General features: G+C 62.4%; 56 protein-coding genes and 1 riboswitch (2 of these 57 only partly in view). Of the genes, 26 read left to right on the top strand and 30 right to left on the bottom strand.

Annotated features, from left to right (window positions below):
- On the bottom strand, window positions 1-653 hold the 5' portion of the coding sequence (locus ATY78_RS18305) for a LysR family transcriptional regulator (RefSeq protein ID WP_088683793.1). It extends 301 nt beyond the left edge of the window; only the first 653 of its 954 coding nucleotides appear in the window; its start codon is at window positions 651-653; its stop codon lies beyond the left edge, outside the window.
- A 175-nt stretch (window positions 654-828) separates the two neighbouring features.
- On the opposite strand from ATY78_RS18305, the gene ATY78_RS18300 reads away from it, so the two are divergent.
- From ATY78_RS18300 to mmsB, 7 genes are all read left to right on the top strand, one after another.
- Window positions 829-2,034 carry an ABC transporter substrate-binding protein gene (locus ATY78_RS18300; RefSeq protein WP_088683717.1) on the top strand — a complete coding sequence of 402 codons (1,206 nt, stop codon included), beginning with the start codon at window positions 829-831 and terminating at the stop codon, window positions 2,032-2,034.
- A gap of 5 nt (window positions 2,035-2,039) precedes the next feature.
- Window positions 2,040-2,822 (top strand): ABC transporter ATP-binding protein, encoded by a 783-nt coding sequence (locus ATY78_RS18295; RefSeq protein ID WP_088683716.1) that lies wholly within the window; start codon window positions 2,040-2,042, stop codon window positions 2,820-2,822.
- Entirely contained in the window at window positions 2,822-3,523 is a 702-nt protein-coding gene (locus ATY78_RS18290) for an ABC transporter ATP-binding protein (RefSeq protein WP_088683715.1), read from the top strand. The genes ATY78_RS18295 and ATY78_RS18290 overlap by 1 nt, the downstream gene beginning before the upstream one ends.
- A 4-nt stretch (window positions 3,524-3,527) precedes the next feature.
- Window positions 3,528-4,415 (top strand): branched-chain amino acid ABC transporter permease, encoded by an 888-nt coding sequence (locus tag ATY78_RS18285; RefSeq protein WP_088683714.1) that lies wholly within the window; start codon window positions 3,528-3,530, stop codon window positions 4,413-4,415.
- 1 nt (window position 4,416) lies between these two features.
- A complete protein-coding gene (locus ATY78_RS18280) occupies window positions 4,417-5,406 on the top strand; it encodes a branched-chain amino acid ABC transporter permease (RefSeq protein WP_088683713.1) in 990 nt (329 codons plus the stop codon).
- Between the two features lie 134 nt (window positions 5,407-5,540).
- On the top strand, window positions 5,541-7,136 hold the full coding sequence (locus ATY78_RS18275) for a GMC family oxidoreductase N-terminal domain-containing protein (RefSeq protein ID WP_088683712.1): 1,596 nt from the start codon (window positions 5,541-5,543) through the stop codon (window positions 7,134-7,136).
- A gap of 9 nt (window positions 7,137-7,145) precedes the next feature.
- Window positions 7,146-8,027 (top strand): 3-hydroxyisobutyrate dehydrogenase, encoded by an 882-nt coding sequence (mmsB, locus tag ATY78_RS18270; protein WP_088683711.1) that lies wholly within the window; start codon window positions 7,146-7,148, stop codon window positions 8,025-8,027.
- Window positions 8,028-8,035: 8 nt separating this feature from the next.
- Here mmsB and ATY78_RS18265 read toward each other — a convergent pair whose 3' ends face one another.
- From ATY78_RS18265 to ATY78_RS18225, 9 genes are all read right to left on the bottom strand, one after another.
- Window positions 8,036-8,815: an ATP-binding cassette domain-containing protein gene (locus tag ATY78_RS18265; protein ID WP_088683792.1), complete on the bottom strand. Its 780-nt coding sequence runs from the start codon at window positions 8,813-8,815 to the stop codon at window positions 8,036-8,038.
- A gap of 159 nt (window positions 8,816-8,974) precedes the next feature.
- Complete coding sequence (locus ATY78_RS18260; RefSeq protein WP_088683710.1) at window positions 8,975-9,733, bottom strand: fumarylacetoacetate hydrolase family protein; 759 nt, start codon at window positions 9,731-9,733, stop codon at window positions 8,975-8,977.
- Window positions 9,734-9,810: 77 nt separating this feature from the next.
- On the bottom strand, window positions 9,811-11,190 hold the full coding sequence (locus ATY78_RS18255) for an FGGY-family carbohydrate kinase (protein ID WP_088683709.1): 1,380 nt from the start codon (window positions 11,188-11,190) through the stop codon (window positions 9,811-9,813).
- Complete coding sequence (gene rhaM, locus ATY78_RS18250) at window positions 11,187-11,507, bottom strand: L-rhamnose mutarotase (protein ID WP_088683708.1); 321 nt, start codon at window positions 11,505-11,507, stop codon at window positions 11,187-11,189. Before rhaM ends, ATY78_RS18255 begins: the two co-directional genes overlap by 4 nt.
- The gene (locus ATY78_RS18245; protein ID WP_088683707.1) at window positions 11,504-12,514 is read right to left on the bottom strand and encodes an ABC transporter permease; all 1,011 of its coding nucleotides are present in this window, start codon (window positions 12,512-12,514) and stop codon (window positions 11,504-11,506) included. Before ATY78_RS18245 ends, rhaM begins: the two co-directional genes overlap by 4 nt.
- Window positions 12,511-13,500 (bottom strand): ABC transporter permease, encoded by a 990-nt coding sequence (locus ATY78_RS18240; RefSeq protein WP_088683791.1) that lies wholly within the window; start codon window positions 13,498-13,500, stop codon window positions 12,511-12,513. Before ATY78_RS18240 ends, ATY78_RS18245 begins: the two co-directional genes overlap by 4 nt.
- A gap of 10 nt (window positions 13,501-13,510) precedes the next feature.
- The gene (locus ATY78_RS18235) at window positions 13,511-15,046 is read right to left on the bottom strand and encodes a sugar ABC transporter ATP-binding protein (protein WP_088683706.1); all 1,536 of its coding nucleotides are present in this window, start codon (window positions 15,044-15,046) and stop codon (window positions 13,511-13,513) included.
- Window positions 15,047-15,117: 71 nt separating this feature from the next.
- Window positions 15,118-16,113 carry a rhamnose ABC transporter substrate-binding protein gene (rhaS, locus tag ATY78_RS18230; RefSeq protein ID WP_088683705.1) on the bottom strand — a complete coding sequence of 332 codons (996 nt, stop codon included), beginning with the start codon at window positions 16,111-16,113 and terminating at the stop codon, window positions 15,118-15,120.
- A gap of 47 nt (window positions 16,114-16,160) precedes the next feature.
- Window positions 16,161-16,973, bottom strand: coding sequence for a DeoR/GlpR family DNA-binding transcription regulator (locus ATY78_RS18225; RefSeq protein WP_088683704.1), 813 nt, complete (start codon window positions 16,971-16,973; stop codon window positions 16,161-16,163).
- Between the two features lie 201 nt (window positions 16,974-17,174).
- On the opposite strand from ATY78_RS18225, the gene ATY78_RS18220 reads away from it, so the two are divergent.
- Entirely contained in the window at window positions 17,175-19,271 is a 2,097-nt protein-coding gene (locus ATY78_RS18220) for a bifunctional rhamnulose-1-phosphate aldolase/short-chain dehydrogenase (protein WP_088683703.1), read from the top strand.
- 214 nt (window positions 19,272-19,485) lie between these two features.
- On the top strand, window positions 19,486-20,778 hold the full coding sequence (rhaI, locus tag ATY78_RS18215) for an L-rhamnose catabolism isomerase (RefSeq protein ID WP_088683702.1): 1,293 nt from the start codon (window positions 19,486-19,488) through the stop codon (window positions 20,776-20,778).
- A gap of 50 nt (window positions 20,779-20,828) precedes the next feature.
- On the opposite strand, the gene ATY78_RS18210 is transcribed toward rhaI, so the two are convergent.
- Entirely contained in the window at window positions 20,829-21,287 is a 459-nt protein-coding gene (locus ATY78_RS18210) for a carboxymuconolactone decarboxylase family protein (protein WP_088683790.1), read from the bottom strand.
- 125 nt (window positions 21,288-21,412) lie between these two features.
- Between ATY78_RS18210 and ATY78_RS18205 the strand changes: the two genes are divergently transcribed.
- Both ATY78_RS18205 and ATY78_RS18200 read left to right on the top strand, forming a co-directional pair.
- Window positions 21,413-22,288 carry a sigma-70 family RNA polymerase sigma factor gene (locus ATY78_RS18205; protein WP_088683701.1) on the top strand — a complete coding sequence of 292 codons (876 nt, stop codon included), beginning with the start codon at window positions 21,413-21,415 and terminating at the stop codon, window positions 22,286-22,288.
- A gap of 235 nt (window positions 22,289-22,523) precedes the next feature.
- Window positions 22,524-23,732, top strand: coding sequence for an amidohydrolase/deacetylase family metallohydrolase (locus ATY78_RS18200; RefSeq protein ID WP_088683700.1), 1,209 nt, complete (start codon window positions 22,524-22,526; stop codon window positions 23,730-23,732).
- 8 nt (window positions 23,733-23,740) lie between these two features.
- On the opposite strand, the gene ATY78_RS18195 is transcribed toward ATY78_RS18200, so the two are convergent.
- Complete coding sequence (locus tag ATY78_RS18195; protein ID WP_088683699.1) at window positions 23,741-24,589, bottom strand: IclR family transcriptional regulator; 849 nt, start codon at window positions 24,587-24,589, stop codon at window positions 23,741-23,743.
- A gap of 192 nt (window positions 24,590-24,781) precedes the next feature.
- Here ATY78_RS18195 and ATY78_RS18190 point away from each other — a divergent pair, with 192 nt between their 5' ends.
- Window positions 24,782-25,639, top strand: coding sequence for an SDR family oxidoreductase (locus tag ATY78_RS18190; RefSeq protein ID WP_088683789.1), 858 nt, complete (start codon window positions 24,782-24,784; stop codon window positions 25,637-25,639).
- An 87-nt stretch (window positions 25,640-25,726) separates the two neighbouring features.
- On the opposite strand, the gene ATY78_RS18185 is transcribed toward ATY78_RS18190, so the two are convergent.
- A complete protein-coding gene (locus tag ATY78_RS18185; RefSeq protein WP_088683698.1) occupies window positions 25,727-29,335 on the bottom strand; it encodes a hydantoinase B/oxoprolinase family protein in 3,609 nt (1,202 codons plus the stop codon).
- A gap of 87 nt (window positions 29,336-29,422) precedes the next feature.
- On the opposite strand from ATY78_RS18185, the gene ATY78_RS18180 reads away from it, so the two are divergent.
- A complete protein-coding gene (locus tag ATY78_RS18180; RefSeq protein WP_088683697.1) occupies window positions 29,423-29,953 on the top strand; it encodes a winged helix DNA-binding protein in 531 nt (176 codons plus the stop codon).
- 56 nt (window positions 29,954-30,009) lie between these two features.
- On the opposite strand, the gene ATY78_RS18175 is transcribed toward ATY78_RS18180, so the two are convergent.
- On the bottom strand, window positions 30,010-30,225 hold the full coding sequence (locus tag ATY78_RS18175; protein WP_004675830.1) for a hypothetical protein: 216 nt from the start codon (window positions 30,223-30,225) through the stop codon (window positions 30,010-30,012).
- A gap of 127 nt (window positions 30,226-30,352) precedes the next feature.
- Here ATY78_RS18175 and ATY78_RS18170 point away from each other — a divergent pair, with 127 nt between their 5' ends.
- Together ATY78_RS18170 and ATY78_RS18165 are read left to right on the top strand one after the other, a co-directional pair.
- Entirely contained in the window at window positions 30,353-30,976 is a 624-nt protein-coding gene (locus tag ATY78_RS18170) for a TetR/AcrR family transcriptional regulator (protein WP_088683696.1), read from the top strand.
- A 69-nt stretch (window positions 30,977-31,045) separates the two neighbouring features.
- Window positions 31,046-31,234 carry a hypothetical protein gene (locus ATY78_RS18165; protein ID WP_088683695.1) on the top strand — a complete coding sequence of 63 codons (189 nt, stop codon included), beginning with the start codon at window positions 31,046-31,048 and terminating at the stop codon, window positions 31,232-31,234.
- 37 nt (window positions 31,235-31,271) lie between these two features.
- Here the strand turns inward: ATY78_RS18165 and ATY78_RS18160 are convergent, their stop codons facing one another.
- Window positions 31,272-31,709 carry a DUF1810 domain-containing protein gene (locus ATY78_RS18160; RefSeq protein WP_088683694.1) on the bottom strand — a complete coding sequence of 146 codons (438 nt, stop codon included), beginning with the start codon at window positions 31,707-31,709 and terminating at the stop codon, window positions 31,272-31,274.
- Between the two features lie 103 nt (window positions 31,710-31,812).
- A complete protein-coding gene (locus ATY78_RS18155) occupies window positions 31,813-32,091 on the bottom strand; it encodes a hypothetical protein (RefSeq protein WP_190237488.1) in 279 nt (92 codons plus the stop codon).
- A 274-nt stretch (window positions 32,092-32,365) separates the two neighbouring features.
- On the opposite strand from ATY78_RS18155, the gene ATY78_RS18150 reads away from it, so the two are divergent.
- On the top strand, window positions 32,366-33,736 hold the full coding sequence (locus tag ATY78_RS18150) for an amidase (protein ID WP_088683692.1): 1,371 nt from the start codon (window positions 32,366-32,368) through the stop codon (window positions 33,734-33,736).
- A gap of 66 nt (window positions 33,737-33,802) precedes the next feature.
- Window positions 33,803-34,663: a TIM barrel protein gene (locus ATY78_RS18145; RefSeq protein ID WP_088683691.1), complete on the top strand. Its 861-nt coding sequence runs from the start codon at window positions 33,803-33,805 to the stop codon at window positions 34,661-34,663.
- A gap of 8 nt (window positions 34,664-34,671) precedes the next feature.
- Here ATY78_RS18145 and betC read toward each other — a convergent pair whose 3' ends face one another.
- A complete protein-coding gene (gene betC, locus ATY78_RS18140; protein WP_088683690.1) occupies window positions 34,672-36,186 on the bottom strand; it encodes a choline-sulfatase in 1,515 nt (504 codons plus the stop codon).
- 95 nt (window positions 36,187-36,281) lie between these two features.
- Between betC and ATY78_RS18135 the strand changes: the two genes are divergently transcribed.
- The 4 genes from ATY78_RS18135 to ATY78_RS18120 all read left to right on the top strand — a co-directional run bounded on the left by ATY78_RS18135 (window position 36,282) and on the right by ATY78_RS18120 (window position 39,066).
- Window positions 36,282-37,187, top strand: a complete 906-nt coding sequence (locus ATY78_RS18135) for a LysR family transcriptional regulator (protein WP_088683689.1) — start codon at window positions 36,282-36,284, stop codon at window positions 37,185-37,187.
- 90 nt (window positions 37,188-37,277) lie between these two features.
- On the top strand, window positions 37,278-37,478 hold the full coding sequence (locus ATY78_RS18130; protein ID WP_088683688.1) for a hypothetical protein: 201 nt from the start codon (window positions 37,278-37,280) through the stop codon (window positions 37,476-37,478).
- A 62-nt stretch (window positions 37,479-37,540) separates the two neighbouring features.
- Window positions 37,541-38,335: an aldolase/citrate lyase family protein gene (locus ATY78_RS18125; protein ID WP_088683687.1), complete on the top strand. Its 795-nt coding sequence runs from the start codon at window positions 37,541-37,543 to the stop codon at window positions 38,333-38,335.
- A 254-nt stretch (window positions 38,336-38,589) separates the two neighbouring features.
- Window positions 38,590-39,066, top strand: coding sequence for a CatB-related O-acetyltransferase (locus ATY78_RS18120; RefSeq protein WP_245313600.1), 477 nt, complete (start codon window positions 38,590-38,592; stop codon window positions 39,064-39,066).
- Between the two features lie 21 nt (window positions 39,067-39,087).
- On the opposite strand, the gene ATY78_RS18115 is transcribed toward ATY78_RS18120, so the two are convergent.
- The 13 genes from ATY78_RS18115 to ATY78_RS18055 all read right to left on the bottom strand — a co-directional run bounded on the left by ATY78_RS18115 (window position 39,088) and on the right by ATY78_RS18055 (window position 52,227).
- Window positions 39,088-39,765: a hypothetical protein gene (locus ATY78_RS18115; protein WP_088683685.1), complete on the bottom strand. Its 678-nt coding sequence runs from the start codon at window positions 39,763-39,765 to the stop codon at window positions 39,088-39,090.
- Between the two features lie 67 nt (window positions 39,766-39,832).
- Window positions 39,833-40,732, bottom strand: a complete 900-nt coding sequence (locus ATY78_RS18110) for an ATP-binding cassette domain-containing protein (protein ID WP_088683684.1) — start codon at window positions 40,730-40,732, stop codon at window positions 39,833-39,835.
- On the bottom strand, window positions 40,729-41,532 hold the full coding sequence (locus tag ATY78_RS18105) for an ABC transporter ATP-binding protein (RefSeq protein ID WP_088683683.1): 804 nt from the start codon (window positions 41,530-41,532) through the stop codon (window positions 40,729-40,731). Before ATY78_RS18105 ends, ATY78_RS18110 begins: the two co-directional genes overlap by 4 nt.
- Window positions 41,529-42,407: an ABC transporter permease gene (locus ATY78_RS18100; RefSeq protein WP_088683682.1), complete on the bottom strand. Its 879-nt coding sequence runs from the start codon at window positions 42,405-42,407 to the stop codon at window positions 41,529-41,531. The genes ATY78_RS18105 and ATY78_RS18100 overlap by 4 nt, the downstream gene beginning before the upstream one ends.
- Before the next feature lies 1 nt (window position 42,408).
- Window positions 42,409-43,386 (bottom strand): ABC transporter permease, encoded by a 978-nt coding sequence (locus tag ATY78_RS18095; RefSeq protein ID WP_088683681.1) that lies wholly within the window; start codon window positions 43,384-43,386, stop codon window positions 42,409-42,411.
- Between the two features lie 56 nt (window positions 43,387-43,442).
- The gene (locus ATY78_RS18090; protein WP_088683680.1) at window positions 43,443-45,089 is read right to left on the bottom strand and encodes an ABC transporter substrate-binding protein; all 1,647 of its coding nucleotides are present in this window, start codon (window positions 45,087-45,089) and stop codon (window positions 43,443-43,445) included.
- A 43-nt stretch (window positions 45,090-45,132) separates the two neighbouring features.
- Window positions 45,133-46,155, bottom strand: coding sequence for a glycoside hydrolase family 3 N-terminal domain-containing protein (locus tag ATY78_RS18085; RefSeq protein ID WP_088683679.1), 1,023 nt, complete (start codon window positions 46,153-46,155; stop codon window positions 45,133-45,135).
- Window positions 46,156-46,179: 24 nt separating this feature from the next.
- On the bottom strand, window positions 46,180-46,659 hold the full coding sequence (locus ATY78_RS18080) for a GNAT family N-acetyltransferase (RefSeq protein ID WP_088683678.1): 480 nt from the start codon (window positions 46,657-46,659) through the stop codon (window positions 46,180-46,182).
- 192 nt (window positions 46,660-46,851) lie between these two features.
- Window positions 46,852-47,661, bottom strand: coding sequence for a bifunctional hydroxymethylpyrimidine kinase/phosphomethylpyrimidine kinase (gene thiD / locus ATY78_RS18075; RefSeq protein WP_088683677.1), 810 nt, complete (start codon window positions 47,659-47,661; stop codon window positions 46,852-46,854).
- Window positions 47,658-48,293, bottom strand: coding sequence for a thiamine phosphate synthase (thiE, locus tag ATY78_RS18070; RefSeq protein ID WP_088683676.1), 636 nt, complete (start codon window positions 48,291-48,293; stop codon window positions 47,658-47,660). Before thiE ends, thiD begins: the two co-directional genes overlap by 4 nt.
- Window positions 48,290-49,093, bottom strand: a complete 804-nt coding sequence (thiM, locus tag ATY78_RS18065; protein WP_088683675.1) for a hydroxyethylthiazole kinase — start codon at window positions 49,091-49,093, stop codon at window positions 48,290-48,292. Before thiM ends, thiE begins: the two co-directional genes overlap by 4 nt.
- Before the next feature lie 48 nt (window positions 49,094-49,141).
- A riboswitch (TPP riboswitch) is annotated at window positions 49,142-49,238 on the bottom strand.
- Between the two features lie 89 nt (window positions 49,239-49,327).
- Entirely contained in the window at window positions 49,328-50,653 is a 1,326-nt protein-coding gene (locus ATY78_RS18060) for a hypothetical protein (protein WP_088683674.1), read from the bottom strand.
- A gap of 8 nt (window positions 50,654-50,661) precedes the next feature.
- Window positions 50,662-52,227 carry a S8 family peptidase gene (locus tag ATY78_RS18055; protein ID WP_245313597.1) on the bottom strand — a complete coding sequence of 522 codons (1,566 nt, stop codon included), beginning with the start codon at window positions 52,225-52,227 and terminating at the stop codon, window positions 50,662-50,664.
- A gap of 197 nt (window positions 52,228-52,424) precedes the next feature.
- Between ATY78_RS18055 and ATY78_RS28245 the strand changes: the two genes are divergently transcribed.
- The 5 genes from ATY78_RS28245 to ATY78_RS18035 all read left to right on the top strand — a co-directional run.
- On the top strand, window positions 52,425-52,676 hold the full coding sequence (locus ATY78_RS28245; RefSeq protein WP_141105653.1) for a hypothetical protein: 252 nt from the start codon (window positions 52,425-52,427) through the stop codon (window positions 52,674-52,676).
- Between the two features lie 163 nt (window positions 52,677-52,839).
- Complete coding sequence (locus ATY78_RS18050) at window positions 52,840-53,433, top strand: invasion associated locus B family protein (RefSeq protein WP_088683672.1); 594 nt, start codon at window positions 52,840-52,842, stop codon at window positions 53,431-53,433.
- Window positions 53,434-53,445: 12 nt separating this feature from the next.
- Window positions 53,446-55,167 carry a ShlB/FhaC/HecB family hemolysin secretion/activation protein gene (locus ATY78_RS18045; protein WP_088683671.1) on the top strand — a complete coding sequence of 574 codons (1,722 nt, stop codon included), beginning with the start codon at window positions 53,446-53,448 and terminating at the stop codon, window positions 55,165-55,167.
- 48 nt (window positions 55,168-55,215) lie between these two features.
- Entirely contained in the window at window positions 55,216-55,767 is a 552-nt protein-coding gene (locus ATY78_RS18040; RefSeq protein ID WP_088683670.1) for a hypothetical protein, read from the top strand.
- Between the two features lie 99 nt (window positions 55,768-55,866).
- On the top strand, window positions 55,867-55,928 hold the 5' portion of the coding sequence (locus tag ATY78_RS18035; protein ID WP_245313596.1) for a hemagglutinin repeat-containing protein. Its footprint extends 8,170 nt past the window's final position; only the first 62 of its 8,232 coding nucleotides appear in the window; the start codon lies at window positions 55,867-55,869; its stop codon lies off the right edge, out of view.

Raw genomic sequence — 55,928 nt, 5'->3', positions numbered from 1 at the left:
TTGATGCGCGGATGCACGTCGCCGAGATAGTCCAGGCCCGGCGCGAAGATCATCTCTTCGATATAGCTGACGAAGGGATGGCCGAGCAGGTCGTCGCGGCAGGTGATCTCAGGAGCCTTTGCCAGATAGTCGCGTGAGCCATAGATCTGCAGATGGTAGTCCGTCAGCTTCTCGGCGAAATAGGGACCGCCTTTCGGCTCGTCGAGCACGACGGAGATATCGGCTTCCTTGCGCGACAGCGACATGATCTGCTGGATCGTCACCAGTTCGAGCGAGAGATGCGGATGCCGGGCGGCGAAGCGCGGCAGCACCGGCGCGAAGAAGAAATTGGCAAAACCCTCCGGCGCGCTGAGGCGCACCAGGCCGCGTTGCGCCATCGAGCCGTCGGCGAGATCGGCGCGCAGCCGCTCGGTCTCCTGCTCCATCTTCTCGGCCGTCTCGATGAAGCGCGTGCCCATTGATGTCAGCACGTAGCCGCGCGGATTGCGCTCGAAGAGCTTGACCTTGAGGGTGAATTCCAGCCGGTCGATGCGGCGCGACACGGTGGCATGGCTGGAGCGCAGCTGGCGGGCAGCCGTCGAGAGCTGTCCTGTGCGGGCGACGGCTAGAAAAAATTGAAGATCGTCCCAAGTAAACTGCGGTGGGTTGGTCATCGCGATCCCCATCTGTTCAAAAACGAACAGATACTGTTTGGAATTAGTTGTAAACCACCCGTTGCTTCAAGGTGGAATTTCCTTGATCGTAAGCTGAGGGTCGGCCGCTCTGAGGAGCGCGGCTGGCCAAATCTGAACAGAACCGTAATCTGGCTAATCTCTGGGAGGAGAGAATATGCGAAAGAGTTTCATTGCGTCCGTAGCATTTCTGCTTGCAAGCAGCACTGCGGTGCTCGCGCAGAGCGCGACCGACGGCAAGGTCAAGATCGGCATTCTGAACGACCAGTCGGGCGTCTACGCCGACTTCGGCGGCAAGTCTTCCGTCGAAGCCGCCAAGATGGCGGTCGAGGATTTCGGCGGCAAGGTGCTGGGTGTACCGGTCGAGATCGTCGATGCCGACCACCAGAACAAGCCTGACATCGCCTCCAACATCGCCCGCCAATGGTACGACACCGAGCAGGTGGACGCGATCATGGAACTGACGACCTCCTCCGTGGCGCTCGCCGTGCAGGCGATCGGCAAGGAAAAGAAGAAGATCGACATCGTCACCGGTGCTGCGACGACGGATCTGACCGGCAAGGCCTGCTCGCCTTACGGTTTCCACTGGGCCTACGACACGCATGCCTTGGCCGTCGGCACCGGCGGCGCGCTCGTCAAGCAGGGCGGCGACAGCTGGTTCTTCCTGACTGCCGACTATGCCTTCGGCTATTCGCTGGAACAGCAGACCACCGATTACGTCAAGGCGAGCGGCGGCACTGTCGTCGGCTCGGTTCGCCACCCGCTGTCGACGCAGGACTTCTCGTCCTTCCTGCTGCAGGCGCAATCCTCCGGCGCCAAGGTGATCGGCCTTGCCAATGCCGGTCTCGACACCTCGAATGCCATCAAGCAGGCGGCCGAATTCGGCATCACCCAGGGCGGCCAGCATCTGGCGGCGCTGCTCTTCACGCTTGCCGAAGTGCACGGTCTCGGCCTCGAAGCGGCGCAGGGGCTGACGCTGACGGAAGGCTTCTACTGGAACCGCGACGACGAAAGCCGCGCCTTCGCCAAGAAGTTCTTCGACCGCACCGGCAAGATGCCGAACATGATCCACGCCGGCACCTATTCGGCGGTGACGCAATATCTGAAGGCGGTGCAGAAGGCCGGCACCGATGATACGGAAGCCGTCGCCAAGCTGCTGCATGACATGCCCGTCGACGACGTCTTCGGGCGCGGCGGCACGGTCGGCGCCAATGGCCGCATGATCCACGACATGTACCTGCTGCAGGTCAAGAAGCCTTCAGAAAGCAAGGAACCGTGGGATTACTTCAACGTTCTCGCCACCATTCCCGGCAAGGAAGCCTATATCGATCCCGCCAAGAGCGGCTGCGATCTGGTGAAGTAAGCACGATGGCGGTTTCCGCAATTGAAACTCAGGCAAAGCCGCGGGTGGTCCTATCCGCCCGCGGCCTGCGCCGCGATTTCGGCGGCTTCACGGCCGTCAAGAACGTCGATCTCGACGTGCATGACGCCAGCGTGCATGCACTGATCGGCCCGAACGGCGCCGGCAAGACGACGGTCTTCAACCTCTTGACGAAGTTCCTGCAGCCGACGGCGGGAACGATCACCCTGATGGGCACCGATATCACCGGCACCGCGCCCGATAAGGTGGCGCGCATGGGGCTGGTGCGCTCTTTCCAGATTTCGGCGGTCTTTCCGCACCTCTCCGTGCTCGACAATGTGCGCGTGGCGCTGCAGCGGCCGAACAACCTCTCCACCCAGTTCTGGCGGCCTCTCTCGGCGCTCGACCGGCTGAACGAGCGCGCCGAGCAACTGCTTGCCAGCGTCGGGCTTTCCAAGGAACGCGACCATATCGCCGCCGATCTTTCCTATGGCCGTAAGCGCGTGCTGGAGATCGCCACGACGCTGGCGCTCGATCCGAAGGTGCTGCTGCTCGACGAACCGATGGCCGGCATGGGGCATGAGGATGTCGGCGTCGTCTCATCGATCATTCGCGACGTCGCCCGCGATCGGGCCGTGCTGATGGTCGAGCACAATCTCTCCGTCGTCGCCAATATCTGCCAGCACGTCACCGTGCTTCAGCGCGGCGAGATCCTCGCGGAAGGCGACTATGCCACCGTCAGCCAGGACGAGCGCGTCCGCGTGGCCTACATGGGCACGGAGGAGCATTGATGGCCGCTCTCCTCGAAGTTCAGGGCCTCAATGCCTGGTACGGCGAAAGCCACATATTGCACGGGGTCGACATGCATGTCGGCGAAGGCGAGACGATCACCATTCTCGGCCGCAACGGCGTCGGCAAGACGACGACGCTGCGCACCATCACCGGCATCGTGCGCGCCCGCAAGGGCAGGATCAGCTTTGCCGGCAGCGACATGATGCAGGTGCCGCTGCACAAGACGGCGCATCGGGGCATCGGCTTCGTGCCGGAGGAGCGCGGCATCTTTTCGACGCTCACGGTTTCGGAAAACCTGCTGCTGCCGCCAGTCGTGGCGGAGGGCGGCATGACGCTCGACGAGATCTATGAGCTCTTTCCCAATCTCTACGAGCGCCGCAGCAGCCCGGGCACCAAACTATCAGGCGGCGAGCAGCAGATGCTGGCGATCGCCCGGATTCTGCGCACCGGTGTCCGGCTGCTCATCCTCGACGAACCGACCGAAGGGCTTGCCCCCGTCATCGTCCAGCGCATCGGCGAGGTGCTGAAGAAACTCAAGGAGCGCGGCATGACGATCCTGCTCGTCGAGCAGAACTTCCGTTTCGCCAGCCGTATTGCCGATCGCTTCTATCTGATGGATCATGGGCAGATGGTGTCGGAATTCCCGGTCGGCGAACTGCCGCAGCGCATGGATACGCTGCACAAGGTTCTGGGAGTGTGACCAGATGACGATGATCTTCGGTGTTAGCTTGCAGGGCCTGTTAAGCCAATTGCTGGTCGGTCTGATCAACGGCTCGTTCTACGCGCTGCTCAGCCTCGGCCTCGCCATCATTTTCGGCCTGCTCAGGGTGATCAACTTCGCTCACGGCGCCCAATATATGCTCGGCGCCTTCGCCGCCTATCTGCTGCTCACCTATGCCGGTATCGGCTATTGGCCGTCGCTGATCCTGGCGCCCGTCATCGTCGGCCTTGCCGGCGCCGTCATCGAGCGGCTGCTCCTGCGCCGGCTCTACGATCTCGATCCGCTCTACGGCCTGCTCTTTACCTTCGGGCTGGCGCTCGCGGTCGAAGGCACCTTCCGCTATCTTTACGGCTCGTCCGGCCAACCCTATGCGACGCCGGCGGCGCTTGCCGGCGGGGCCAATCTCGGCTTCATGTTCCTGCCGATCTATCGCGGCTGGGTGGTCGTCGTCTCGCTCGTCGTCTGCCTCGGCACATGGCTGCTGATCGAGAAGACCAAGCTCGGGGCCTATCTCAGGGCCGCCACCGAAAACGCCGTGCTGGTGCAGGTCTTCGGCGTCAACGTGCCGGTGCTGCTGACGCTGACCTATGCGCTCGGCGCCGGGCTTGCCGCCTTTGCCGGCGTGCTGGCGGCGCCGATCTACCAGGTCTCGCCGCTGATGGGCTCGAACATGATCATCGTCGTCTTCGCCGTGGTCGTGGTCGGCGGCATGGGATCGATCATGGGCGCGATCATCACCGGTTATGTGCTCGGCATTGCCGAGGGCCTGACCAAGGTCTTCTATCCCGAGGCTTCCAACATCGTGATCTTCGTCATCATGGCGATCGTGCTTCTCATCAGGCCCGCGGGCCTCTTCGGCCGGGATGCTTGACATGGCTGACATCACCGAAACCATCCGAACGGAAAAAAGCCGGACCGCCCTTTCGGTCCAGGCGGGCTTCCTCCTTGCCGGGCTGCTGCTCCTGCTGCTGGCGCCGTTCTTCTTCTATCCGATCTTCCTGATGAAGCTGCTCTGCTTCGCGCTGTTCGCCTGCGCCTTCAACCTGCTGCTCGGCTATACCGGCCTGCTTTCCTTCGGCCATGCCACCTTCTTCGGCGGGGCGGCCTATTTCACCGCCTACACGGTGAAGGCATGGGGGCTGCCACCGGAACTCGGCATCCTGATCGGCGTGGCGGGCGCAGCGTTCCTCGGCCTGGTCATGGGCTTCTTCGCCATTCGCCGGCAGGGCATCTATTTCGCGATGATCACGCTGGCGCTGTCGCAGATGTTCTTCTTCTTCTGCCTGCAGGCGGAGTTCACCGAAGGCGAGGACGGCATTCAATCGGTGCCGCGCGGCCACCTCTTCGGCTTCATCGATCTGAACAACTCGACCAACATGTATTATTTCGTGCTGGCCGTCTTCCTGATCGGCATCCTGATCATCTGGCGCTTCATCAACTCGCCCTTCGGCATGATCCTGAAGTCGATCCGCGAGAACGAGCAACGGGCGATCTCGCTCGGCTATTCCGTGGCGCGCTACAAGCTCGGCGCCTTCGTCATGTCGGCGGCGCTTGCCGGGCTGGCGGGCGCGGTGAAATCGCTTGTCTTCCAGTTCGCGACGCTTACCGACGTCGCCTGGCAGATGTCGGGCGAGGTGATCCTGATGACGCTGCTCGGCGGCATCGGCACGCTGATCGGCCCGCTTTTCGGCGCGGGGCTGGTGGTGGCGCTGGAAAACTACCTCGCCACCTCGGAATTCCCGGTGACGATCATCACCGGCATCGTCTTCATGGTCTGCGTGCTGATCTTCCGCCGCGGCATCATCGGCGAATTCTACGCTTCGCGGCTGGGGCGGAAACTGGGCTTCGTCTATCGCCGCTGAACGGGCGGACCTCTCTCTTTCCGGGAAGGAACCCTCTTCCCCCGGAAAAGAGATGGGCGGTGGCGCTGCGTCTGTCCCTCTCCCCGACCCACGGGGAGAGGGAAGCAGAAAGCATCTGGAGTTTCGTGAGGGGCATGGAGCGCTACGACTACATCATCATCGGGGCAGGCAGCGCCGGCTGCGTGCTTGCCAACCGCTTATCCGCAGACGGCAGGAGCCGGGTGCTGCTATTGGAAGCTGGCGGCAGCGACAACTACCACTGGATCCACATTCCTGTGGGCTATCTCTATTGCATCAACAATCCGCGCACCGACTGGTGCTTCACCACGGCGCCGGAAGCGGGGCTGAACGGCCGGGCGCTCACCTATCCCCGCGGCAAGGTGCTCGGCGGCTGTTCGTCGATCAACGGCATGATCTACATGCGCGGCCAGGCCCGCGATTACGACCTCTGGCGGCAGATGGGCTGCACCGGCTGGGGCTGGGACGATATTCTGCCCTTCTTCACGAAATCCGAGGATTTTTATCGCGGCGCCGATGACATGCATGGCGCCGGCGGCGAATGGCGCATCGAGAAGGCGCGGGTGCGCTGGGCCGTGCTCGATGCCTTCCAGCAGGCGGCGAGGGAAGCAGGCATTCCGGAGACGGCGGATTTCAACCGCGGCAGCAACGAGGGCTCCGGCTATTTCGACGTCAACCAGCGCTCCGGCATTCGCTGGAACACCTCCAAGGCCTTTCTGCGCCCGGCAATGAAGCGCGCGAACCTGACCGTTTTGACCAAAGCCCAGGTCCGCCGGCTGCTGGTGGAGGAGGGGGCCATTGCCGGCGTCGAGTTCCAGCATGATGGCGTCGCCAAACGCGCCTATGCGGCTCGGGAAACCATTCTTTCCGCCGGCTCGATCGGCTCGCCGCATATTCTGGAACTGTCCGGCATCGGCAGGGGCGAGGTGCTGCGGCAGGCGGGCGTCGATGTCGTCACCGAGGTGAAAGGCGTCGGCGAGAACCTGCAGGATCATCTGCAACTGCGCCTCGCCTACAAAGTGACCGGCGTTCCGACCTTGAACGAGAAGGCGACCAAGCTGATCGGCAAGGCGGCGATCGGGCTCGAATATCTCGTGCGCCGCTCCGGCCCGATGGCGATGGCGCCGAGCCAGCTCGGTATCTTCACCCGTTCGGGTCCGGACCGGGAGACGCCTGATCTGCAATATCACGTGCAACCGGTCTCACTGGAGAAGTTCGGCGATCCCGTCCATCCCTTCCCGGCGATCACGGCGAGCGTCTGCAATCTGAGGCCGGAAAGCCGGGGTTCGGTGCATCTGTCGAGCCCGGATTTCGCCGCCCAGCCGACGATCAGCCCGAAATACCTCTCGACGCAGCGCGATCGTGACATAGCTGTCCGTTCCATACGGTTGACGCGCAAGATCGTCGCGCAGCCTTCCTTCGCCCGTTTCCGGCCGGAGGAATTCAAGCCCGGCCCCAGCTATCAGACGGAGGCCGATCTGGAGCGGGCGGCGGGCGATATCGGCACGACGATCTTCCATCCCGTCGGCACCTGCCGCATGGGCGCAGACCGGGACAGCGTCGTCGATCCCCGGCTGAAACTGCGCGCGCTCGGCAAGCTCAGGATCGCCGACGCCTCGGTGATGCCGTCGATCACCTCGGGCAACACCAATTCGCCGACGATCATGATCGCTGAGAAGGCGGCCGCGATGATCCTCGAAGACAATCGATAGGAGAAGACCATGGCAAGGATCGCATTCATCGGATTGGGCAATATGGGTGGGCCGATGGCGGCCAATCTCGTCAAGTCGGGTCACGAAGTCCTTGGCTTCGATCTCGCCGCTCCCGTGCTGAAGGCGGCCGAGGCGAGCGGCGTCAAGCCGGCGAGCCATGCCAGCCAGGCGGTGAAGGACGCCGAAATCGTCATCACTATGCTGCCGCAGGGCAAACACGTGCTGACGGCCTGGACGGACATCCTGCAGACCGCGGCGCAGGATACGCTGGTCATCGATTGCTCCACAATCGATGTCGAAAGCAGCCGCAAGGCGCATGAGATGGCCAAGGCCGCAGGCTGCCCGTCGCTCGACGCGCCCGTCTCCGGCGGCACTGGCGGGGCGACCGCGGGCACGTTGACCTTCATGGCGGGCGGCTCGGACGAGGCCTTCGCCCGGGCGAAGCCCATTCTCGAAGCGATGGGCAAGAAGATCGTCCATTGCGGCGAGGCGGGCGCCGGCCAGGCGGCCAAGATCTGCAACAACATGATCCTTGGCATTTCGATGATCGGCGTCTGCGAAGGCTTCGTGCTCGCCGAGAAACTCGGCCTTTCGCATCAGGCGTTGTTCGACGTCGCCTCCACCTCGTCGGGCCAGTGCTGGGCGATCAATACCTATTGCCCGGTGCCCGGGCCGGTGCCGACCTCGCCTGCCAACAACGGTTACAAGCCGGGTTTTGCCGCGGCGCTGATGCTGAAGGATCTGAGACTCTCGCAGGAGGCGGCGCTGGCGAGCGGTGCGTCCACGCCGATGGGTGCGGAAGCGGCCCAGCTTTTCGCGCTGTTCGAAAAGCAGGGCAATGGCGGAAGGGATTTTTCCGCCATCATCGAGATGTTCCGTGAGAAGGTTTAGGCGGTGGCCTACAGGAGATAGCTGACCGGCTCGTTTCGAACCGGATGCGGGAAGACGCCCATGCCGACGCCGAAAATCGACCGCAGCTTGTCGGCCTGCATGATCTCGGCGGGCGTGCCTTCGGCGGTGATCCGGCCGCGGTTGAGCGCGATGATCGCGTCGCAGTAACGCGCGGCGAGGTTGATATCGTGCAGCACGATAATGACGGTCAGCCCGCGTTCGTGGCTGAGTTCCTGCACCAGGGACAGGACGCTTGCCTGATGGGCGAGGTCGAGTGCCGATGTCGGTTCGTCGAGCAAGAGGCAGCGGGCATCCTGGGCGAGCATCATGGCGATCCAGGCGCGCTGACGCTCGCCGCCGGACATGTTGGCGACGAGACGATCGGCAAAATTCTCAAGCTCGGTACGGGCGATTGCCTCTTCTACCTTGCTGCGGTCCGCCGCTGTGAAGCGGCCGAGCGTGCCATGCCAGGGGAAGCGGCCGAGCGCGATCAGTTCCCGAACGGTCATGCCGTCGGTCGCCGGGGTGAACTGCGGCATGTAGGCGACGTGCCGGGCAAATTCCCGGGCACCCCAGTCCGCCGCCGATCTGCCGTCGAAAGCGATGGCACCGGATTTCGGTGCGATCTGGCGGGCGACGATCTTCAAAAGCGTGCTCTTGCCGGAGCCGTTCGGCCCCACCAGGCCGTAGATGCGGCCATGCTCGAGCGTCAGATCGATGCCGGACAGCACGGGTTTCGGCCCTATGGCATAGTCGATTTCCGACAGGGCAAGGAAAGGCGAAGGCATGGTCTGCTCCAGGTTCGGCGCTGCAGGTTCAAAAGGCAAGCCTCCCTCCCGCACCCGGTTCCTGCAAAACTAAACCTGGATTGTCAACTTAACATTTTCTGCCGAGCTTGAAGGCGGCCGTGCGGGCATGGCGGCGGCCGCAGGCAGAACAGGCGTCAATCATGCCTTCGACACCGAAAAATTCAGTCTGACATCGCCGAGCAGGATATCGATCTCGCCGGGTTCGGTCAGTTCGATCGCGCCGCTCAACGTGCCCGTCGTGACGAGCGCGCCCGTCTTCAGCGATGCTTCGGGGCGCAGCCCGTCATTGGCGTAATCGACGAGCCAGGTGAGAACGTCGCCCTTCGGATGCTGCGCGGGACCGTCATAGATGGTGCGGCCGGCATGGATGACCTTGAGCGACGTACCGGGGGCGGTATCGACGAGGCTCCTGTCGATCTGTGGGCCGAGGACATAGCCGCTGTTGCCGAGGCGGTCGGCGACAAACAGCAGAAAGGACACGCCGCCGCTTTCCCTAATGGCGCTGACCAGCAGCTCGGCGCCGAGATAGACGGAGGAGATCGCCTCGACCACTTCGGCGCGGCTGTACGGCTTACCCGCGCGGATCGGCAGATCCTTGCCGAGGCGCACGGCAATCTCGGTTTCGAATTTCAGCCCCGGATACCATGGAATATCAGCGCCGGAGACGGCTTCGGCATAGGGATGCAGCGGGCCGGTGACCGCTTGGCCCTCCGGCGAGACGGTCACCTTCCAGGCGTTGTTGGAAATGTCGTCCGCGGCGGCGAGGAAATTCTGCGCCTCCATCGCCTGATGCAGATCGGCCGGCAGCGCGAACGTGCTCGTTGCCTCCTGCCTGCCGGATTGGCGCAGGCGGTGAAGCGTGGATGCGAGGCTGCGCGGATCGAATATCTCTGTCATGCTATCTCCTCGAATGATGTTCGAGGTGCACACTAACCGCAGGGGCGGGGCGAACAAGGCCGTTCTTGGAAAGACTCCTATTCCATCGCCGCGTACCAGCGGTCGCGATAGGCGGCCAATCCCGGGATATCGGCCGGTGCAAAGTGCCTCTCGGCACCGGAGACCGGCCGGATGCCGGTGAGCAACGCCGCACCCTGGCTGGTGCCGGTCGAGCCGGGAAGGGCCAGAACCTCGCGGCCGGTAAGTGCTGCAAGTACCTTGAGATAGGTCTCGTTCAAAGCAAAAGGTCCTTCGACGATGATAGGGCCTTTGGCGCCGATCAGCGCGAGGCAGGCGTCGGTCATCAGCGCCAGGTAGAGGCAGGCGGCGGCATGATGCGCCTCGCGGTTTGCTTCCTCGGCGCCGATCCAACGACCTACCTTTCCCGGGAAGGGTCCGGAGCCGGGCGCAATGTTGGGCAGCAGCATCATGCCCTTGCGGATCACAGCACCGATCGCTGCCCAGGCGGCTTCGTCGTTCACGGGGCCGATCTCAGCGGAAAGGATCTCGAATTCCCGCCCGCCCATGAAACGCGAGGAGGGGACGGTGCGGCCATAGGCATCGACATTGGCGAGCGCATCGCGTTTCGCATCGAGGTGATCGAGATCGCCGCCGACGCCGAAATTGATGGCCCATGTGCCTGTGGAGACGACGGCGAAGGGCGCCTGGCGATGGACGAGATGCGGCAACAGCGAGGCGTTGGAATCGTGAATGCCACAATAGACAGGCACAGGTGCGGCAAGGCCGAGTTCGGCGACAATATCAGGCCGAACAGGACCGAGCGCATCGAAGGCGGATCGGATCGGCGCCATCAGGTCGCGGATGCCGAGCTTGTCGACCAATGAGGAATAGCTTGATGTTTTCGGGTTCCAGAGGTCGGTGTGGCAGCCGAGCGACGTCAGTTCGTTGGCGATGACGCCGGTCAGCCGCGCCGCCCAATATTGTGCATAGGTTACGATCTCAGTGACCTGAGCGAATTCCTTGGGAAAGGCTGTTTTCTGGTAATGCAGCTGAGCGCCGACATTGAGGCCCATTGCAAGGCGCGGCGAGAAGGTTTCGTCGAAGGAGGGACGCAGCGCGGTGTAGGCGTCGCGGATCTCCTGTGGATATTCATGTTCGTAGTCGATGACGGGCATGGCGAGCAATCCGTCCGCGCCGATGAGCGCGGCGGCGGCGCCATGGGTGGTGATCGAAATGGCGTCGAAGCCGGGTTCCCGTGCAAGGCGCTTCAGCGCATCGAGCGCGAAGGACCAGAGCGCCTCGATATCGTAATGCGGGTAGGGGCCGGTCTTGATCGTGATGTTCGGCCGTTTCAGGACGGCGATCTCGGCGCCCGTCCCACTGTCGAGCACGACGACCTTGGCATTGGTCTTGCCGATGTCGAGGACGGCGATGCGGCGATAGGAATTGGCGGTCATGGCATATGGAAGAGGGTGACGAGGTCGCTTTGAACGGGCGAATTATCCGGATTGGTCGCCATGATATCGGCCATATGAGCCCACCATTTCTTCATGACCGGATGCTCCGGCAGGCTCGCCATCGTGTGATCGACAGGCCGCGTCAGCACGCCGAATAGCGTGTTGGTCTGACGGTCGAGATGGATGGAATAGTCGCTGGCGCCCGACTGGTGCAGGAGATCGACCAGTTCCGGCCAGATCTCGTCATGCCGCTTGCAGTATTCGGCTTCCATGCCGGGATTGAGCTGCATCTTGAAGGCGTGTTTTTCCAAGGTCATCGGGAGCTCATGAGCTTGATGCGGCGGGCGATGATCGGGATCGCTATGGTGATGATCAGAAGCAGGCCGATGAAGATCGACATGACGATGCCGGGCACGTTCAACAGGCCGAGGCCGAAGGTGACGAGGCCCATGACGAAGGCGGCGATGACGACGCCGCCGATCCTGCCGGAGCCGCCGAGGATCGAGATGCCGCCGAGCACGACCATGGTGACGACTTCGAGTTCCCACCCCTGAGCGATCGACGGTCGGGTCGAGCCGAGGCGCGAAGTCAGGCAGACGGCGGCAACACCGCTCATGACGCCGGTCAGCAGGAAGAGAATGAATTTGACGCGCTCGACCGGGATGCCGGAGAAGCGTGCGGCGAAATCATTGTTGCCGATCGCATAGACCTGCCGGCCGAAATTCGTCGCATGCAGCAGGATGGCGAAGAGAATCGCCAGCACGATGAACAGCACGAATTCGAAGGAAAAGACCCAGAACACGTAGCCCTGGCCGAAATAGGCGAAATCGGCAGGGTACTTACCGTAGGCCTGATCGCCGAGCACGATATAGGAAATGCCGCGGAACAGGCTCATCGTGCCGATGGTGACGACGATCGACGGCAGTTTCAGCCCCGAGACGAGCACACCGTTGAAGATGCCGCAGGCAAGGCCGGTGCCGATGCCGATCAGCACGAGGCCCGGCGTGCCGATGCCAAGCTGCGCTGCCGCTCCCATCGCCGTCGAGGCGAGTGCGATGATCGCGGCGACCGAGAGGTCGATTTCGCCCGAGATGACGAGCAGCGCCATGGCGAAGGCGATCATCGCCTTTTCGGTGAAGTTGAAGGTCGCGTCCGAGAGGTTCCAGGCATCGAGGAAGTAAGGCGAGGCCACGGAATTGAAGATGAAGATCAGGACGGCCACACCGAAGAGCAGCACTTCCCAGCTCGAAATGATGCGCCTGAACGGTGTGCCGAGACGATCGGGAATGACCCGTTTTTCGGGTGTTGAGGAAACTGCGCTCATGCTGCGACCTCCGCTGCCGCGCGGTCACGCAGGATGATGCGGCCTCGATTGCGCTCGCGCCGTGCGTTGAAGACGACGGCGAGGATGATGACGGTGCCGGAGATTGCCATCTGCGTGAAGGGTGAAATGCCGATGACCGGCAGCGCGTTCTTGATGACCCCGAGGAACAGCGCGCCGAGCACCGTACCGGCGACCGAGCCGACGCCGCCGGCAATGGAAATGCCGCCGATGACGCAGGCCGCGACGCTGTCGAGTTCGAAGCCGTTGGCGATATCGACATAGGCGACGGCATAACGCGAGACCCAGAGATAGCTGGAAAGGCCGGCCAAAGCGCCCGAGAGCACGAAGGCGAGGAATTTCGTCTTGCCGGTATCGATGCCGGCATAGACGGCAGCCGTCGGGTTGCCGCCGGTCGCATAGGCCGAGCGGCCGAACTGGCTGTAGCGCAGCAGCATGTACATCAGCGCGACGATGATGATCGCGACCCAGCTCAGCACCGGCAGGCCGAGGATCGGCGTTCGGGGAACGGCGAGGAAGGTCGGCGTCATCTGGTGCGCGTTCACCCAGGCGCCGCCGGAGAGCACGAAGGCCATGCCGCGATAGATGGTGAGCGTGCCGAGGGTCACGACGATCGGTGGGATTTCGAGGCGCCAGACGAGGAAGCCGTTGATGGTGCCGAGGGCTGCGCCGATCACGACTGCGGCAAGGATCAGCACGATCAGCGGCAGGCCGGGAAAGGCGGCATTCATCATCGCGATCGCCATGCCGGTAAAGGCGAGATTGGCGGCAACCGAGAGATCGATCGATTTCGTCAGGATGACAGTCATCTGGGCGAGCGCCAGGATGATGAGGATTGCGGTGTCGTTGAAGATGCCGGCGAGATTATCCGGTGTGGCGAAATCGGCGGCCCGCGTCGAGAAGACGACGATCATCACCACGATGATGGCGAAGAGCAGCGTTTCGCGTTTTCTGATCAGTCTCATCATGCTCGTCACCTCATGCATTTCCGGTCGCCGCGCGCACCAGCGCTTCCGGCGAAAGCTGATTGCGCTCGAAGAGCCCGGCCGACAGGCCTTCCTTCATCACCAGCACGCGGTCCGACATGCCGATGATTTCGGGCAGTTCGGAAGAGATCATGATGATGGAGAGGCCTTCGGCCGCGAGTTCGCTGATGAAGCCGTGGACGGCAGCCTTCGAGCCGATGTCGATGCCCTTTGTGGGTTCATCGAGAATGATGACCTTGGGCATGGTGGCGAGCCACTTGCCGATGACGACCTTCTGCTGGTTGCCGCCCGACAGCGTGCCGACCGGAACGGAGAGGGCGGCGGCGCGCAGATCCAGCCGCTCGGCATATTTGCGGGCGAGCGCGAATTCTTCCGCGGCCTGCAGGAAGCCCTTGCGCGAGGTGCGCGCCAGTGACGGCAGCGTCATGTTCTGGTAGATCGGCATCGGCAGCGCCAGGCCGTGGCGGCCGCGCTCTTCCGGCACGTAGACGATGCCGGCGCGGATCGCATCATGCGGCGAGTTGATCGAAATCTCCCGGCCTTCGAGCGTCAGCCGGCCGGAGAGCGGCCTGGTGATGCCGAAGAGCGATTGCGCGAGTTCGGAACGCCCGGCGCCGATCAGGCCGTAGATGCCGAGGATCTCGCCCTTGCGCAGGGTCAGCGAGATATCGCGGAATTCGGTGCGGTGGCTGTATTTTTCGACTTCGAGCACCGGAGCGCCGATCGCCACGTCGATCTTCGGAAAGGCGTTTTCGACATCGCGGCCGACCATCATGCGGACGATCTCGTCCTGCGGCGTCTCCTTGAGCCGGCCCTGGCCGACGGCGCGGCCGTCGCGGAAGACGACGAAATCGTCGGCGATCTCGTAAAGCTCGTCGAACTTGTGGCTGATGAACAGGATCGCCTTGCCCTGTTCCTTCAGACCCTTGATGATGCGGAAGAGATCGTCGATCTCCTTGCGGGAGAGGGCGGCCGTCGGCTCGTCCATGATGACGATGCGGGCCTCGATCGACAGAGCGCGGGCGATCGCCACCAGATGGCGTTGCGCGATCGAGAGGTCCTTCAGCCGGATCGTCGGATCAATATTGCTTTCAAGTGCCGTCAGCAGCGTCTTCGAGCGGGTGTTCATCACCTGCCAGTCGATGGTGCGAAAGCGCGTGCGCGGCGCATGGCCGAGGAAGATGTTTTCGGCAACCGTCAGCTCGTCGAACAGCACGGTTTCCTGATGGATGGCGGTGACGCCTGCATCGATCGCCGCCTGGGCGCTGGCGAAGGTCACGGTCCGGCCATCGACCAGGATCTCGCCTTCGTTCGGCCTGTAGATGCCGGTCAGGATCTTGACGAGCGTCGATTTGCCGGCGCCGTTTTCGCCGATCAGCGCCGTCACCGTGCCGGGGTGAAGGGCAATGCTGACATTGTCGAGCGCTTTCACGCCAGGAAAGATCTGGGAGATGCCGCGCATTTCCAGAATGGCGGGCGCTTCGCCGGTTTTGCTGTCCGTGGCGGGTTGTTGAAAGGCGGCGTTCATCAGCTTCTACCAGTGTCGAATGAGAAATCCCGGCGGCCGCATAGCCGCCGGGCTTTATGTGTTTCTCCGGATCAGAAGACCTTGGAGAACTGGTCGATGTTCGAAGCATTGTAGACGAAGGGATCGGCCATGGCGGCTTCGCCGTTATCGCCGACCTTGATCTTGCCCATGCGGCCGGCTTCGATTTCGCTGCCCGGCTTGCCGTCGGTTTCGCCCTTGACGAGGCGATAGGCGATCTGGGTGGCGGAGTAGCCGAGGTCGATCGGGTTCCAGATGGCGAATTCCTTCGTGGCGCCCGACTTGATCGCGCCGGCCATTTCGGACGGCAGGCCGAGACCGGTGACGTAGACCTTGCCGACGAGGCCCTTGTCTTCGACGACCTTCGAAGCGGCGAGAACGCCGACCGTCGTCGGAGCGACGATGACCTTGACGTTCGGGTTGGACTTCAGCAGGCCTTCGGCTTCACGATAGGACTTGTCGGAGAGGTCGTCGCCGTAAACCGTGGTGACGAGATTGAGACCAGCGAAATCCTTGAGCTGCTTCTTCATCTGGTCGATCCAGATGTTCTGGTTGGTCGAGGTGGTCGTGGCCGACAGGATGGCGAAGTCGCCCTTGCCGCCTTCCAGGTGATCCTTGACGAGCGTCAGGCACATCTTGCCGATCAGCTCGTTGGACGACGGGTTGAGCTGCAGGATGCGGCCTTCCGGTGCTACGCCCGAATCCCAGGAGATCACCTTGATGCCGCGCTGAGCCGCCTTCTTCAGCGCCGGAACGAGCGCGTCGGGATCGTTGGCCGAAACGGCGATGGCATCGACGCCCTGAGCGATCAGCGAGTTGATGACTTCGATCTGGCCTTCGGCCGTCGTCGACGTCGGGCCGGTGTAGATGACCTCTACGCCGCCGAGTTCCTTGGCGGCTTCCTGTGCGCCCTTGTTGGCGGCGTCGAAGAAGCCGTTGCCGAGCGACTTCACGACGAGGCCGATCTTGATGTCCTTGGCGCTGGCAGTGCCGGCCATCATGGCGACGGCGAGCGCTGCGCCGAGCGCCAGTGTTTTCGCGAATTTCATGTCACTTTCCTCCCATTAAGATTAGACTTCCACACCTCGGCGGCGCTTCATGCGACCGACGAGGAATCCTCCTTCGCAAGCTGCGCCACCGGGTTCGCGACGATGAGCCGGACGCCGGCGTTCTCGACCATGCGAGTCGCCTCTTCCGAAATCCCGTCATCGGTGATGATCGCAGAAACGCGGTCGAGCGCGCAGAGAATGAGGCTCGACCGGCGATTGAATTTGCTTGAATCGGCCATGACGACGAGTTCGTCGGCCTGGTGCATCAGCTTCTGCTCGCTCTGGATGATGAGCGCGTCCGCCTCCATGATGCCGAGCGGGCCGACGCCCTGCGCGCCGATGAACATGCGCCGCGCATAAAAATTGCGGATCGCGTCATTATCGAAAGGCGACAGGATCAGGCTCTGCTCGCGATAGATCGCGCCGCCCGGCACCGTCACCGTATTCTTGGAATGCTTCACCAGATGTTCGGCGATGGCAAAAGAGTTGGTCATGACCTGCATGCGGTGGCCGGCCATGTAATGCACCATCTGGAAGGTGGTGGTGCCGCCATTGATGATGATGGCGTCGCCCGCCTCGCAGAGATCGACGGCTGCGCGCGCAATTGCGCGCTTTTTATCGATGTTGACTGATTCTGAAACTCGGAAGGGCCGGCCGGCGAGATTGCCGAGCTGCGGCGGGTGCACCGCTTCCGCGCCGCCGCGGACGCGCCGGATCTTGCCCTGCACATGAAGAGCCGCAATATCGCGCCGGATCGTCGCCTCAGAAGCTTCCGTCAGTTCGGAAATGTCCTGGATCGTGACCACGGACTTCTCCTGAACGGCGCTTAAGATAATGCGATGGCGTTCACGTTCGTGCATTGGGCTCCTCCTCTTGTCGTATTTATTTCGTATCCGTTAAAAGCTGTCAATCACAAACGATCATAAATTTTCATATTGCGCTGCACAATAATCGAATTTGATCGTTTTCGATTGACAAACTCCATTTTGATGAGCGATACCGGTCATCGAAAAGGGGCGCGAACCTCGCGTCCCGATGATGATTTCATATGGGAGGATGACATGGCGGCGAACGTCCGGCTTCTGGAAAACCGGTGGGATGATGGTTACGCGGCAGGCCTCGATGAGCCCGGCAAGCTTCTCTATCGCTCCAATCTGCTCGGCGCCGACAAGCGCATCACCAATTACGGCGGCGGCAACACCTCGGCGAAGGTGATGGAAACCGATCCGCTGACCGGCGAGAAGGTGAAAGTGCTCTGGGTCAAGGGCTCGGGCGGCGATGTCGGCACCATCAAGCTCGACGGTTTCGCCACGCTCTATCAGGACAAGCTGGAAGCGCTGAAGGGCATCTATAAGGGTGTCGAAGATGAAGACCGCATGGTCGGCTTTCTGCCGCACTGCACCTTCAACCTGAATGCCCGCGCCGCCTCAATCGACACGCCGCTGCACGGCTTCGTGCCTTTCACCCATGTCGACCACATGCATCCCGACGCGATCATCGCGATCGCAGCCTCGAAGAATTCCAGGGAATTGACCAAGCAGATCTTCGGCGACGAGATCGGCTGGCTGCCCTGGCGCCGTCCGGGCTTCCAGCTCGGCCTCGATCTCGAAGCCTTCGTCAAGGCGAACCCGAACGCTAGGGGTGTCGTGCTCGAAAGCCATGGTCTCTTCACCTGGGCAAACGACGCCAAGGCCTGCTACGAGCTGACGCTCGATATCATCAACAAGGCGATCGAGTGGTTTGCCGGCCAGACCGAAGGCAAGACGATCTTCGGTGGCGCGGTCGTTCAAAGCCTGCCCGTTGCCGAACGTCGCGCCATCGCCGCCCGCCTGATGCCTGAGATTCGCGGCCGCATCGGCAAGCAGGAGCGCAAGCTCGGCCATTTCGACGATCAGGACGCGGTTCTGGAATTCGTCAATTCCAAGGAACTGCGTCCGCTCGGCGCGCTCGGCACCAGCTGCCCGGACCATTTCCTGCGCACCAAGATCCGCCCGCTGATCGTCGATTTCGACCCGGCCAAGCCGGATGTCGATGCGATCGTTGCCGGTCTCGACAAGGCGCTGGAAGATTACCGCGCCGACTACGCCCGCTATTACAACGACTGCAAGCATGATAATTCGCCCGCAATGCGCGACGCCAATCCGGTCATCTTCCTCGTTCCAGGCGTCGGCATGCTGTCCTTTGCCCGTGACAAGGCGACGGCCCGTATCGCCAGCGAATTCTACGTCAACGCCATCAACGTCATGCGCGGCGCTTCGACGGTCTCGGAATATCAGGGCCTGCCGGAGCAGGAAGCCTTCGACATCGAATACTGGCTGCTGGAAGAGGCGAAGCTCCAGCGCATGCCGAAGCCGAAGAGCCTTGCCGGCAAGGTCGCCTTCGTCACCGGTGGCGCCGGCGGTATCGGCCGCGCAACGGCTGCCCGCCTCGTCGGCGAAGGCGCCTGCATCGTGCTTGCCGATATCGACCAGGCAGCGCTCGAAGGCACGGAAGCCGATTTCATCAAGAAATACGGCGCCGATGCCGTGCGCAGCGTCCGGCTCGACGTCACCAAGGAAGATGCGGTGATCGCCTCCTTCGCGGAAGCCTCGGTCGAATTCGGCGGCATCGATATCCTCGTTTCGAATGCCGGTATTGCCTCCTCCGCACCGATCGAAGCAACCGAGCTTTCGACATGGAACCGCAATATCGATATTCTGGCGACCGGCTATTTCCTCGTCTCGCGTGAGGCCTTCCGCCTGTTCCGCCGTCAGGCGCTCGGTGGCAACATCGTCTTCGTTGCCTCGAAGAACGGACTTGCCGCCTCGCCGAATGCTTCTGCCTATTGCACGGCGAAGGCCGCTGAAATCCATCTCGCCCGCTGCCTGGCGCTCGAAGGCGCGGATGCCGGCATCCGCGTCAACACCGTCAACCCGGATGCGGTGCTGCGCGGCTCGAAGATCTGGAGCGGCGAGTGGCGCGAACAGCGCGCAGCCTCCTCGAAGATCGAGGTGGATGATCTCGAGGAACATTACCGCAAGCGTTCGATGCTGAAGCTCAACGTGTTCCCGGAAGACATCGCCGAGGCGATCTACTTCCTCGCATCGGACCTTTCGGCAAAATCGACCGGCAACATCATCAACGTCGATGCCGGCAACGTGCAGAGCTTTACGCGGTGATTTTTGACGGGGGCGGATGTGTCTGCCCCTTACCCTAACCCTCTCCCCGTTCTGACGGGGAGAGGGGACTTGCCCAACGAGATGTTGGAGTGGGACGGAGCCGGCGCGGCATATTCCCTTCTCCCCGTCAGAACGGGGAGAAGTGCCGGCAGGGGGATGAGGGGCGGCCCCAACGGCAGTTCCAATGTAGAAATTGCAGAACCGGGAGGAAGACATGGCCGAGTTCAGGATCGCGCAGGATCTGGTCGCGAGTGAAAACGACAAGCGGGCAACCGCACTGAAAGCCGATTACGAGGCGCTCGGCGCCACCCTTGACCGTCGCGGCGTCGATATAGAGGCAATCACCCGCAGGGTCGCCGAATTCTTCGTCGCCGTTCCCTCCTGGGGCGTCGGCACCGGCGGCACGCGTTTTGCCCGCTTTCCCGGCACTGGCGAACCGCGCGGCATTTTCGACAAGCTCGACGATTGCGCCGTCATCAACCAGCTGACGCAGGCAACGCCGAATGTCTCCCTGCATATTCCCTGGGACAAGGCGGATGCGCGGGAGTTGAAGGCCAAAGCTGATGCGCTCGGCCTCGGCTTTGACGCGATGAATTCGAACACCTTTTCCGATGCGCCGGGACAGGCTCACTCCTACAAATACGGCTCGCTCAGCCACACCGACGCGGCGACACGCGCCCAGGCGGTGGAGCACAATCTCGAATGCATCGAGATCGGCAAGGCGATCGGCTCCAAGGCGTTGACGGTCTGGATCGGCGACGGCTCGAACTTCCCCGGCCAGAGCAATTTCACCAAGGCATTCGAGCGTTACCTCGCCTCGATGGCTGATATTTACAAGGCTCTGCCCGACGATTGGAAGCTGTTCTCCGAGCACAAGATGTACGAGCCGGCCTTCTATTCGACGATCGTTCAGGACTGGGGCACCAACTACCTGATCGCCCAGACGCTCGGCCCCAAGGCCCATTGCCTCGTCGATCTCGGCCACCATGCGCCGAACACCAATATCGAGATGATCGTCGCCCGCCTGATCCAGTTCGGCAAGCTCGGCGGCTTTCATTTCAACGATTCGAAATATGGCGATGACGATCTCGATGCCGGCGCGATCGATCCCTATCGGCTGTTCCTGGTCTTCAACGAGCTTGTCGATGCCGAACAGCGCGGCGTCAACGATTTCAACCCGGCGCACATGATCGACCAGTCGCATAATGTCACCGACCCGATCGAAAGCCTGATCAACAGCGCCAACGAAATCCGCCGCGCCTATGCCCAGGCGCTGCTCGTCGACCGCAAGGCGCTCGACGGCTATCAGCAGGACAATGACGCGCTGATGGCATCGGAAACGCTGAAGCGCGCCTACCGCGCCGATGTCGAGCCGATCCTTGCCGAGGCGCGCCGCCGCGCCGGCGGCGCGATCGATCCGATCGCCGCCTATCGCGCCAGCGGCTATCGCAGACACGTCGCGGCCGAGCGTCCTGCTTCCGTTGCCGGCGGCGGCGGTATCATTTGAGAAGCATAATTGCCGGCAGCGCGGGGTGAAACGCTGCCGGCAATCGCCGCCTATGGCTTCCACTGACCTGCGATCTGACGGGTGGCGATGTTCAGCCGGTTCCAGACATTGATATTGGCGATGGCGATGACGAGTGCGGCAAGGCTCCTGCCGTCATAATGCCGTGTCGCTTCGTCCCAGATCTCGTCCGGCACCGGGTCGGCGCGGTCGCTGGTGCGGGTCACCGCCTCGGTCAAGGCGAGGGCGGCGCGTTCGGCATCGCTATAATAGGGGGCATCGCGCCAGCCGGCGACGGCAAAGAGCCGCTCATCCGTCTCACCGTGTTTGCGGGCAATGCGCCAATGGCCGTCGATGCAGACGCTGCAGCCGTTGATCTGGCTGGCGCGCAGATTGACGAGTTCGAGCAGCTTCGGCGAAAGGCCTGTTTCGGTCGGCACCCTGCTGAGTGCATTGAGCGCCTGCATGGCGGCGGGAAGGATGAGGGCGGGATTTCCCATTCTCTCCTGCATGACCAATTTTTCCTGCATACTAAGCCTCCTTGATGCGTTTACAGTTTGACGATCGCCGGCGCTGTCACATCGGCCGGGTTTCATTCGTCATGATCTTGACGGAACGCAGCGAAGGAATGTGACGGATGAACGAGAAAAAATGGTTGGCCGATGAATTCGAGGCGAACAGGGCGCATCTGAAGGCGGTCGCCTATCGCATGCTCGGCTCGCGCAGCGAGGCTGAAGATGCCGTTCAGGAGGCCTGGCTGCGGCTGAGCCGCACCGACGCGGCCGGTGTCGGCAATCTCGGCGGTTGGCTGACGACTGTCGTGGCGCGCATCTGCCTGGACATGCTGCGCTCACGCAAGACACGGCGCGAGGAGCCGCTGGAACTGCCCACCCATGACGGGATTGCCGATCCGGCGAAAGATCCGGAACGCGAGGCAGCCTTTGCCGATTCGGTCGGCCTGGCGCTGCTCGTCGTGCTGCAGACGCTGGCGCCCGCCGACCGCGTCGCCTTCGTGCTGCACGACATGTTCGATCTGCCCTTCGACGAAATCGCTCCGATCATCGGCCGTTCGTCCGCTGCCGCGCGGCAGCTTGCAAGCCGTGCCCGTCGCCGGGTGCAGGGCACGGACGAGACGCCGGATGTCGATTTCGACCGCAAGCGGACGATTGCGGAGGCATTCCTCACCGCATCGCGCAACGGCGATCTGGAAGCGCTTGTTGCCGTTCTCGCCCCCGACGTGGTCTTTCGGCCGGATGCGACGGCGGCTGGATTTGGAAATATCGGCGAGATTCGCGGTGCTCCAGGTGTTGCAGAGCTCTTCAAGGGCCGGGCACGGGCGGCGGAAGCCGCTCTCGTCGATGGCGAAGTCGGCTATATCGTGCGTATCGAAGGAGAGCTGCGTGTCGTCGTGGCGCTCACCATCGCCGATGGCAAGATCCTGGCGATCGACGCCTTCGCCGATCCGGACCATCTCGCGCGCGTGGACTATTCGGTCTTTTCCGAGCGAAAATAAATGCTCTGCGGGAGGGCGCGTTTCCGGCGTGCCCGCCGTGTTATCGCATAGTCATCATACGTCATTTTTCTTGACAGAGACGTCGCTGCTTATATTCTACTATAAAGATTTGTGTAGTATAATTATGGAATAGCCGAAAGCGGTACGATTTCCATCATCCTCCACAACAACAAGCAGACGGATCGCCGCCGGGCGCGGAACGATTCATATCCAAGACTTCGAAAGGAATGCAATCATGTCCGGGGACCAGGCGAAGAAACCGCTGCTGCTCGCCAATGTCAGGCCCATGGCTTTCGGCGCCGGTACGCCGGACGGGACGGTGGACATCCTCATCGGCGGCGACGGCAGGATCGCCGAGATCGGTCCTTCGCTCGGTGTTCAGCAGGACGTGACCCGCATCGACGGCAAGGGCGCCTTCATGTCTCCGGGCTGGATCGACCTGCATGTGCATATCTGGCATGGCGGCACGGATATTTCCATTCGCCCGTCCGAATGCGGCGTCGAGCGTGGCGTGACCACGCTGGTCGATGCCGGCTCTGCCGGGGAGGCGAACTTCCATGGCTTCCGGGAATATATCATCGAGCCCTCGCGCGAGCGCATCAAGGCCTTCCTGAACCTCGGCTCGATCGGCCTGGTTGCCTGCAACCGGGTCGCCGAACTCAGGGATATCAGAGATATCGATCTCGACCGCATTCTCGAAGTCTATGCCGCAAACAGCGAGCACATCGTCGGCATCAAGGTGCGCGCGAGCCACGTCATCACCGGCTCCTGGGGCGTTACCCCGGTCAAGCTCGGCAAGAAGATCGCCAAGATCCTGAAAGTGCCGATGATGGTGCATGTCGGCGAGCCGCCGGCGCTTTATGACGAAGTGTTGGAGATTCTCGGACCCGGCGACGTCGTCACCCACTGCTTCAACGGCAAGGCCGGTTCGAGCATCATGGAAGACGAAGATCTCTTCTATCTCGCCGAGCGCTGTGCCTCCGAGGGCATCCGCCTCGACATCGGCCACGGCGGCGCTTCCTTCTCCTTCAAGGTGGCCGAGGCGGCGATTGCGCGCGGCCTTCTGCCATTCTCGATCTCGACCGACCTGCACGGCCATTCGATGAACTTCCCGGTCTGGGATCTGGCCACGACGATGTCGAAGCTGCTCAGTGTCGGCATGCCTTTCGACAAGGTGGTGGAAGCCGTCACCCATGCGCCGGCATCCGTCATCAAGCTGGCGGTGGAGAACCGGCTTTCGGTCGGCGCGCAAGCCGAATTCACCATTTTCGACCTCATCGATTCCGAAGTCGAGGCGACGGATTCGAACGGCGACGTCTCGGTTCTCACCAAACTGTTCGAGCCGCGCTACGCGGTCATCGGCGCCGAGGCTTTCGCGGCCAGCCGCTATGTGCCGCGAGCGCGCAAGCTCGTGCGCCACAGCCACGGCTATTCCTACCGGTAGAAGCGCCTTTAGCGGTTGCGCCAGCCCATCAGCTTTTCGATCCGTTCCGCCGAACTGCGCACATGCGCCGTATAATGGTTCTCGTCGGAGAAGGCCTTCTGTTCCGGCAGCACGATGGAAATGGTGGCGACGCACTGGCCGTCGCGGTCGCAGATCGGCGAGGCGATGCAGGCGACCGCATAATCCGATTCGCCAGCCTGGATCGACAGGCGCGACTCAAAGGCTTTGCCGGCTGCTTCCGACAGCGTGCCCGGATCGATCTCGGCCCGTCCGGTCGGGGATGAACGGGCGCAGCGCTTGAAGAGCTCGATGCGCTCCTCTTCGGGCAGGTGGCCGACGAGCAGGCGGCCCGACGCCGTCCAGTTCAGCGGCACGCGGGTGCCGACGCGGGAGGCCACCTGGAAGTGGCTCGGGCCATCGGCCATCGCAAGCACCAGCATGAAATCGCCGTCGCGGCCGCAGACCTGCACCGTTTCGCCGGCCTGGCGACAGAGATCATGCATTTCGTGGGTGGCGATGCTCATGAAATCCAGCGACCGGGCATAGGCAAGGCCATAATGATAGAGCCGCGCCCCGAGCCAGATCGAACCGTCCGTCTGGCGCGTCAGCATGTTCTTTTCGACGAGATCGTCGACGATGACATAGACGGTCGAAAGCGGCGCCTTCACCGCCTTGGCAATGGCATAGACGCCGGCGGGCGATCCGGTCTCATAGAGATGGTCGATCACCTGAAGCGCCCGGTCGATGCCGCTGACGCGCGCGCGGCGAGCGCCCTTGCCGCCGGCTTCGCCGGCAAGGCCCTCATCTTCGGAGTAAGCTTCGGGTGATGTCTTTCCGTCCAATTCCGCGCACCTCATGAAAAACTGCGATCATGTTACATTACTATGGCATAGCGGTCGCTGTGGCAAATCGCAACATCTTGTAGGGTGATCGCAAGGCGGATGTGACAGCGGGACCGTGTCAGGGGGCGACTGCACGGCAACAACTCCACCATAAACTTGGAACAACAAGCCGCAGCCTGAGTTTGACCCCCAACCGAGGAGGTCATGATGACGAATTATCCGACGCCGCCTTTCCCATCCCAGAAGCAACCAATGCCGGGTTTTACCGCGCAGATGGACCCCATTCCCGATCACGGCGAGAAGAGCTACCGTGGTTCCGACCGCTTGAAAGGCAAGCGGGCGATCATTACCGGCGGCGACAGCGGCATCGGCCGGGCGGTGGCGATTGCCTATGCCCGGGAAGGCGCCGATCTGGTGATTTCCTATCTCGATGAGGATGAGGACGCCGATGAGACGAAGCGGCTCGTCGAGCAGGCCGGACGTAAGGCCATTCTCGTCAGCGGCGATATCCAGGATCCGGCTCTATGCCGGCAGATCGTCGAAACCGCGGTTAGGGAATTCGGCGGCATCGACATTCTCGTCAACAACGCTGCCCATCAGGCGAGCTTCAAGAGCATCGATGAGATCAGCGATGAGGAATGGGAACTGACCTTCAAGGTCAATATCCATGCGATGTTCTACCTGACCAAGGCTGCCGTTCCTCATATGAAGCCGGGCAGCGCCATCATCAATACGGCTTCGATCAATTCGGACAGTCCGAACCCGACGCTGCTTGCCTATGCGACGACCAAGGGTGCGATCCAGAATTTCACCGCCGGCCTCGCCCAGCTTTTGGCGGAGAAAGGCATCCGCGCCAATGCGGTGGCGCCGGGGCCGATCTGGACGCCGCTCATTCCTTCGACGCTTCCCGAAGACAGCGTCAGCAATTTCGGCAAGCAGGTGCCGATGAAGCGGCCGGGCCAGCCGGCCGAGCTTGCGACAGCCTATGTGATGCTGGCCGATCCCTTGTCGAGCTATGTCTCCGGCACGACAATCGCGGTCACGGGCGGCAAGCCGATCCTCTGATACATGTCGCCCGGAATTGGCGGTTCCGAACGACATGAAAACAGGGAGCTAAAGCACGTCACCTGACGAAGTTCGATTCGATGTGGTTTAGGGTTTGCCGTAGCCACCGCCGGTCGGCGTCGTAACGATCACGGCGTCGCCGGCGGCGAGCACTGCCTGATCGCAGCCTTCCAGCCTTTCGACCTTGCCATCCGCCCGACGGATCTCGGTTTTCCCCAGTTGACCATCCTCCCCGCCGAAGAGGCCGAAAGGCCGGATCGCGCGATGCGAGGAGAGGATGCTGCAATCCATCGTCTCACGAAAACGGATCGTCCGCTCGGTTCCGCCGCCGGAGCTATATTGCCCCTTGCCGCCGGAGCCACGACGAACGCGGAAATCTTCTAGCACGACGGGAAACCGGAATTCCAGCACCTCCGGGTCGGTCAGGCGCGAATTGGTCATATGCGTGTGCACGCCATCGGCGCCGCTGAAGCCGGTGCCGTCGTTCAGCAGGCCGGCGGGGCCGCCGGCGCAGATCGTCTCGTAATATTGGTAGGTGGCATTGCCGAAGGTCAGGTTGTTCATCGAGCCCTGCGCTGCCGCCAGCGTGCCGAGCGCCCCGAACAACGCATTCGTCACATGCTGGCTGGTCTCGACATTGCCGGCGACGACGGCGGCCGGATAGGCCGGGCGCAGCATCGAACCCTCCGGCACGATGATCCGGATCGGCCGCAGGCAGCCGGCATTCATCGGAATCGGCTGCTCGACCATGACGCGGAAGACATAGAGCACGGCGGCACGCGTCACCGGTTCCGGCGCATTGAAATTGGTCGGCTGCTGCGCGCTCGTGCCGGTGAAATCGACCGTCGCCTCACGCGCCTTCCTGTCGACGGTGATCTTCACCTTGATGACAGCGCCCTGGTCTGTGGGATAGGTGAATTCGCTGTCGCTGAGGCGGGCGATCACCCTGCGGACGCTCTCCTCGGCATTGTCCTGCACATGGCCCATATAGGCTTCGACGACGTCGAGCCCGAAATGAGAAACCATCTTGCGCAGCTCCTGCACGCCCTTTTCGTTGGCGGCGATCTGCGCCTTGACGTCGGCAAGGTTCTGGCCCGGGTTGCGGGCAGGGTAGGGGTGGTCCTTCAGCATGGCCGCGAACTCGGCTTCGCGGAAACGTCCTTTATCGACCAGGAGGAAATTATCGATCAGCACGCCTTCCTCGTCGACCTTGGTCGCCCGCGGCGTCATCGAGCCCGGCGCCTTGCCGCCGATATCGGCGTGATGGCCGCGCGAGGCGACGTAAAACAGGATGGTCTCTCCCGCGTCGTCGAAGACGGGAGTGACGACCGTGATGTCGGGCAGGTGCGTGCCGCCATTGTATGGCGCGTTGAGCGCGAAGACGTCACCCGGGCGGATACGGCCTTCGTTCAGGCGGATGATGGTTTCGACGGAGCGGTCCATCGAGCCGAGATGCACCGGCATGTGCGGTGCATTGGCGACGAGCGCGCCGGTACGGTCGAAGACGGCGCAGGAAAAATCGAGCCGCTCCTTGATATTGACCGAATGGGCGGTGTTCTGCAGCGTCACGCCCATCTGTTCGGCGATCGCCATGAAGAGATTGTTGAACACTTCGAGCATGACCGGATCGGCGTTGGTGCCGATCGCGGCGTTGCGGGAAAGCGCGATCTCTCGGGTAAGGACGATATGGTCGAGACCGGTGAGCCTTGCCTGCCAGCCGGGCTCGACGACGATCGTCTGGTGCGGTTCGATGATGAGGGCAGGACCCTTGAGGACGGCGCCTTGTTTCAGTGCATCGCGCTTGAAGATGCCGGCCTCATGCCATGCTCCGCCGGAATAGAAGCGGGTGGTACGAAGTGCTTCCGGCCGGAAGGCTTCCGCCTTTGTTTCCGTTTCCTTGATGTCGGCGCCGCCGCCGATGCCCTCGACTTCGATGGAGTCGACGACAACAGGCCGGTCTTCGAAGATGAAGCCGAACTGCTTCTTGTGGGCGAGAGCGAAGGCTTGCGCCATCTCGTCCTGCGGCCCGAAGGTAACAGGCAGGGCCGTGTCGGTGCCTTTGTATTGCAGATGCAGCCGGGTGACGATTTCCGTATCGGCGGGCTCGACGCCCTGCAGCGTCAGTTCCTCACGGACCTCCCGCTCGAGTTCGCTCCTGATGCCGCCGATCGTCGTCAATGCCTCGGCGAGTTCCGTCAGCACCGCGCGCTGGCGCGTCGCGCGGATATCGGCGAGCCCCATGCCATAGGCCGAGAGGATGCCGGAGAAGGGGTGGATCAGCACGGTTTTCATGCCGAGGCTGTCGGCGACGAGGCAGGCATGCTGGCCGCCGGCGCCGCCGAAACAGGTGAGCGCATAGTCGGAAACGTCATAACCGCGCTGGACGGAGATCTTCTTGATGGCATTCGCCATGTTTTCGACGGCGATGGCGAGGAAGCCGTCGGCGACATTCTCCGCGCTCCTAGTGCCGCCGATCGTCTGCGCCATCTCGGCAAAGGCGGCATGCACCGCCTCGGCATCGAGCGGCTGGTCCTGCTCCGGCCCGAAGATTGCGGGGAAGAATTCGGGCAGCAGCTTGCCGGTCATGATGTTTGCGTCGGTCACGGCGAGCGGGCCGCCGCGGCGATAGGATTTCGGGCCGGGCGTGGCGCCGGCCGATTCCGGGCCGACGCGGAAGCGTGAGCCGTCATAGCTCAGGATAGAGCCGCCGCCGGCTGCGACGGTGTGGATTTTCATCATCGGCGCGCGCATGCGCACGCCGGCAACCTCCGTCTCGAAAGCGCGTTCCAATTCACCGTCGTAATGCGAAACGTCGGTCGAGGTGCCGCCCATGTCGAAGCCGATCATTCGGTTGAAACCGGCAATGTGCGAGACTTCGACCGCGCCGACCACGCCGCCGGCGGGGCCGGAAAGGATCGCGTCCTTACCCTGGAAGAGGTGCGCATCGGTCAGCCCGCCGGAGGATTGCATGAACATCAGCTTCGGGCCTTGCCCGTCGCCAGCGCCGAGTTCGGCCGCGACCTGATCGACATAGCGCCGGAGAACCGGAGACAGATAGGCGTCGACGACGGCGGTGTCGCCGCGTCCGACGAGCTTGATCAGCGGCGAAACGACATGCGAAGGAGATATCTGCGTGAAGCCGATCGCGCGCGCGATGGCGGCCGCCCGCTGCTCGTGCTCGGGATAGCGGTAGGCATGCATGAAGACGATGGCGACGGCGCGCAGGCCCTCGGCATAGGCGGCTTCAAGCGCTTGTCGCAGGCCATCCTCGTCAAGCGAATGTTCCACCGTGCCATCCGCCAGCACGCGCTCATCGGCCTCGATGACATCGGCATAAAGCAGCTCCGGCTTGACGATCTTCTTGGCGAAGATATCGGCGCGGGCCTGGTAGCCGATCTCCAGCGCATCGCGGAAACCCTTCGTCGTCACCAGCAGGGTGGGGTCGCCCTTGCGTTCCAGAAGCGCGTTGGTGGCGACCGTCGTTCCCATCTTCACCGCGCCGATGCGATCGGAGGGGATCGCTTCGTCAGGCTTCAGGCCGAGGAGTTCACGAATGCCGTGCACGGCGGGATCGCGATAGGCTTCCGGATTTTCCGAGAGCAGTTTGTGGGCGAGGAGCGAACCGTCAGGCCGCCGGGCGACGATATCGGTGAAGGTGCCGCCGCGATCGATCCAGAAATCCCACTGCGCGCTCATCGTCCGGCCTCCTGTTGAACTGAAAATTTATTGACGATTTATCGATAAAATGTCAACGTTTTCTCTCTCGAAAGCTGGAGGTTGGACATGGCAGATCGGCGCGGAAGACAACAGGAAATCGGACCGATCGTCTCTTCCGCACATCTGGCCGACGGCGCGCTTCCCGCTCTTTCGGAGCTGGAATTCGGCCTCATTCTGGCCGGCAATGCCTTCGATCGCTGGATGGTGCGCTGCATGACGGCGGCGGGCGAGCCCGGCTGTGCTGCGATCGACGTGCTGGTGCTGCATTCGGTGGCGCACCGGCAGCGGCCGAAGCGGCTCGGCGATCTCTGCAGCGTTCTCGGCGTCGAGGATACGCATCTGGTGATTTATGCGCTCAAGAAGCTGGAAAAGCGCGGTCTCGTGAAAAGCGCGCGGGCGGGCAAGGAGAAACTGATCACCGCCACGGACAAAGGTTTTGAAACCTGTCTGAAATACCGGACGGTGCGCGAAGCGCTGCTGGTGGAATCGATGAAAGGGCTGGGGCTCGATCCGGCTACGACATCGGCGGTGGCGGCCACACTCAGGGCGCTTTCCGGCCATTACGATCAAGCGGCAAGGGCCGCCGCCTCTTTATGACGGCAGCCCCTGACCGGGGGCAGGGAGAGATCCCCCGAAATGTTCAGGTGGTCTGATCAGCCGAAGCAGGGCATGGCCGGTAGATTGGCGCGGCCCGCAAGCGCTCCGATCATCTTGCCCACCGGCGTCGGGCGCGGCTCGCGCTTACCCGCGGCCGTCTCCAGGAGTTGCTTGAAGTCTTCAAGCTTCACGCCGTCGGCGCGCAATACCATGGCGATCAGGGGGTCGCGAAGGGCTTCGGATATCGTCAGGTCGTCTCTGGTCTTTCTCATGGCTTGTCCTCCTTTCGTGGGCGGTCGCCCGTGTTCCACATCCGCCGCCATACCCTCGGCATTGACTTTCGCGGTGTGTGGTGTTACCGGTAAGTAACAATACAGTTGTTACCGATCGGTCACATTGATGTCAAGGACTTCGTCCGCAAAAAAATCCGAAGCTTCGAATGAAATTACCGCAGCCGTTCCCGAAGATCGCATCCCGCCGCGGGAGCGTATCGTCTCGACGGCTTTGGAGCTTTTCCGCGAGCGCGGCATTCGCGGCATCGGCGTCGATGCCATCGCCGACGCGGCCCTGACCAACAAGATGACGCTCTACCGGCACTTCGGCTCGAAGGACGAACTGGTCTGCGAAACGCTGCGGCGCGTCTCCGAAAAGGCGAGCGCGATCTGGCGCGATCTGGAGGCGGCGTATCCCGGGAATCCCCGTGCTCAGCTCGATGCCTGGGTGGAGATGCGGGCGCAATGTCTGAACGGCGAGCCTGCCGGCTGCGATCTCGCCAACGCCGCCATCGAACTGAAGGGCGAGGGGCATCCCGCCCATGAGATGATCGAGCGGCACAAGGCCGAGCAGCGCGATCGCCTGGTCGCGCTCTGTTCGGCGGCCGGTGCGCGCGAACCCCAGCTTCTTGCCGATACGCTGACACTGCTCCTCGAAGGCGCGCGGGTCAGCCGCCAGGCCATGGGCGCCGACGGCTGCTGCGGCCACTTCGCCAAGGCCTGCAGGGCGGCGATCGCTTCCTTCGCCTGAGCCGTCTCGGGAACCTTACTGCTTGGGCGCCGTTCTTCCGTCACGGGAGAGCGATGTGGAGGCAGAGAGATGAACTATGTCTATCTCAAGCGCCTGTATGCCAAACGCGCGGAACTCGAAGCCAAGCTGGAGCTCCACGACGCGCGCTATTGCTTCGGCGAAGAAGAGGTGGATGACGGCACCGACAGCGATCTGCGCCAGCGTCTGAGTGAGATTTCAGAGGAAATCGCCGCGCTAGAAAGCAGGCCGGGCCGCTAAAGCACGTCAAGCAAAGGTATGGAAGTTGCGCTGGTCTCTAGTCGCCGGCGCTGAGGATTTCCATTGTCCGCTCATCGAATTTCCCCTGATAGAAATGCTCGATTACCCGGTGGAAGGGCGAGCCATGGTCGCTGATCGCGGCAAACAAGGTCATTGAAGAGCGGAGTTTCAGATCGTCGGGCGAGCCGAGGATCTCGTGCGCGGTCCGGCCGTTGACGGACAGGATCGCTTCGACACAGCGAGATAGCCGGCTGGAGAGAATGGGATCGGCGAGATAGGCAGCGGCTTCCTCGGCTGAGCGGATCGCATATTTTTCGGCCATCAGAGAGGTGCCGAGACCTGATATTTGCGGGAAGATGAACCACATCCAATGAGAGGTCTTGCGTCCGGCTCTCAGCTCCGCAAGCGCTTTTTCGTAGACGCCGTTCTGCGCGTCGATAAAGCGGTGGAGATTGTAATCGACATCACCGGCCATGGTCCTTTTCCTTTCTGCATCAATGCATCCAGGGCCAAGGTCTCCATGCCCGGCAAACTGGTTTTGCCGGGCAAACCGATTGCCCGGCGAGCTGGCTCTCCTATCAGCAAACCCTTTCAGCGTAGGGGCTGCTGTCACGGCAATGGCCGTAAGGCTGATGATGCGGCGTGCTGTCGCCTGGTGCAGCCGCAATGGCCGATGTCGTCATCGGATCGGTATCGCTCGACGAGTATGCAGCGAAACCTGCAAAGCTCAAGACGACAAGTGCCCCGACCACGACAAGACGTTCGAAGCCCGAAAGTTTCTGGGCGCTGACATGTTCCGCATAGTCGCGCTCGCCCAGGCCGATGGTTTCATCCTCTTTCACGTGAAGGGTGACCATATCCTGGCGGCGGCTTAAAGTTTCACAATCTGACATTTTAGTTTACTCCTGCAACGCATGCGGAGCGGTTCTCAAAGAGCAAAGTCTCACCCTCATGCCGAATCCCACTCCACACGCGAGCAGCATGTGTGTCTTCGATCGTGGCAATTGAAGGGGCAATCTGCAAACTCAGTGTTCAAAAAATCGTCCTAATAAATGCAAAATATCGTGAACCTCTGGCTCGCCGGAATGATCCGGGGTAGTCGAGTGGATCGTCTTTCTTCTGGATCGTCCCATGAGCAAATCTTTCGGCGCAATGTCGGTCGCGCAGCTTTCCGTCCTCATTCAAGGCGGTGCGGCCGATCCGGTCGATGTGGCCGAGGCGGTGTTCGAATCCATCGCCGATTATTCCGACAAATCCGTCTTCACCGTGCTCACCGAAAACCGGGCGATGGAGGAGGCGCGCGCTTCCTGCAAGCGTTTGCGGGAAGGGCGCTCGCTCGGATTGCTGGATGGTGTCCCGATCGCCTGGAAGGATCTTTTCGACATCGAGGGTCTTGCGACCACGGCGGGTTCCGTCGTCTTGGCCACAGATGCTCCGGCCAGACGCGACGCGGCTGTCGTCGCTCTGCTCCGGCAAGCGGGCATGGTCGCCGTCGGCCGCACCAATATGAGCGAGTTCGCCTTTTCCGGCCTCGGCATCAACCCGCATTACGGCACGCCGGTCAATCCGCGAAGCGCCGATCTCCCGCGCATTCCGGGCGGCTCCTCCTCGGGCGCGGGTGTTGCCGTCGCAGCCGGTCTGGTGCCGGTCGCGATGGGTACGGATACCGGCGGCTCGGTGCGCATCCCCGCCGCCTTCAACGGCATCGTCGGCTATAAGGCGACCCGCGGCCGCTATGCGATGGAGGGTGTCTATCCCTTGGCAAAGAGCCTGGATTCGCTGGGGCCGCTCTGCCGCACCGTCAGGGATGCGGTCTGGATCGATGCGGCCATGCGGGGTCTGACGGCGCCTGACGTCGTCGAGCATCCGTTGCGAGGCCTGGAACTGCTCGTGCCTGACAATATCGTCTTCGATGGCGCTGAACCGGACGTGATCGCCGCTTTCGAAGCGGCTTTGGAACGTCTTCAAAGGGCCGGCGCCAATGTTTCCCGCACCGTTCTTCCGGCTTTCGATGAAATATTCGATCTCATGACGAAATATGGTCCGCTGGTAACGGCGGAGGCTTTTGCGCTTCACCACGCGCGTTTGGCGGGACCAGAGGCAGACAGAATGGATCACCGCGTCGTCATGCGCACCCGCTTGGGAAGCAAGACGACTTTGCCTGATTACCTCGCGATCCTCGAGGCGCGCAGCCGCCTCATCGCCGATACCGAGCGCCTTGTCGGCGACCGGCTGATCGCCTTTCCCACCGTTGCCCATGTCGCCCCGCCGATCGCGCCGCTGGAAGGGGATGACGAACTGTTCTTTGCGACGAATAACAAGACGCTGCGCAACACCGCGCTCGGCAATTTTCTCGACTGGTGCGGTGTTTCCATTCCTTGCGGCACGGGTGCAGCAGGCATGCCGGTCGGCCTGCTGCTTTCGGCCACCGCCCGTCGCGACGAGACGCTGCTCGGGATTGGCCTTGCGGCCGAGGCGGTCATCCGCGGCGATTTTGCTTGAATTGGCAATTGAACCACCGGGCTTTTGTTGCCATTGATGGCGTGAGGAAATCCTGGAGGACGGTACATGCAGGTTTTGCAGAACGGACGCTTTGCGGTTTCGACATGGTCGCTGCATCGGCTGCTCGGCGCCGTCCATGGCTATAGTCCCGATCTCGATAAAAGTGCCGCGCCGAAAGAGCCTTATGGACCGGGTGCGGCGGCGCTGATCGACCTGCCGGCGGCGCTCGCGGCGCGAGGCATCCATCGGCTGGAGGTCTGTTCCTTCCATCTGCCGAGCCTCGATGCCGCCTACCTTCATGAATTGCGTGATGCGATGGCGGCGTCGAACGTGCTGTTCCAGACACTGCTCGTCGAAGACGGCGATCCGAGCCATCCCGAAACCGCCGAACGCGACGTCGAATGGATGGCGCAGTGGATCGGCATCGCTGCCACCCTCGGGGCGCAGAGGATGCGTGTCATCGCCGGCAAGCAGAAGCCGACGGAGGAAAATCTTGCCCGTGCCGCCCGCCACCTTGGCTGGCTGGCTGAAAGGGCGGAAGGCAGCGGCGTGCGGGTCGTCGTTGAGAACTGGTTCGACCTGCTGCCGTCGCCGGTCGAAATGAACTGGCTGCTGGACAAACTGGACGGCAAGGTCGGGCTCAACGGCGATCTCGGCAATTGGGCGGCGCCGGCGAAATATCAGGGCCTCGCCGACATCATGCGCCGCGCTGAAATTTGCCACGCCAAGGCCGATTACGGCGCTGCCGGCCTCGATGCCGACGATTACCGCAAGTGCCTGGAGATGTGCGAGAAGGCTGGTTACGCCGGTCCTTTCACGCTGATTTACGACTCGCCGTTTTTCCCCGACGAATGGGACGGCATCCTGCTGCAAAAGCAGTTCATCGAGGATTTCCTGCGCGAAGCGCCGGCGCTGAGGTCGGCTTAGTCAGAAGATCATTCCTGACGCGGGAACCTCTGGCTTTCCTCCAGCACATTCAGGTCCATGTGGTTGCGCATGTAACGCTCCGAGGCTTTCTGCAGCGGCTGATAATCCCAGGGATAATAGGCGCCGTTGCGAAGCGCGGCGTAAACCACCCAGCGGCGCGCCTGGCTTTCGCGCACGGCTGCGTCGAAATCGGCAAGGTTCCAGCGCCGGCTGGCCTGTTCGACAAGTCTTGCGAGGACATCGGCATGCGCCGGATTTTCCGCCAGATTGTCAAGTTCATGGGGGTCGGCCTCGAGGTCGAACAGCATCGGCGGGTCTTTCTCGCAGAGGGAGAGCTTGTAACGGCCGTCCCGGATGCAGACGAGCGGCGCTTCGGAGCCTTCCGCCGCATATTCCATCGGTACCGGACCGCGGCTGCCTGTGCCTGCGGCAAGCGCTGCGAGATCCCAGCCCTCCGTCCACGGCTTCAGCGAGGCGATATCGATCCCGGCAAGGGCAGCCAGCGTCGGCGTCACGTCTAGCGTCGAGACAGACTGATCGATGCGTTTCGGTGTCCAGCCGGGAACTGAGATCATCAGCGGAACGCGGGCCGATCCTTCGAAGAAGTTCATCTTGAACCAGAGGCCGCGATCGCCGAGCATGTCGCCATGGTCGGACACGAAGAGGACGATCGTGTTTTCGGCCATGCGGCTCCGTTGCAGGACGTCGAGAATCTCGCCGATCTTTTCGTCGACATAGGAGATATTGGCGAAGTAGCCTCGTCTTGCCCGCCTGATTTGCTCGCGGCTGATGTCGAAGGCCTCGTGGTCGCAGGCCTTCATCAGGCGCTGCGAGTGCGGGTCCTGCTCATCGAAGGCAATCGGCGCGACCGCCGGGTCGAGGGCCGGACAATCCTCATAGAGATCCCAGAATTTGCGGCGCGCGACATAGGGATCGTGCGGATGGGTAAAGCTGACGGTCAGGCACCAGGGGCGCTCATCCTGGCCGCGCGAGAGATCGAAGAGCTTGCGGGTGGCGTGATAGGCGACCTCGTCGTCATATTCCATCTGGTTGGTGATTTCGGCCACGCCGGCGCCGGTGACCGAGCCGAGATTGTGATACCACCAGTCGATGCGTTCGCCGGGCTTGGTATAGTCGGGTGTCCAGCCGAAATCGGCCGGATAGATGTCCGTCGTCAGGCGTTCCTCGAAGCCGTGAAGCTGGTCGGGGCCGACGAAGTGCATCTTGCCTGATAGCGCCGTCTGGTATCCCGCTGCGCGCAGATGGTGGGCATAGGTCGGGATATCGGAGGCAAATTCCGCCGCATTGTCATAGACGCGCGTCCGGCTCGGCAATTGCCCGGACATGAAGGAGGCGCGCGCCGGGGCGCAGAGCGGGCTTGCCGTGTAGGTATTGGCGAAGCGTACCGAGCGCTCTGCCAGCGATTTCAGGTGCGGCGCGTGAAGAAAGTCGGCGGGGCCATCGGGAAAGAGGGTGCCGTTCAACTGATCCACCATCAGGATGAGGATATTCGGGCGCGCCATGGGAATTACCTTTTGCTATTTGAAGATTTGATTGAAGCGCCTATCATCCCAGCTGTAAAGACAGCTTTTTTTGATGTTTGCCCAAAAGGATTTTTATGCCAGAGCGCCCGCCTGAGCTCGGATGGATGCGCCTCTTCGTCGAGATCGCCAGGCTCGGGAGCTTTTCGGCGGCTGCGACGCTTCTCGGACTGACCCAGCCTGCCGTCAGCTATCAGATCCGCCGGCTGGAAGAGCAGTTCGGCGTCAGCCTGCTGCGCCGCCAGCATCGCGGTGTCGAACTGACCGCGGAAGGCGAGCGGCTTCTCGACGTGGCCGCCAAGGCGGTCGGCGACATCGATGCGCTCGCCCGCAGTTTCCGCGCCGAAGCCCAAAGGCCGGTCGTCAGGCTGAGAACCGATTATGCTTTCTCGGCGCTTTGGCTGATCCCGCGCATGGAGAGCTTTCGTCTTCTGCACCCGGAGACGGATATACAGATCGTCGCGACCCAGAGGCTTGCGGCCGGATTTCGCGACGAGGCCGATGTCGCGGTGGTTTTCGGCACGCGGGCGGAATTCGGCGCCGTCGGCACGCTTCTGCTGCCCGAGAGGGTCGTGCCCGTCTGCACGCAAGGCTTTCTCGACCGCAACGGCCCTTTCCGCGACGCGGGACAGCTTGGCGGGGCGAGGCTCATCCATCTCGACGCGCCGATGCCGTCGCCCTGGTTCGATTGGCGCAGTTATTTTGCCGAATTCTCCATCGTGCGGAACATCAATGCCAACCGCGGCGATATCAGTTTCAATACCTATTCATTGGTTGTTCAGGCCGCTCTGAGTGAGCAGGGCGTGGCGATCGGCTGGATGGGCCTCGTCGATACGCTTCTTTCGGCGCGCATGCTTGTCGAAGCCGGCCCGCCGCTGGAGGCGCGCGACCGCGGTTACTGGCTGGTGCCGCCGCGATCCCCGAACGCCCACAGCGAGAGGCTCAGCGCCTGGCTATCGGATGAGGTGAAGAGAAACGGTTAGCGGCGGTTGCATTTCTCCTCGGGAGAAGCCTTGTCATCGGCGATGCCGATCGACATTGTGGGGCGAATCCATGGAGAAGGTGGCTGAAGCATGCGAACGATCGGATATGTCATCGGACTGCTTATGGTCCTGCTCGGCCTGATCTGGATCGGGCAGGGAAGCGGCTATTTTCCCTATCCGGCGTCCAGTTTCATGATCGCCCAGCCGATCTGGATGCTCTGGGGCGCCCTCCTTGCGGCGGCGGGCATCGTCGTGATGATCATCCTCTCGCGGCTGCGCCGGAGAGGGTGAATTGCTGCCGCCGCTTGGCGGCAATCCGGCCGTTGACGGCCTGTCGAAATGAGGAGAATGGCATGAGCGCAGCTGAAATCGATGGCTTTGCGGACCGGATCAGGAAGCACCAGGGCGGCATGATCTCCGCCTGGGTCGGCATCCCCGACGCCATCCTCGTCAACCATCTGGCGCAGGAAGCTTTCGATGCCGTCGTGCTGGATATGCAGCATGGCATGTGGGACATGCAGTCGGCGGCAAATGCCGTCGCTCAGACGCGTCTTGCCGGCAAGCCGGCCATCGCGCGCATTCCCGTCGGCGATTTTGCCTCCGCTTCGCGGCTGCTCGATGCCGGTGCTTCCGGTATCATCGCGCCGATGATCAATTCGGCCGAAGATGCGCGAGCGCTCGTCAGGACCACGAAATATCCGCCCCTCGGCGAGCGCAGCTGGGGGCCGTCATTGGCGCTGAACCATATGGGCCTATCGGCCGATGCCTATCTCAAGAACGCCAACGAACTCACCGTCGCCATCGCCATGGTCGAAACCCGCGCCGCTCTCGACGCGATCGACGGCATTCTCGGAGTGACCGGCATCGACGGCATCTTCGTCGGCCCAGCCGACCTTTCGATTGCGCTGTCGAACGGCGATCAGGTGGCGCCGAATGCCGCCGAAATCGACAGCGCCATGCAGCATGCCGTTTCGCGCTGCCGCGCCCACGGCAAGTTCGCCTGTGCCTATGCCGGCGACGGCGAGCGGGCCGGCGAACTGCTGAAATTCGGTTTCGACCTGGTCATCGCCGGCGCGGAGACCGTGCAACTGCGCGCCGGCGCCCGCCGGGCCATCAATGCCGCCCGGAGGATCGCTTCGGGGAGTTGATTGACCGCTCCTCATTGCGCGGTTCCTCGACACGCATTTGTTGCGTCACCCAAGCTTCGCGAAAGCTTTGCCCGGCATAATCTCCGGCAATTGAGGGACCGTCTATGAATGATGCAGAAGCTGAGGACCGCGTACTCGAATTTGGGGCGAGCCGCGTGTATATCGGAAAGTATTCCTACGGCGTTTTGGGGACCCGGATCTTTACCTACGACCAGGGCGCGTCATTACGGGTTGGCAGATTTTGCTCCGTGGCTATGGACGTGAATATCCTGCTTGGCGGCGAGCATAAGACCAATTGCTTCACGACCTATCCTTTCGGACATGCGAAATTTCTGTCGCAACTCGGCGGCGAAGGGATCAAGCAGCCGAGCGGTACGAAGGGCGACGTCGTTGTCGGCAACGATGTCTGGATCGGCTTCGGAGCCACCATCCTTTCGGGCGTTACCATCGGCGACGGCGCGGTCATCGCCGCCCGCTCACATGTTTACAAGGATGTCGAGCCTTTCGAGATCGTCGGCGGCAATCCGGCCAAGCACATCAGATATCGCTTCAATCCCGAAATCCGCGATCTCATGATGCAGCTCAGGTGGTGGGAGCTGCCGGATGAGAGCGTCAAGGAGATTTCCGAGATCCTCTTCTGCAGCGAGCCCACCAAGGAGCTTCTCGACCTCATGCTGCGGGCATTCCGGGGGCATGGCGCCGACGGCGAACCGCAGACGGACGCCGCCTGAACGGCTTTCCCGGGTTATTCGTCAGCGGGCCGATTTGACGGCCAGCCAAATCATATGTCGGGCGCCGCGCTTGCGGTTGGCGCGGGTGTTGACGACGTCGACGGAAAAGCCGCTGTCCCTGAGACGGCGCGTGAAATCGGGGTCCGGGCCGGATGACCAGACGGCGAGCACGCCGCCGGGGCGAAGCGCATCGCGGGCGGCGCGAAGGCCGTTAAAATCATAGAGCCGGTCATTGGATTTACGGGTCAGCCCGTCCGGGCCGTTATCGACATCGAGCAGGATCGCGTCATAGGCAGCCTTGCCGGCACGGATCGCCTCGCCGACATCGCCCTGATGGATGCCGACGCGGGGATCGTCGAGACAGCCCTTGAAGACCTCGGCCATCGGTCCGCGCGCCCAGGCGACGACGGCGGGCACGAGTTCGGCGACGGTGACGCCGGCATCTTCGGGAAGGACGGCGAGGGTGGCGCGCAAGGTAAAGCCCATGCCGAGGCCGCCGATCAGCACCCTCGGTTTCGGGTGTGCCTTGATCCGCTCCCAGGAAAGGGTCGCGAGCGCTTCCTCCGAGCCGCTGAGGCGGCTGTTCATCAACTCGTTGGCGCCGAGCATGATCGAGAATTCGCTGCCGCGCTGCTTCAGCCTGAGTTCACCGTCTTCGCCGGGAATGGTCGCGGAATCGAGCTGGATCCAGGGCAGCATGACGGTTCGCCTCATATGAAAGGAACCGTCCCCTAGCATAGGGCGAAGTACGAGGCCAGCAAGCGCCTCAGACTACGCGGATGAAATGATCCGGCTCCACTTCGACGATATCGTCCTGCGGCGCGGCCGAACGGCGGCGGATATCCTCCACTTCCTCAGGCCTCAGCCGGGCTTTCGGGTCTTCGAAGCGGACATCGGGATCGGGCACGGCGGAGAGCAGCAGCCTGGTATAGGGATGCAGCGGATTGTCGATCACCCCCGCGGTGCTGCCCCATTCGACGATCTGGCCGGAATACATCACGGCGATATCCTCGGCGACGTAACGGGCGGTGGCGATGTCATGGGTGATGTAGAGCAGCCCGAGATTCATCTCCTGCTTCATCTCGTTCAGCAGATTCAGTACGCCGAGGCGCACCGAAACGTCGAGCATCGAGGTCGGCTCGTCCGCCACGATCACTTCTGGCTTGACGGCGAGCGCGCGAGCGATGTTGACGCGCTGGCGCTGGCCGCCTGAGAGCTCATGCGGATATTTCGGCGCGACGAGATCGGGATCGAGTCGGACGCGCTGCAGGAGTTCGCGCACCGTGGATTCAATATCAGCCCCCTTAATGTCGGGGCGATGCAGCTTCAGCGGACGCTTGAGGTGGTGAGCGATCGTGTGCGCCGGGTTCAGCGAGGCGAAGGGGTCCTGGAAGATCATCTGCACCGAACGGCGGTAGCGGGCGATCTCATCCGCCTTGGCGTCTTCGACGGGGCGGCCCTTGTAGAGGATCTGCCCTGAGGTCGGCTGATATTCGCGCATCGCTATGCGGGCGCAGGTGGTCTTGCCGCTGCCGGATTCGCCGACGAGCGCCAGCGCCCGGCCGGCCCGCAGCGAAAAGGAGATGGAGCGAGCGGCGTGGACGGCCGATGTGCCGTGGCCGAAAGTCTTCGTCACCTTCTCGAGGGCGAGGATGGTTTCGCTCATAGCAGCACGCCTCCATGAAGCGAGGGGAAGGAGGCCCAGAGCTTTTTCGTGTAGTCATGCTGCGGCGTCTTGTAGATCGCGCCGGCATCGTTCTGCTCGACGAGCCTGCCGCCGAGCATGATGCCGATGCGATCGCAGAATTGCACCATCAGTCCGAGATCGTGGGTGATGAACAGAACGGAGAAGCCGAGGCTGCGGCGCAGCTCGTTGATGCGCTGGAGGATCTCGCGCTGGACGACGACATCGAGCGCCGTCGTCGGTTCGTCCATGACGACGAGCTTCGGGTCGAGCGCCATGCAGATGGCGATGACGATGCGCTGGCGCATGCCGCCGGAAAACTGGTGCGGATAGTCGCGCATGCGGTCCGGCGCGATGTCGACGAGCTTCAGCATTTCGGCGGTGCGCTCGCGGGCTTGCACGCGGCTCATGTTCTTATGCGTGCGCAGCACGTCACAAAATTGCGTCTCGATGCGCAGCACCGGATTCAGCGAATTCATGGCGCTCTGGAAGACCATGGCGACCTCGCGCCAGCGGAAGGCGCTGAGCGCCTGCCGGTCGAGGCCGAGCACGTCGCGGCCGTCGAGCAGGATGCGGCTCTCCTTGCGGATCAGCGCCGGCGGCTTGTGCAGGCGGCTGATGGCAAAGGCGATGGTGCTCTTGCCGCAGCCGGATTCGCCGGCAAGGCCGAAGACTTCGCCCGGCGCGACATCGAAGCTGACGTCGTCGACGGCGCGGAAATCCTTCTCCTCGCCGATATAGTCGATGGTGAGGTTCCTCACCGAGAGCAGCGGCTGCGTCAAAGGCGGCCCTCCCCGGAACGGACGAGCAGCGACCAGCGCTTCAGGTGATTGCCGGTGCGCAGCCGCGGATTGGCGATCTCGTCAACGGCGAAGTTGAGCAGCGACATGCCGATGCCGAGAAAGGCGAGCGCGAAGCAGGGCGTGAGGATATCCCACCAGGCGCCGACCGAAAGCGCCGAGGCCTTCTGGGCATTATAGAGCATCGTGCCCCAGGAGATCGCCTTGGGATCGCCGAGCCCGAGGAATTCCAGCGTCGCTTCGGTGATGATGGCGAAGATGACGCTGCCGATGAAGTTGATGCCGACGATTGAAATCACGTTGGGGAAGATCTCGAATGTCATGATGCGCCATTGCGGCTCGCCCATCATCTCGGCCGATTTGACGAAATCCTTGTGCTTGACGGAGAGCGTTTCGGCGCGGGTGACGCGTGCGCCCCAAGCCCAGGAGGTGGCTCCGAGGATGAGGGCGATGACGACGGGGCTTGCCTGGCCGATGAAGGCGGCGAGCACCAAGAGCAGCGGCAGGTTGGGAACGACGAGCACCATGTTGGTGAAGAAGCTGATGATCTCGTCCGTCTTGCCCCCGCGATAGCCGGAGATGATGCCGAGCGCGGTGCCGACGAGGGTGATCAGCAGGCCGGCGCCGAAGCCGACGGCGAGCGAGGTGCGCGCGCCGTAAAGCAGCCGGGCGAAGACGTCCTGGCCGATGCGGGTGGTGCCGAGAATATGGTCGAGCGACGGCGGCTGATGCGGCCTGCCGGTGCGGGCGGCTGGATCATATTGCGTCAGCAGCGGCGCCGCGATCGCGACGATGACGATGAAGGCGATGATGACGAGGCCGATCAGCGCCTTGCGGTTTCGAAGCAGGGTTCTCATCTCATGCTCCCTTCAGCCGCGGATCGAGGAAGATATAGCTGACGTCGACGATGAAATTGGCGATCAGCATGGTCGCGGTCATGATCAGGAGCTGGCCCTGGATGACGGGGTAATCGCGGGCGAGGATCGCCTGGTAGAGAATGTTGCCGAGGCCGGGATAGTTGTAGACCACTTCAGCCACCAGCGAGCCGCCGAGGATGGTGCCGATCGCGATCGCAAGGCTGGAGACGGTCGGCAGCAGGGCGCTGCGCGCCGCATACCAGAGCATCACATGCCGGTCGGAAAGGCCCTTGGCGCGGGCCATGACGATATAATCCTCGCCGAGCAGGTTGATCATGTTGTTGCGCATGGTGACGGTGAAGCCGCCGATCAGCACCGTGCAGAGCGTGACCATCGGCAGGATGCCGTGATAGGCGACGCTGCCGATATACTGCAGGCTGAAGGCCGGATCGAGCGAGGGATCGGCGGCATAGCCGTTCGGAAACCAGCCGAGCGTGAAGCCGAAGATGAAGAGCACGATCAGCGACGTCACCACGGCGGGTACCGAGGTTGCGAAGATCGCGCCGACGGAGACGACGACATCGAACCTGCTGCCGCGCCGCCAGGCGGCGAGGATGCCGAGGAAGGTGCCGAGCGCGAAGCTCACGATCGTCGCCGTTCCCATCAGGCCGACGGTCCAGACGAGGGCATGGCCGAGCACCGAGGTGACGGGCAGCGGGAAATATTTGATCGAGCGGCCGAGATCGCCGGTGAAGATGCTGCCGAGATAGGTGAGATACTGCTGCCAGAGCGGGCCGTCGACGAAACCGAAGGTGAGCTTCAACGCCTGCAGGCTTTCCGGCGGCAGTTCGGTGCCGGCGCTCGAAAACATGATCTGCACGGGATCGCCCGGCATCAGCCGGGGCAGGAAGAAATTGATCGTCGCTGCCGCGATGAAGGCTGCCATGTAAAAGACGAGGCGGCGAAGCAGGAAAGCCATGGGAACTCCGTCGTGACGGGAGCGGTGTTTCACCACCGCTCCCAAGGCCATGATGCTTACTTCACAGGCTCGAGAGCCAGAAGGTTCAGCAGGCGCGCCGGATTGGTGCGCGAGATCGACGGATTGACGAAGGGATTTTCCTTGGTCGACCAGCCGGTGAAGCGCTTGGTGTTGTACTGATACCAGTTCGGATTGTTGAAGACCGGGATCATGGGCATGTTTTCGGCAACGATGCGCTGTGCCTTGTTCATCGCATTCTTCTGCTTGGCAAGGTCGGCGGTCTGGGTGAACTCGGTGACGAGTTTCTCGACCTCGGGGTTGAACCAGCGTTGCGCGGTGAAGCGGGTCTTGCCCTTGTCCGAAGCGCTGAAGGCGCGCTTGTAGGGATAGTAGGGCGAGGCCGATGCCGGCAGGCTGTTGATCGCCGCATCGAAGGTGCCGTTGATGAGGTTGCCGGTCCAGACGGCTTCTTCAGGCGTTTCGATCTTGGCGTCGATGCCGACCGCCTGCATGCCTTCGACGGCGATGTTGACCGTGTCGACCCAGTCCGTCCAGGAGTTCGGGACGATGATCGAGAAGGAGATCTTGCTGCCGTCGGGATTGTCGCGGAAGCCGTCGCCGTCCTTGTCCTTGTAGCCGGCCTCGTCGAGCAGCGCCTTGGCGGCGTCGGCGTCATAGGTCGCGTATTTGCCGAAGTCGGCCTTGATGGAAGGGTCCGCCCAGCTCTTGTAGAGCTCGCCCATCAGGCCGGGGTCTTCGTTGAGTGTCGGATAGCCGTAGCCGGCGACGTCGATCATCGTCTTGCGGTCGAGCGCCATGCCGATGGCGCGGCGGAACTTCACGTCGTCGAAGGCCTTCTTGTTGTTCTCGTTCGCCGTTTCCAAGTTGAACAGGAAGGCGACCATGCTGCTCGGCGAATACCAGTAGTGAAAATGCGCCGGATCCTTCGAGATATAGACATTGTCGATATCGGGAATGAAGGAGACGCCCCAGTCGAGCGTGCCGTCGGCGGTCGCCGTCAGGATCTGGTTGTTGTCGGCAAGCTGCGGGAAGCGAATGCAATCGACCTTCAGATGCGCGTTGTCCCAGTAGTTCGGGTTGCGGCACTGGTCGTAGGTCTGGCCGGTGAAGCGCGGCACTTCCGTCAGCGGGCCGCTGCCGACCGGGCTCTCGTTGGCGAAGGTGACGGGATCGGTGACATCCTTCCAGACATGCTCGGGAACGATCGGCAGCTGCGAGATCTGCTCGGCGGCAAGCGAGCTCGGATTGGCGAGCGTGAAGCGCACCGTCTGGCCGTCGACGGCCTGGACGTCGGTAACGAAGGTCCAGATGCTGACGAAATCGAGCGCCGGGAATTTCTTCAGATAGTCATAGGTGAACTTGACGTCGGCTGCGGTCAGCGGCTTACCGTCCGACCATTTGAGGTTCGGGCGCAGCTTGAATTCGATGCTCTTCAGGTCGTCGGAGAGCTTGAAGCTTTCGGCCAGGCGATAGACCGGCTTGTTGCTGTCGAAGCGGTTGAAAATAACAAGCGGCTCGTAGATGAAGTCGAGTGTCGATTGGCGCGACGAGGTCTGGTTGAACGGGTTGAAGTTGCGAACCCAGGTGGTCGCCGGTTCGATATTCGCGGTCAGGATCGTCTGCGCCATGGCGGATCCCGAAAGCAGTGTGAGTGCTGCGGCTGCAAGAAGATATTTTTTCATGTTCCATTCCCCTTTTTCTTATGCGTGAAAAATGATCTGCCGGTCAGGCGGCCGGCGCGCTTGCAAACATGTCTTCGACCTCGGCATGGGCGGCGCGATAATCAATCTTGAGAGTGCCGAGGCGGGCTTTGCCGGCGGCGATCCGCTTCAGGGCTGCATCCGTCAGCGGGCGGGCGGCCTTGGCGGCGGCTTCGCTTTCCCTGACGTCGCCATGGCTGTGGAGGGCGATGTCGAAGCCGGCATCGAGCACTTGTCTGACGCGTTCCGGCAGCGTGCCGGCGAGCGATTCCATGAAGATGCAGTCGGAGATCAGCACGCCGTCATAGCCCATGTCGTTGCGGATTACGTCGTGCATGACAGGCGAGATCGACGCCGGCAGCTCGGCGTCGTAGGCCGAATAGACGACATGGGCGACCATCGCCCAGGGCGTATCCTTCAGCGCGACGAAGGGTTTGAAATCGGTGGCGATGAGCGTTTCGCGGCTGGCATCGACCACCGGACGCTCCTTGTGGGAGTCGAGCGTGGCGCGGCCGTGGCCGGGAATGTGCTTCATGACGGGCATATTGCCGGTCTCGAGCAAGCCATCGACCACCTCGCGGCCGAGGGCGGCGATGAAATCGGGATCGGGGCCGAAGGAGCGGGCGCCGATGACCGCGCTCGTCGTCTCGAAGACGAGATCGAGAACGGGCGAGCAACCGCTGGAAAGGCCGAGCTCCGTCATCATCGCGCCCATGGCCTGGGAGGAAAGGCGCAGCGCTTTCTTGCCGAGATCGAAATCGCGGCGCGCCAGTTCGGCGAACTGGCCGAAGCTGCGGAAGAGCGGCCAGGGGCCGGCGTCGAGATGCTGGACGCGGCCGCCTTCCTGGTCGGTGAAGACAGGCGCGTCGTCGCGGCCGACGGCTTCGCGGAAGCGGTCGATCAGGCGCCTTGTCTGCTCCGGCTCGCGCTGATTGCGCCGGCCGACGAAGAGGCCGAGCGGATTGGTCTCGCGGAAGAGGGCGAATTCATCATCCGAAATCCTGGGGTTCGGGAGGCCGACGAAAAGGGCGAGCGGGGTCGAGGACAATTCTGTAACTCCGGTATCAGATGGTCATTTCGGCGCGCTTCTGAGCATGCCTTCGTAAATGCCCTTGTCGGGGGCGGGGATGGGGATCGCGCCTGCCGTCTTGGCGTAGAAATCGACCGGGCCGGCATCGCCGATGAAGGCGTAGGCGTGGCCTATTGTTTTCATGGTCTGAAGGCAGGCGGAAAAGAGCGCGAGCCCAATGCCCTTGCCGCGCGCTTGCGGATCGACGCCGGTGGGGCCGAAGAAGCCGCGCGCCGTCGTATCATAGCAGGCAAAGCCCAAGAGCTTGCCGCCTTCGGAGGCGATGAGGCAGGCAACGGGCTGGCGGGAGAAGGCAACCATAACTTCGCTTGCCCAGTTCTCACTGAACTGTTCGCGAACCCAGCCGACCACGAGATGCAGCTCCGGCGGGAGGGCCGGACGGACTGAGACGCCGACATGATCGGCCTTCTGTTTCAGGTCGGCGAGCTCGGCAGAATACAAGCTCACAAGCAGGTCTGGCACCTGTCGCTCCTCCTAATATTCCGTTATTGCGGAATGTATCCCCTTTTAGTGTTATAGATTTGGCCATCCGGCCGAGCTTGTCAACAGGGATTTTAAATGTGAGCGGCTTCACGTGGAGTAGAAGTCAAATGCAAAAACGGCCCGGTAGGACCGGGCCGTTTCGATTTGCAACGTGTTCGCTGATGCGAGCGCTTACGCGTCCTCTTTCCAAAGCGCATGAAAATGCTGCACCGGGCCGTGGCCGGAACCGACGGTGAGGCTGCCGGCGGCGGCGACGGCGTCAGCGAGGTAATCCTTCGCGATCGCGACCGACTGCTGCGCCGAGGCGCCTTTGGCAAGCTCGGCCGCCAGCGCGCTGGAGAGCGTGCAGCCTGTGCCGTGCGTATTCTTGGTTGGCACGCGTCGGGCTTCGAACCAGTGCAGGCCGCTGGCCGTGGCAAGCACGTCCGGGCTTTCGTTGCTGTCGAGATGGCCGCCCTTGACCAGCACGGCGGCGGGGCCGAGCGCGCGCAGTCGCTCGGCTTGCACCGCCATCTCGTCGCGATTGGTCGCAACCGGCTGGTGCAACAGGGCCGCGGCTTCGGGCAGATTCGGGGTCAGGAGCGTTGCGAGCGGCAGCAGCTGGCCGGTCAGCACGTCAACGGCCTCCGGCGCGAGCAGGGAAGCGCCCCCCTTGGCGATCATCACCGGGTCGATGACGATGGGAATGCCGCGCCGGTCGGCAAGGGCTGCGGCGACGGCTTCGGCGATCCCGGCATTGGCGATCATGCCGATCTTGACGGCGTCGACGCGTACATCGGCAAAGACGGCATTGATCTGGTCGGCGACGAATTGCGGCGGCACCAGATGCACGCCGCTGACGCCTTGCGTGTTCTGCGCCGTCAGCGCGGTCAGCACCGCCATGCCATAGACGCCGCGGGCGGAAAAGGCCTTGAGATCGGCCTGGATGCCGGCGCCGCCCGAGGGATCGGAACCGGCGATGGAGAGAACGTTGCGGATCATGGACGCACCTTTCGAATTTCTGCGGCGATGCGGCGCGTGGCGGCTTCGGGATCTGCGGTGCCGCAGATGGCGGAGACGACGGCAAGCCCCTTGGCGCCGGCTGTAAACACTTCGGTCACATGCTCCGCCTTGAGGCCGCCAATGGCGACCGACGGCACCGGCGAGGCCTTCACCAGCATCGCTAGGCCATCGAAGCCGATCGGCTGCTTGTGGTCAGCCTTGGTCGGCGTCGCAAAGACAGGTCCGACGCCGGTATAATCGACGAGACCGGGATCGACGGCGCCGGCAAGCTGGGCGGTCTCGACCGAGAGGCCGAGGATCATGTCCGGGCCGATCATCGTTCGTGCCTTGCGCGCGTCCATGTCCTCCTGGCCGATATGCAGACCGTCCGCGCCGATGGCGATCGCCGCCTCGACATCGTCATTGACGACGAGCAGCGCGCCGCTTCCCGCAAGCGTCTGTTTCAAGGCGCGGCCGGTCTCGATCATTCTGGCCGTGCCGGCATGTTTGTCGCGCAGTTGCACCATCGTCGCGCCGCCGGCAACGGCAAGGCGCGCGGTCTCGATCATGCCGATCCCGGCGCAGAGATCGGGATCGAGGACCAGATAGAGCGAAAGGTCGAAGCGCTTCATGCGACCGATACCCTTGCCCTGGCATCGAGCGTTTCGGCGTCGATCGCCGCCAGCGCATCGAGGAAGCGCCAGGAGAAGGAGCCGGGGCCGGCAGCACCCAGCGCCGCATCTTCGCCGGCGACGGCGAAGGTCGCGAGGGCGGCGACGGTCGCGCCGAAGAGATCTTCAGGCGCGGTCGCGGCAAAGGCGCCCACGAGGCAGGTGAGCGAGCAGCCGAGTGCCGTGACCTGCGGCATCAAGGCCGATCCGCCTGCGACACGCACGGCTCTTTTCCCATCGGTGACGAAATCCACCGCACCAGTGACGGCGACGATCGCCTGCTGCCGCTCCGCCAGCCGCCGTGCCGAATCCTCCGCCTGCTCGACCGGATCGCGGCTGTCGACGCCCTGGCCGCGGCTTTCTCCGCCGGCAAGCGCAATGATCTCGGAAGCGTTGCCGCGGATGATCGTCGGGCGAAGAGCTAGAAGGTCGGCCACCGCCCCGCGGCGGAAGGCCGTGGCGTAATGGGCGACCGGATCGAGCACCCAGGGTTTGCTGGCTGCGTTGGCGGCCTTCGCAGCCGCCCGCATGCCTTCGATCCATTGCGTCGAGAGCGTGCCGATATTGATGGTGAGTGCATTGGCGATGCCGGCGAATTCACCGGCTTCTTCCGCGGCATGCACCATGGCCGGCGAGGCGCCTGATGCCAGCAGGACGTTTGCGGCGATGTTCATGGCGACGTAATTGGTGATGCACTGAACGAGCGGCGGTTTCTCGCGCATCGCCTTCAGCATGGCTCCCGACGTGGTCTTCATCTGCATAGTGCCCCTTTCAGGCGGGGCAGGCACGGGGCGGTTCATGCGGGCAAAGCCCAACCCCGAGCGACTCCCTCCGCCGGCATGATCCGGTTCAGGTTCGAAGGGTGCTTCTCAGCCCGTCTGCCGACGGACGCCCCTGTCTCTCATCGGGTTTGTTCTTGCAGAGAACGGCGCGCATGTCATCCCGAAAATGACAATTCCGCGAACTCTGCGATGCGGCCAATTCACGAAAGACGGTCAGCCGACGATCTTTGCCAGCAGCCGTCCGACCTCTTCGTTCGTGACATTGTTATGGGCATCCGATGCGGCCGTCTTGATGATGTATTTGTCCGCCAGGAAAGTGTTCACCTTGCCGGCTTTCGGGGCGAAGACGGCATCCGTATCGTCCTCGACGGCCTGGCCCGCCTTCAGGTGCTGCGGACCGTTCGCCCCCATCGCACCGAACTCGTCGTCGGCATCGCCGATGCTCTTGGCGATATCGCGCGAGAGGCGCGAAGCCAGAGCATAGGCGAGCGTGCAGGCGAGATCGTTGTGGGTGTGGGTGATGCAGATCGGGCCGGTCGGTTTGCCCACCACATTGGGAAAGGCGCCGGCAAGACCCGGCTTGATCTCTTTGGCGAAACCATTGTGTGAAAAGGCGCCCTGCAGCAAAGTGAGCGAGAAGAATTCCAGCTTCGGCACGGGCGCGAGCCCGTTTGCCGCCGCCGAGACCAGCCGGGCGCCGAAGCTGTGGCCGACCAGATGCAGCCGGATCGGTTGCTGCGGTGCGAGCTTCGAGAGCACGCTTTTGGTCAATGCCTCCCCGACGATGCCGGCGCGTTTCTTCATTTCGTAATAGGTGAGCTGGTTCAGGAAGCGTGCTACCGCTGCCCGCGGACCGGAGATCAGGCCCGAGACGATGTCGCCGAGGCCTTGCGCTTCACCGACCGAGCTTTCCAGATTGAACGTCGGTGGCGGGACGAGGCCCTCCATCAGCACCTTGGCGCTGGTGGCATCCGCAGTCGCCAGTGCGATCGGTTCGGCATCCGCCTTGAGTTCCGTGTCGGATTGGGGCGAGCCGATCGCCTCCCTGCCTTTTCTGACGAGGAAAAGTGACGTCGTTTCATCGAGGGTCTCGGCTGCGGCCCGTGCCTGTTCCGATGTGTCAGAGCCGTCCGGCCCGAAGAGATCCTCGAAATCGGCCAGGACTTTCTTGAAAGCCTCTTCGTCGAGATCCTGGACCGGGGCCGCCGCCCCATCCGCTGCCTGGGCTCCACCGCCCGCCGTCACCAGCGTCCGTTCGTCGAAATCGGTGCGGTAGGCCTTGGCCGGCCAGACGATGCCGGCGACGATGGTGCGGCGCGCCTTGTCGGGCGCAAGCTTCTTGCAGGCGTTTGCCCAGAGCGTTCCGTAGAGCGTGCGGGCATCGTCCTTGGTGTTCTTCCAGCCGTGCGACATCACGATCAGATCGGTAATATCGGGCTGGTTGAGCAGCGCGGCGAGCTTTTCCGTCAGCGCGGCATCGATCGCACCGTCCTTGTCGAATTCGAGCCATAGGAATGGCGAGGGTCCAAGCGTGTCCATGTGTCCTCCTACACAGCTTGCAGCGTTCGCATCAGATCGAGCAGGCCGGCGCCCTGAAACTCCGGCCGCCGTTTGAGATCGGTCGCCGCGCCGACGAAGATTTCCTTCACGCGTTCCGGCTGGCCGAGAAATTCACGCCGGACCGACAGGAAAGCGGCGATCGCGCCGGAAACATGCGGCGTCGCCATGCTGGTGCCGGTATCCTCCCGGAACGGCGCCTCGCTCGGTTTGGCAGCATCAGGAAGCGCGCAGGAGACGATGCGCTCGCCGGGCGCGACGAGATCCGGCTTCATGCGCCCGTCGGCGGTCGGTCCCTTCGAGGAGAAATAGGAGACGCCGTAGGTATGCGGCATGTCGCGATGGGTCGAGCCGACCGTGACGGCGAGCGCCGCATTGCCGGGATCCATGATCGTGCCGCTATGGGCGGCGCGTTCCGGGGCTCCGGAAAATTGCGTCACCGTGCCATAGCCGGCATTGCCGGCCGCGACCACCACGCAGACGCCCGAGCGCACCAGCCTGTTGACCTCGACGCAGAGCGGGCTTTGCCCGGCGGCGAACCATACCGGGTTGAAGGGATAGCCGAGGCTCAGGTTGAGCCCATGGATCTTGATGTTGCGCCCATAATCATTCGAACGCTGGACGTAGTTGATCGCGGCCAGCAAATTGCTGAGCCTGCCTTGCTTGTCGTTGACGAGCACTTTCAGGCTCATCAGCTTGCAATGCGGCGCCATGCCGGAGATCACGCCCTGATGCTCCTCCGTGACCTTGGACTTCGTGTCGTCCTCTTTGCGTATTTCCGAAGTGACCGAGATTTTCTTGATTCCGCTCGTCTTCGGGGCTTCCGACAGGGATGTCCGGCCTGCGATGATGCCGGCGACATGGGTTCCGTGGCCGGCGGTGTCGGTCAGCGCGGTCTTCGGCGCGGATGCCGGATCGGGATTGTCCGACGTAAAGTCCCAATGGCTGAGTCCGTCAGGCAGTTCGAGCGTCTTCAGCGTCGAGAAATGCGGATGGGTCTCGTCGATGCCGGTGTCGGCCACGGCCCAGACGATGCCTTTTCCACTGGCCGCGAAGGAGGCCTGCGCCGCGTCGCCTTTGATCGTCCGGACTGATTCATAGACGCAACGATAGATCTCGTGGTCGTGCCAGATCTTGTAGACGAGCGGAATATCCTTCTGCTTGCCGTCGCTTTTGGTCTTTTCATCATCGCTCCTCGGCATCGTCCAGGTCGATAGCCGGCCGATGGCTTCCCGGGTCAGGGTGGCGAAAACATAGCTGTCGGTCCAGAGCGATTTGGCGGCGATCCTGCTGCCTTTCGAAAAGATCTGCGAAAGGTCGAGCTTCGTGTCCTCGGAGATCGCAGGCATGCCGAGCGGCGGCGCCATGCCGAAGCGGCGCAGATTGTTGCTCTCGTCGGTCGCGCCGATCCTGTTGAGATGCAGCAGATACGCTTCGAACAAGAGCTGCCGCGCCGCCGTGACGCCGCCTGGAGAATCGCGGTTGAATTCGATGACGACATCGAAACGCTCCGCAGCCTTGCCGGCTTTCTTGGGGTTGTCCGAATCGCCTTTCATGAAGGACGAGAGGTCACCCCCGATTCGTGTCTTGACCAGGTTTTCCCGAATGCTGTCCTCGGGCTCTGTCGGGGGCTGGGCCGGTCGTTGCCGTTTCGCCATGCGGCTGTCCTCTCCTTTTTTCGAAAGAATACCAGTAGCAACCGTGGGTGCAATGTATTTCTGGAATACACCTCTATATTTGCGGACATAACCGCATGCGTATTGCGGCATGCGTAATGTCCAGCGGGGTGGGTGTATTGGCCGAAGAGGCTTTCTTCTTGAAAGAGGGCGGGCTGACCTTTCGGAAGGGCATCTTTATATTCTGGATTGCGCCGATTGTTCGTCCTATCCGTTTATCAAATAAATTTTCAATTCAAGAGGGTGTTGCAACAGCTTCGCGTAAGTTGCGTGTCGTTTTATTGTCTCTACGGTCAACTTTATTCGGACCTGCCAGAATTCATGGGTGATTTCTTGCTGAAAGGCTTGGGGTAGGGTGATTTGATGTCTTGGAGCACGAAGTAAATCTCTAACACAAACTTTACCGTCCTGACACGTCAAGGTTGACCATCCGATCGATTGTAGCGATATGGCTTTACACGTGAATAAAATCTTCCTGAAGTTGCATTTTCAATGAGCAGATTTTCGAAAAGCGGCATAAAACGGGGCTTCCGTATCATCGTCCCCGCTCTGATATTGATGGCCGGCGCCAATCCATGCCTCGCGCAATCTCCCGGCCCGGCAGGACAGCCGGCGCCCGCCATGAAGTCCCAGAAATTCGATGACTGGTATTACCGCTGCACCGGCGCTGCGGGCGCCGAGGCATGCGAGGTCGCGCAGGTTGCGCAAGTCGCCAAGGACGGCAAGAGCGTCAATGTGCTGACGCTGGCGATATCGGCTGCGCCGGCCGATCCCCGGAACAAGGGCGAGAAGGGCAAGCCGCGGCTGATGCTGACCGCCCTTCTGCCCCTCAACGTCTTCCTGCCTTCGGGCCTGTCGATCAAGGCCGACGGCAAGCCGGTCGCCAAACTCGACTACCGCAACTGCAACGAGGCCGGATGCTGGGCGCAGCAGGCACTGGATACGAAGACGGCGGCGGTGCTGAAGAAGGGCGCGACCGCCGAAGGGCTGGTGCGGCTGATGAACGGCCAGGACGTCAATATCCGCTTTTCGCTGAAAGGGCTGAAGACGGCCCTCGATGAACTTCAGTCCACAGCCAGCAGGTAATCGAATTTCAAAATGACAATGGAAATTCGATACGTCTTGGCCGCTGGCGCCACCCTCCTGCTGGGTGCCGCCCCCGCTTACGCGCAGTCGCCCGCCGATGATTTCACGCGCCGCCAGGAAGAGCAGGCGCAAAAGCAGCGGCTGGATGCCCTTCGCCAGGCAACGCCCGGCGGTAGCGAGGAGACGGAAAACGGCCCATTGCCCGCCGGCCAGGGAAAGGGCGCCTGCTTCGACATCACGCGCGTCGAGATCGACGGGGCGAACCTGCTGTCGCCGAGCGAACTCGGCAAGGTGACGGCGCCTTACGGCAATCGATGCGTCGGCCTCGCCGAGATCAACGCCGTCCTCAAGGACGTCACGCACCTCTATATCGATCATGGCTATGTGACCTCGCGGGCCTATGTGCCGCAGCAGGATATCCGCAAGACGAGGGTCCTCCGCCTGCTCGTCGTCGAAGGCACGCTGTCCGATATCTATCTCAACGGCAAGAAAATATCCGGCAGCGGCTCGCTGGCGACGGCGTTTCCAGGCCTGATCGGCCGGGTCGTCAATATCCGCGATATCGAGCAGGGGCTCGACCAGATGAACCGGCTGCAGGCCAATGACGCCAAGTCTGCCATGCTGCCCGGCCCCAAGGACGGAACATCCATCCTGAACATCGAAAACCGTCAGGGCAGGCCCTGGCACGTCTCCCTCGGCAACAACAACATGGGGCAGGAAAGCACCGGCTTTTCCAGAAGCTCGGCGTCGCTCGGTTTCGACGATCTGCTCGATATCAACGATCAGTGGAATTTTTCATACGAACATAGCGGCCCTGACTATCCCTGGGACGATGACGGCAGGGGATTTGGCAACAGCTATTCCGGCAGTGTCAGCATTCCCTACGGCTACTCCACCGTTTCGCTGAACGGTTCCTGGTACCAGTATGAAAGTGCGGTCGAAGGAAACTTCTCATCGCTCGATACATCCGGCAATTCGGGGCAGGTGGGTCTCGGCATCGACCGCGTCATCTTGCGCGACAAGGATTCGATCACCACCGTCCGCAGCAGCCTGACCTACAAGCAGACGAACAACTTCCTGCTCGGCAACCTGATCGAAGTCGGCAGCCGCCGCTATACGGTCGGCGATCTCGGCATTTCCCATTCGCGGCGCATGTTCGGCGGCATCTGGGTGTTCGACGCCAGCTATGACAGGGGGCTCGGCCTTTTCGACGCCGTCAAGACCGGAGAGCCGGGGGCAGGGGACGCGGACCCGCGATTTTCGAAGTTCAACGCCACGATCAGCGTGACGCAGCCATTCGAGGCCGCCAGCCGGCAGTTCGAGTTGACCTCGCTCGTCAGCGGCCAATATTCGCCGGACAATCTGCTCGGCGCCGAGCAGATCTCGCTTGGCGGCTACAGCAATGTCCGCGGCACGCGCGAAAGCCTGCTCTTCGGCAATAACGGCGTATTCACTCACAACGAGATCGTCTGGCGAACCAAATCCAACGAAAGCGGCGGCGCGGCCGCGAAGCTGTTCGGCGAACTCCGCCCCTATCTCGGCTTCGACTACGGCCACGTCTATGCGCAGAAGCGCTTCGATATAACAGGCGGCGACCTCGCCAGCTGGACGGTCGGCGCCCGCGCGGTCGGCGGCACCGTCAATCTCGACATCGGCTATTCGCACCTCATGGCCGGCAGCGTCGACAACGGGGCCGACGGCCTGTTTTACGCGAGCACGTCGATGCGGTGGTGATCAACAACAACTATCAACCTGATTTTTAAGAGAATTCCGGAGTTTTTAATGCGTATCGTGCGTTTTTTGACCCTTCTTCTTCTGGCGGCGACCCTGGCGTCCTGCGTCACGACAACCGATCCTCGGCTGATCGCTGCTCTTCAGCGAACTTCGGTCCGTGAAATCCGGATCGAGATGGCTCCCGACGTCAAGACGTTTGGTTTCGGGGACAAGCCCGATCAGCAGGTGGCGGATGCGATCCGAACCCTTCAAGCGACGATGAACAAGGAATTGGTGGGTCTGCCGGGCGGTCCCACGCGCGGCAGGTTGGTCGTGACGCTGCACGTTTTCGATGTCACCACCAAGCAGGCCAGGATCATCGGCGGCCATGACAGCATGATCGACGGGACAGTCCGATTGGAGGACGCCCAGACAGGACAACTGATTGCCCAAGCGCAAAACATCCACGGCGAAGACCTCTCCATGCGCGGGAGCGGCTACGGCGTGATTGTCGCCGTCGCAATCAACGCGGCGACAACATCGGGAGCGCCTGATGTCATGGCGCAGCGCCTGTCCAAGTCCTTCGCGCGCAACGTCAAAACCTGGCTCACCCAGAAATAAGCCCTGCGATGAGGTTCGGCGCCGCCGCAGTCAACGCGGCGCCGAGCCGCGATGGATGTCGAGACACAAAACCAGTTGTGCGTTTGGAAAGACAAAACGATGCGTGAGAAAACCGGTCCTGGTTCTGAAACAAGGGGTCTTGGCTGCCGACTCGGCAGGCT

Origin of the sequence: Rhizobium sp. R635 (assembly GCF_002211285.1) — a bacterium.
Classification (GTDB): domain Bacteria; phylum Pseudomonadota; class Alphaproteobacteria; order Rhizobiales; family Rhizobiaceae; genus Rhizobium.
This window is presented reverse-complemented; position numbering and strand designations above follow the sequence as displayed.

Coding starts and splice junctions, on each gene's coding strand:
- ATY78_RS18265 (WP_088683792.1), bottom strand. CDS start 8,815: ATGCCTTCGCCTTTCCTTGCCCTGTCGGAAATCGACTATGCCATAGGG.
- mmsB (WP_088683711.1), top strand. CDS start 7,146: ATGGCAAGGATCGCATTCATCGGATTGGGCAATATGGGTGGGCCGATG.
- ATY78_RS18045 (WP_088683671.1), top strand. CDS start 53,446: ATGACAATGGAAATTCGATACGTCTTGGCCGCTGGCGCCACCCTCCTG.
- ATY78_RS18090 (WP_088683680.1), bottom strand. CDS start 45,089: ATGAAAAAATATCTTCTTGCAGCCGCAGCACTCACACTGCTTTCGGGA.
- ATY78_RS18205 (WP_088683701.1), top strand. CDS start 21,413: ATGAACGAGAAAAAATGGTTGGCCGATGAATTCGAGGCGAACAGGGCG.
- ATY78_RS18050 (WP_088683672.1), top strand. CDS start 52,840: ATGAGCAGATTTTCGAAAAGCGGCATAAAACGGGGCTTCCGTATCATC.
- ATY78_RS18145 (WP_088683691.1), top strand. CDS start 33,803: ATGCAGGTTTTGCAGAACGGACGCTTTGCGGTTTCGACATGGTCGCTG.
- betC (WP_088683690.1), bottom strand. CDS start 36,186: ATGGCGCGCCCGAATATCCTCATCCTGATGGTGGATCAGTTGAACGGC.
- thiM (WP_088683675.1), bottom strand. CDS start 49,093: ATGCAGATGAAGACCACGTCGGGAGCCATGCTGAAGGCGATGCGCGAG.
- ATY78_RS18175 (WP_004675830.1), bottom strand. CDS start 30,225: ATGAGAAAGACCAGAGACGACCTGACGATATCCGAAGCCCTTCGCGAC.
- ATY78_RS18180 (WP_088683697.1), top strand. CDS start 29,423: ATGGCAGATCGGCGCGGAAGACAACAGGAAATCGGACCGATCGTCTCT.
- thiE (WP_088683676.1), bottom strand. CDS start 48,293: ATGAAGCGCTTCGACCTTTCGCTCTATCTGGTCCTCGATCCCGATCTC.
- ATY78_RS18055 (WP_245313597.1), bottom strand. CDS start 52,227: ATGAAAGGCGATTCGGACAACCCCAAGAAAGCCGGCAAGGCTGCGGAG.
- ATY78_RS18110 (WP_088683684.1), bottom strand. CDS start 40,732: ATGAGCGAAACCATCCTCGCCCTCGAGAAGGTGACGAAGACTTTCGGC.
- ATY78_RS18280 (WP_088683713.1), top strand. CDS start 4,417: ATGGCTGACATCACCGAAACCATCCGAACGGAAAAAAGCCGGACCGCC.
- ATY78_RS18115 (WP_088683685.1), bottom strand. CDS start 39,765: ATGCTGCCCTGGATCCAGCTCGATTCCGCGACCATTCCCGGCGAAGAC.
- ATY78_RS18155 (WP_190237488.1), bottom strand. CDS start 32,091: ATGGTCACCCTTCACGTGAAAGAGGATGAAACCATCGGCCTGGGCGAG.
- ATY78_RS18275 (WP_088683712.1), top strand. CDS start 5,541: ATGGAGCGCTACGACTACATCATCATCGGGGCAGGCAGCGCCGGCTGC.
- ATY78_RS18200 (WP_088683700.1), top strand. CDS start 22,524: ATGTCCGGGGACCAGGCGAAGAAACCGCTGCTGCTCGCCAATGTCAGG.
- ATY78_RS18220 (WP_088683703.1), top strand. CDS start 17,175: ATGGCGGCGAACGTCCGGCTTCTGGAAAACCGGTGGGATGATGGTTAC.
- ATY78_RS18125 (WP_088683687.1), top strand. CDS start 37,541: ATGAGCGCAGCTGAAATCGATGGCTTTGCGGACCGGATCAGGAAGCAC.
- ATY78_RS18130 (WP_088683688.1), top strand. CDS start 37,278: ATGCGAACGATCGGATATGTCATCGGACTGCTTATGGTCCTGCTCGGC.
- ATY78_RS18285 (WP_088683714.1), top strand. CDS start 3,528: ATGACGATGATCTTCGGTGTTAGCTTGCAGGGCCTGTTAAGCCAATTG.
- ATY78_RS18120 (WP_245313600.1), top strand. CDS start 38,590: ATGGACGTGAATATCCTGCTTGGCGGCGAGCATAAGACCAATTGCTTC.
- ATY78_RS18190 (WP_088683789.1), top strand. CDS start 24,782: ATGACGAATTATCCGACGCCGCCTTTCCCATCCCAGAAGCAACCAATG.
- ATY78_RS18135 (WP_088683689.1), top strand. CDS start 36,282: ATGCCAGAGCGCCCGCCTGAGCTCGGATGGATGCGCCTCTTCGTCGAG.
- ATY78_RS18160 (WP_088683694.1), bottom strand. CDS start 31,709: ATGGCCGGTGATGTCGATTACAATCTCCACCGCTTTATCGACGCGCAG.
- ATY78_RS18185 (WP_088683698.1), bottom strand. CDS start 29,335: ATGAGCGCGCAGTGGGATTTCTGGATCGATCGCGGCGGCACCTTCACC.
- thiD (WP_088683677.1), bottom strand. CDS start 47,661: ATGATCCGCAACGTTCTCTCCATCGCCGGTTCCGATCCCTCGGGCGGC.
- ATY78_RS18040 (WP_088683670.1), top strand. CDS start 55,216: ATGCGTATCGTGCGTTTTTTGACCCTTCTTCTTCTGGCGGCGACCCTG.
- ATY78_RS18245 (WP_088683707.1), bottom strand. CDS start 12,514: ATGAGCGCAGTTTCCTCAACACCCGAAAAACGGGTCATTCCCGATCGT.
- ATY78_RS18165 (WP_088683695.1), top strand. CDS start 31,046: ATGAACTATGTCTATCTCAAGCGCCTGTATGCCAAACGCGCGGAACTC.
- ATY78_RS18210 (WP_088683790.1), bottom strand. CDS start 21,287: ATGCAGGAGAGAATGGGAAATCCCGCCCTCATCCTTCCCGCCGCCATG.
- ATY78_RS18260 (WP_088683710.1), bottom strand. CDS start 9,733: ATGACAGAGATATTCGATCCGCGCAGCCTCGCATCCACGCTTCACCGC.
- ATY78_RS18240 (WP_088683791.1), bottom strand. CDS start 13,500: ATGATGAGACTGATCAGAAAACGCGAAACGCTGCTCTTCGCCATCATC.
- ATY78_RS18300 (WP_088683717.1), top strand. CDS start 829: ATGCGAAAGAGTTTCATTGCGTCCGTAGCATTTCTGCTTGCAAGCAGC.
- ATY78_RS18295 (WP_088683716.1), top strand. CDS start 2,040: ATGGCGGTTTCCGCAATTGAAACTCAGGCAAAGCCGCGGGTGGTCCTA.
- ATY78_RS28245 (WP_141105653.1), top strand. CDS start 52,425: ATGCGTATTGCGGCATGCGTAATGTCCAGCGGGGTGGGTGTATTGGCC.
- rhaI (WP_088683702.1), top strand. CDS start 19,486: ATGGCCGAGTTCAGGATCGCGCAGGATCTGGTCGCGAGTGAAAACGAC.
- ATY78_RS18255 (WP_088683709.1), bottom strand. CDS start 11,190: ATGACCGCCAATTCCTATCGCCGCATCGCCGTCCTCGACATCGGCAAG.
- ATY78_RS18290 (WP_088683715.1), top strand. CDS start 2,822: ATGGCCGCTCTCCTCGAAGTTCAGGGCCTCAATGCCTGGTACGGCGAA.
- ATY78_RS18060 (WP_088683674.1), bottom strand. CDS start 50,653: ATGGACACGCTTGGACCCTCGCCATTCCTATGGCTCGAATTCGACAAG.
- ATY78_RS18100 (WP_088683682.1), bottom strand. CDS start 42,407: ATGAGAACCCTGCTTCGAAACCGCAAGGCGCTGATCGGCCTCGTCATC.
- rhaS (WP_088683705.1), bottom strand. CDS start 16,113: ATGAAATTCGCGAAAACACTGGCGCTCGGCGCAGCGCTCGCCGTCGCC.
- ATY78_RS18095 (WP_088683681.1), bottom strand. CDS start 43,386: ATGGCTTTCCTGCTTCGCCGCCTCGTCTTTTACATGGCAGCCTTCATC.
- ATY78_RS18225 (WP_088683704.1), bottom strand. CDS start 16,973: ATGCACGAACGTGAACGCCATCGCATTATCTTAAGCGCCGTTCAGGAG.
- ATY78_RS18170 (WP_088683696.1), top strand. CDS start 30,353: ATGTCAAGGACTTCGTCCGCAAAAAAATCCGAAGCTTCGAATGAAATT.
- rhaM (WP_088683708.1), bottom strand. CDS start 11,507: ATGACCTTGGAAAAACACGCCTTCAAGATGCAGCTCAATCCCGGCATG.
- ATY78_RS18195 (WP_088683699.1), bottom strand. CDS start 24,589: ATGAGGTGCGCGGAATTGGACGGAAAGACATCACCCGAAGCTTACTCC.
- ATY78_RS18235 (WP_088683706.1), bottom strand. CDS start 15,046: ATGAACGCCGCCTTTCAACAACCCGCCACGGACAGCAAAACCGGCGAA.
- ATY78_RS18150 (WP_088683692.1), top strand. CDS start 32,366: ATGAGCAAATCTTTCGGCGCAATGTCGGTCGCGCAGCTTTCCGTCCTC.